General features: G+C 39.8%; 44 protein-coding genes, 2 rRNA genes and 2 pseudogenes (1 of these 48 running past the window's edge). 24 read left to right on the forward strand and 24 right to left on the reverse strand.

Going from position 1 to position 57,671, the window contains the following annotated elements; genetic code table 11:
- The 6 genes from E0H79_RS11370 to E0H79_RS11395 form a co-directional block, all read left to right on the forward strand.
- A 23S ribosomal RNA gene (locus tag E0H79_RS11370) occupies nt 1-143 on the forward strand; the annotation flags it as partial.
- A 199-nt stretch (nt 144-342) separates the two neighbouring features.
- Nucleotides 343-457, forward strand: a 5S ribosomal RNA gene (rrf, locus tag E0H79_RS11375).
- A 284-nt stretch (nt 458-741) separates the two neighbouring features.
- Nucleotides 742-2,091, forward strand: coding sequence for an MFS transporter (locus E0H79_RS11380; RefSeq protein WP_131261664.1), 1,350 nt, complete (start codon nt 742-744; stop codon nt 2,089-2,091).
- 423 nt (nt 2,092-2,514) lie between these two features.
- Entirely contained in the window at nt 2,515-3,723 is a 1,209-nt protein-coding gene (locus E0H79_RS11385; protein ID WP_131261665.1) for an MFS transporter, read from the forward strand.
- Nucleotides 3,724-3,917: 194 nt separating this feature from the next.
- Nucleotides 3,918-6,290 (forward strand): YgiQ family radical SAM protein, encoded by a 2,373-nt coding sequence (locus E0H79_RS11390; RefSeq protein ID WP_131261666.1) that lies wholly within the window; start codon nt 3,918-3,920, stop codon nt 6,288-6,290.
- 344 nt (nt 6,291-6,634) lie between these two features.
- Nucleotides 6,635-7,177, forward strand: a complete 543-nt coding sequence (locus E0H79_RS11395; protein WP_131261667.1) for a DUF2726 domain-containing protein — start codon at nt 6,635-6,637, stop codon at nt 7,175-7,177.
- A gap of 97 nt (nt 7,178-7,274) precedes the next feature.
- Here the strand turns inward: E0H79_RS11395 and E0H79_RS11400 are convergent, their stop codons facing one another.
- The 5 genes from E0H79_RS11400 to mdtD all read right to left on the reverse strand — a co-directional run bounded on the left by E0H79_RS11400 (nt 7,275) and on the right by mdtD (nt 12,517).
- Entirely contained in the window at nt 7,275-7,646 is a 372-nt protein-coding gene (locus E0H79_RS11400; protein ID WP_104852890.1) for a RidA family protein, read from the reverse strand.
- A gap of 462 nt (nt 7,647-8,108) precedes the next feature.
- Nucleotides 8,109-9,164 carry a DNA polymerase IV gene (dinB, locus tag E0H79_RS11405; RefSeq protein WP_096902254.1) on the reverse strand — a complete coding sequence of 352 codons (1,056 nt, stop codon included), beginning with the start codon at nt 9,162-9,164 and terminating at the stop codon, nt 8,109-8,111.
- Between the two features lie 45 nt (nt 9,165-9,209).
- Nucleotides 9,210-10,220, reverse strand: a complete 1,011-nt coding sequence (locus E0H79_RS11410) for an MBL fold metallo-hydrolase (protein WP_131261668.1) — start codon at nt 10,218-10,220, stop codon at nt 9,210-9,212.
- 34 nt (nt 10,221-10,254) lie between these two features.
- Nucleotides 10,255-10,992, reverse strand: a complete 738-nt coding sequence (locus E0H79_RS11415; RefSeq protein ID WP_368779695.1) for a GH25 family lysozyme — start codon at nt 10,990-10,992, stop codon at nt 10,255-10,257.
- A gap of 133 nt (nt 10,993-11,125) precedes the next feature.
- Nucleotides 11,126-12,517 (reverse strand): multidrug transporter subunit MdtD, encoded by a 1,392-nt coding sequence (gene mdtD, locus E0H79_RS11420; protein ID WP_131261669.1) that lies wholly within the window; start codon nt 12,515-12,517, stop codon nt 11,126-11,128.
- A 183-nt stretch (nt 12,518-12,700) separates the two neighbouring features.
- Here mdtD and E0H79_RS11425 point away from each other — a divergent pair, with 183 nt between their 5' ends.
- The gene (locus E0H79_RS11425) at nt 12,701-14,587 is read left to right on the forward strand and encodes a choice-of-anchor I family protein (RefSeq protein WP_131261670.1); all 1,887 of its coding nucleotides are present in this window, start codon (nt 12,701-12,703) and stop codon (nt 14,585-14,587) included.
- Nucleotides 14,588-14,734: 147 nt separating this feature from the next.
- Here E0H79_RS11425 and E0H79_RS11430 read toward each other — a convergent pair whose 3' ends face one another.
- Nucleotides 14,735-15,355, reverse strand: coding sequence for a TIGR00730 family Rossman fold protein (locus E0H79_RS11430; protein WP_096902251.1), 621 nt, complete (start codon nt 15,353-15,355; stop codon nt 14,735-14,737).
- 124 nt (nt 15,356-15,479) lie between these two features.
- On the opposite strand from E0H79_RS11430, the gene E0H79_RS11435 reads away from it, so the two are divergent.
- The 7 genes from E0H79_RS11435 to E0H79_RS11465 all read left to right on the forward strand — a co-directional run bounded on the left by E0H79_RS11435 (nt 15,480) and on the right by E0H79_RS11465 (nt 24,507).
- Nucleotides 15,480-15,692, forward strand: coding sequence for a hypothetical protein (locus E0H79_RS11435; protein ID WP_165492541.1), 213 nt, complete (start codon nt 15,480-15,482; stop codon nt 15,690-15,692).
- A complete protein-coding gene (locus tag E0H79_RS11440; RefSeq protein ID WP_004975629.1) occupies nt 15,689-17,272 on the forward strand; it encodes a TerC family protein in 1,584 nt (527 codons plus the stop codon). The genes E0H79_RS11435 and E0H79_RS11440 overlap by 4 nt, the downstream gene beginning before the upstream one ends.
- A 362-nt stretch (nt 17,273-17,634) precedes the next feature.
- On the forward strand, nt 17,635-18,102 hold the full coding sequence (locus E0H79_RS11445; protein ID WP_131261672.1) for a YchJ family protein: 468 nt from the start codon (nt 17,635-17,637) through the stop codon (nt 18,100-18,102).
- Between the two features lie 65 nt (nt 18,103-18,167).
- Nucleotides 18,168-18,812: a trimeric intracellular cation channel family protein gene (locus tag E0H79_RS11450; protein WP_004975638.1), complete on the forward strand. Its 645-nt coding sequence runs from the start codon at nt 18,168-18,170 to the stop codon at nt 18,810-18,812.
- Nucleotides 18,813-18,968: 156 nt separating this feature from the next.
- On the forward strand, nt 18,969-20,288 hold the full coding sequence (locus E0H79_RS11455) for an MFS transporter (RefSeq protein WP_104852902.1): 1,320 nt from the start codon (nt 18,969-18,971) through the stop codon (nt 20,286-20,288).
- A gap of 174 nt (nt 20,289-20,462) precedes the next feature.
- A complete protein-coding gene (parC, locus tag E0H79_RS11460; protein ID WP_096902245.1) occupies nt 20,463-22,682 on the forward strand; it encodes a DNA topoisomerase IV subunit A in 2,220 nt (739 codons plus the stop codon).
- 148 nt (nt 22,683-22,830) lie between these two features.
- A complete protein-coding gene (locus E0H79_RS11465; protein ID WP_096902244.1) occupies nt 22,831-24,507 on the forward strand; it encodes an AMP-binding protein in 1,677 nt (558 codons plus the stop codon).
- Between the two features lie 99 nt (nt 24,508-24,606).
- Here the strand turns inward: E0H79_RS11465 and E0H79_RS11470 are convergent, their stop codons facing one another.
- Nucleotides 24,607-24,987 (reverse strand): hypothetical protein, encoded by a 381-nt coding sequence (locus tag E0H79_RS11470; protein ID WP_131261673.1) that lies wholly within the window; start codon nt 24,985-24,987, stop codon nt 24,607-24,609.
- Between the two features lie 104 nt (nt 24,988-25,091).
- On the opposite strand from E0H79_RS11470, the gene E0H79_RS11475 reads away from it, so the two are divergent.
- Together E0H79_RS11475 and ppa are read left to right on the forward strand one after the other, a co-directional pair.
- Nucleotides 25,092-25,490: an MAPEG family protein gene (locus tag E0H79_RS11475; RefSeq protein ID WP_096902243.1), complete on the forward strand. Its 399-nt coding sequence runs from the start codon at nt 25,092-25,094 to the stop codon at nt 25,488-25,490.
- Between the two features lie 124 nt (nt 25,491-25,614).
- The gene (gene ppa, locus E0H79_RS11480; RefSeq protein ID WP_004975651.1) at nt 25,615-26,151 is read left to right on the forward strand and encodes an inorganic diphosphatase; all 537 of its coding nucleotides are present in this window, start codon (nt 25,615-25,617) and stop codon (nt 26,149-26,151) included.
- A gap of 99 nt (nt 26,152-26,250) precedes the next feature.
- Here the strand turns inward: ppa and E0H79_RS11485 are convergent, their stop codons facing one another.
- Nucleotides 26,251-27,561 (reverse strand): OprD family outer membrane porin, encoded by a 1,311-nt coding sequence (locus E0H79_RS11485; RefSeq protein ID WP_096902242.1) that lies wholly within the window; start codon nt 27,559-27,561, stop codon nt 26,251-26,253.
- A gap of 1,128 nt (nt 27,562-28,689) precedes the next feature.
- On the opposite strand from E0H79_RS11485, the gene E0H79_RS11490 reads away from it, so the two are divergent.
- On the forward strand, nt 28,690-29,442 hold the full coding sequence (locus E0H79_RS11490) for a TorF family putative porin (RefSeq protein WP_131261674.1): 753 nt from the start codon (nt 28,690-28,692) through the stop codon (nt 29,440-29,442).
- A 154-nt stretch (nt 29,443-29,596) separates the two neighbouring features.
- On the opposite strand, the pseudogene E0H79_RS11495 reads toward E0H79_RS11490, so the two are convergent.
- Nucleotides 29,597-30,247 (reverse strand): annotated as a pseudogene (locus E0H79_RS11495) (ATP-binding protein); the annotation flags it as partial.
- Between the two features lie 114 nt (nt 30,248-30,361).
- Here E0H79_RS11495 and E0H79_RS11500 point away from each other — a divergent pair.
- The 5 genes from E0H79_RS11500 to E0H79_RS11520 are packed head-to-tail and all read left to right on the forward strand — an operon-like array spanning nt 30,362 to nt 36,348.
- On the forward strand, nt 30,362-31,057 hold the full coding sequence (locus E0H79_RS11500; RefSeq protein WP_131261678.1) for a TnsA endonuclease N-terminal domain-containing protein: 696 nt from the start codon (nt 30,362-30,364) through the stop codon (nt 31,055-31,057).
- Entirely contained in the window at nt 31,054-32,943 is a 1,890-nt protein-coding gene (locus tag E0H79_RS11505; protein ID WP_131261679.1) for a Mu transposase C-terminal domain-containing protein, read from the forward strand. The genes E0H79_RS11500 and E0H79_RS11505 overlap by 4 nt, the downstream gene beginning before the upstream one ends.
- Nucleotides 32,940-33,791, forward strand: coding sequence for a TniB family NTP-binding protein (locus tag E0H79_RS11510; RefSeq protein ID WP_131261680.1), 852 nt, complete (start codon nt 32,940-32,942; stop codon nt 33,789-33,791). The genes E0H79_RS11505 and E0H79_RS11510 overlap by 4 nt, the downstream gene beginning before the upstream one ends.
- 19 nt (nt 33,792-33,810) lie before the next feature.
- On the forward strand, nt 33,811-34,902 hold the full coding sequence (locus E0H79_RS11515) for a TniQ family protein (RefSeq protein ID WP_131261682.1): 1,092 nt from the start codon (nt 33,811-33,813) through the stop codon (nt 34,900-34,902).
- Nucleotides 34,903-34,920: 18 nt separating this feature from the next.
- Complete coding sequence (locus E0H79_RS11520; RefSeq protein WP_131261683.1) at nt 34,921-36,348, forward strand: hypothetical protein; 1,428 nt, start codon at nt 34,921-34,923, stop codon at nt 36,346-36,348.
- 115 nt (nt 36,349-36,463) lie between these two features.
- Here the strand turns inward: E0H79_RS11520 and E0H79_RS11525 are convergent, their stop codons facing one another.
- A complete protein-coding gene (locus E0H79_RS11525) occupies nt 36,464-37,195 on the reverse strand; it encodes a 4'-phosphopantetheinyl transferase family protein (RefSeq protein ID WP_131261685.1) in 732 nt (243 codons plus the stop codon).
- 56 nt (nt 37,196-37,251) lie between these two features.
- On the opposite strand from E0H79_RS11525, the gene E0H79_RS11530 reads away from it, so the two are divergent.
- Entirely contained in the window at nt 37,252-38,037 is a 786-nt protein-coding gene (locus tag E0H79_RS11530) for an AraC family transcriptional regulator (protein WP_131261687.1), read from the forward strand.
- Nucleotides 38,038-38,097: 60 nt separating this feature from the next.
- On the opposite strand, the gene E0H79_RS11535 is transcribed toward E0H79_RS11530, so the two are convergent.
- The 13 genes from E0H79_RS11535 to E0H79_RS11595 all read right to left on the reverse strand — a co-directional run bounded on the left by E0H79_RS11535 (nt 38,098) and on the right by E0H79_RS11595 (nt 55,306).
- Nucleotides 38,098-38,970: a DMT family transporter gene (locus tag E0H79_RS11535; protein WP_131261688.1), complete on the reverse strand. Its 873-nt coding sequence runs from the start codon at nt 38,968-38,970 to the stop codon at nt 38,098-38,100.
- Nucleotides 38,971-38,983: 13 nt separating this feature from the next.
- Nucleotides 38,984-39,469 (reverse strand): SRPBCC family protein, encoded by a 486-nt coding sequence (locus E0H79_RS11540; protein WP_131261690.1) that lies wholly within the window; start codon nt 39,467-39,469, stop codon nt 38,984-38,986.
- A gap of 48 nt (nt 39,470-39,517) precedes the next feature.
- Nucleotides 39,518-43,435 (reverse strand): amino acid adenylation domain-containing protein, encoded by a 3,918-nt coding sequence (locus tag E0H79_RS11545; RefSeq protein ID WP_131261691.1) that lies wholly within the window; start codon nt 43,433-43,435, stop codon nt 39,518-39,520.
- Between the two features lie 13 nt (nt 43,436-43,448).
- On the reverse strand, nt 43,449-44,366 hold the full coding sequence (locus E0H79_RS11550; RefSeq protein WP_004787335.1) for a diiron oxygenase: 918 nt from the start codon (nt 44,364-44,366) through the stop codon (nt 43,449-43,451).
- A gap of 35 nt (nt 44,367-44,401) precedes the next feature.
- Entirely contained in the window at nt 44,402-44,752 is a 351-nt protein-coding gene (locus E0H79_RS11555; RefSeq protein WP_004787333.1) for a cupin domain-containing protein, read from the reverse strand.
- Nucleotides 44,753-44,808: 56 nt separating this feature from the next.
- A complete protein-coding gene (leuA, locus tag E0H79_RS11560; protein WP_131261693.1) occupies nt 44,809-46,476 on the reverse strand; it encodes a 2-isopropylmalate synthase in 1,668 nt (555 codons plus the stop codon).
- Between the two features lie 802 nt (nt 46,477-47,278).
- Nucleotides 47,279-49,090, reverse strand: coding sequence for a hypothetical protein (locus E0H79_RS11565; protein ID WP_131261695.1), 1,812 nt, complete (start codon nt 49,088-49,090; stop codon nt 47,279-47,281).
- A 44-nt stretch (nt 49,091-49,134) separates the two neighbouring features.
- Nucleotides 49,135-50,529, reverse strand: a complete 1,395-nt coding sequence (locus E0H79_RS11570) for a dsDNA nuclease domain-containing protein (protein ID WP_131261697.1) — start codon at nt 50,527-50,529, stop codon at nt 49,135-49,137.
- Between the two features lie 2 nt (nt 50,530-50,531).
- Nucleotides 50,532-50,993: a Mov34/MPN/PAD-1 family protein gene (locus E0H79_RS11575; protein ID WP_131261698.1), complete on the reverse strand. Its 462-nt coding sequence runs from the start codon at nt 50,991-50,993 to the stop codon at nt 50,532-50,534.
- Between the two features lie 5 nt (nt 50,994-50,998).
- Nucleotides 50,999-52,711: a ThiF family adenylyltransferase gene (locus E0H79_RS11580; RefSeq protein ID WP_131261700.1), complete on the reverse strand. Its 1,713-nt coding sequence runs from the start codon at nt 52,709-52,711 to the stop codon at nt 50,999-51,001.
- Entirely contained in the window at nt 52,711-53,724 is a 1,014-nt protein-coding gene (locus E0H79_RS11585; protein WP_131261702.1) for an SMODS domain-containing nucleotidyltransferase, read from the reverse strand. Before E0H79_RS11585 ends, E0H79_RS11580 begins: the two co-directional genes overlap by 1 nt.
- 114 nt (nt 53,725-53,838) lie before the next feature.
- On the reverse strand, nt 53,839-54,018 hold the full coding sequence (locus E0H79_RS11590; protein ID WP_001141890.1) for a hypothetical protein: 180 nt from the start codon (nt 54,016-54,018) through the stop codon (nt 53,839-53,841).
- 205 nt (nt 54,019-54,223) lie between these two features.
- Nucleotides 54,224-55,306: a helix-turn-helix domain-containing protein gene (locus E0H79_RS11595; RefSeq protein ID WP_131261703.1), complete on the reverse strand. Its 1,083-nt coding sequence runs from the start codon at nt 55,304-55,306 to the stop codon at nt 54,224-54,226.
- A 428-nt stretch (nt 55,307-55,734) separates the two neighbouring features.
- On the opposite strand from E0H79_RS11595, the gene E0H79_RS11600 reads away from it, so the two are divergent.
- On the forward strand, nt 55,735-56,802 hold the full coding sequence (locus tag E0H79_RS11600) for a hypothetical protein (RefSeq protein WP_131261704.1): 1,068 nt from the start codon (nt 55,735-55,737) through the stop codon (nt 56,800-56,802).
- A 164-nt stretch (nt 56,803-56,966) separates the two neighbouring features.
- Here E0H79_RS11600 and E0H79_RS11605 read toward each other — a convergent pair.
- Nucleotides 56,967-57,671 (reverse strand): annotated as a pseudogene (locus E0H79_RS11605) (YifB family Mg chelatase-like AAA ATPase) (its annotated part continues 141 nt past the right edge of the window); the annotation flags it as partial.

Here is a 57,671-nt window from a genome sequence, read left to right on the forward strand (position 1 = left end):
GGAAGCCTACCTCAAGATAAGATTTCCCCGAGGCTTTATGCCTCCTAAAGAGCCGTTGAAGACTACGACGTTGATAGGTTGGATGTGGAAGCATAGCGATATGTGAAGCTGACCAATACTAATTGCTCGTGAGGCTTGACTATACAACACCCAAACAGTTGGGATTGTATGCTCAATCGATTCAAATCCAATCAGTCAATTCAGACTGATCTTGATTTAGTTAACGCTAAACAATAAAATTCAGACCCAATAGCCAACCTGTTAATAACTCATTTGGAACAAAGTAAGGCATTACATGCGAAAGCAGAGTAACTAAGACCCGAACAAGTCCATAACAGTTGTGCTGGCGACCATAGCAAGAGTGAACCACCTGATCCCTTCCCGAACTCAGAAGTGAAACCTCTTCGCGCTGATGGTAGTGTGGGGTTACCCATGTGAGAGTAAGTCATCGCCAGCTCATTATTCGAACACCCTCAACTAGCGTTGGGGGTGTTTTTTTATGTGGAAAAGAAAATATTAAGAAGAATAATCACATTTTATTGTGTTTAAAATAACAATAAACCCATAATTAATAAAATGTTTTAGACTAATGTTGAATTTTTATTTTTTGTGTTTTGTGTGAAAGTTACACAATCTACTTGAATGGCAAAAGTGGACATGGATGACTGATAAAAATGAAAGTCTTCACTGTAAAAATTGCTATTCAAGCTTACTGAAACACAAACTCACAGGAGGTGAGGAATGGCACATCAAGCAATTAACGTGAATGATGTCATCGATCACGCAAAATTCAAACCATTTCATTTCAATGTCGTGGCATGGTGTCTACTGATCATTTTATTTGATGGCTATGACTTGGCAATTAATGGGGTCGTTTTACCCTTATTGATGGATGAGTGGGGCTTGAGTGCTGTTCAGGCGGGGATGCTCGCGAGTACTGCATTGGCAGGTATGATGTTTGGTGCGATGATTTTTGGTTCTTTGGCCGATAAAATTGGTCGTAAGAAAGTCATCATGATCTGTATCGTTCTGTTTAGTGGTTTAACCTTTGCAGGTGGCTTTGCTTCTAATCCAACTGAGTTTGCAATTTTACGTTTCTTAGCGGGTTTAGGCATTGGTGGTGTAATGCCAAACCTTGTGGCCTTAACTTCTGAATATGCACCTAAAACCATGCGTAGCACCTTAGTGACTACTATGTTTAGTGGTTATGCTATAGGTGGTGTAATGGCAGCCTTACTTGGCTCATGGTTTACCCCAAGTTTTGGCTGGGAAATCATGTTCTTTATTGCGGGTATCCCATTGTTTTTATTGCCTGTGATTTGGAAATTCTTGCCAGAATCTTTAACCTTTATTGTCAAAGAAAATAAGCAAGATCAAGCCCGTCCAATCGTAGCGCGTTTAGCACCAGATTTAAAAATTACCGAAGACACCACTTTTGAATTGTATCAGGTTGGTGTGCCTGAAGCTGCTAACGTGGTGAGCTTGTTCAAACGCGGTCGTGCAGTGAATACTTTATTGTTCTGGTTAGCGTTCTTTACTTGTCTATTAACCATGTATGCACTCAGCAGCTGGTTGCCAAAACTGATGATGGCGGCAGGCTATTCTATGGACAACAGCTTAATGTTCATGATGGTGATGAACGTAGGTGCAGTCGTTGGTATCGTGGGTGGTGGTATTTTAGCAGACCGTTTCCACTTAAAACCTGTATTGATGTTCTTGGGAATCATGGGTGCATTGGTGATGAGCCTCATGGGCTTCCAATCTAATCAATTCTTGCTTTACATCTTAGTATTCTTGGCGGGTGCAGCATCTATTGGTTCACAAATGTTGTTGTATAGCTATGTGGCACAATATTACCCACTTGCGGTACGCTCAACAGGTATTGGCTGGTCATCTGCCATTGGTCGTATGGGTGCGATTGTGGGTCCAATTTTAATTGGCGGCTTATTGGGTATGAATTTACCTGCACACTTCAACTTTATGGCAGTAGGTTTGCCAGTGTTGATCACTGCAATTGCGGTTGCCTTGATTATGAGTGAAGATGAAGCTGAGCAAATTAAAGCAGGCAAAGCAGTTGCTGCCAAAGCTTAAACTTGTAATGTGCTAAGTTCAAAAGTCCTCAACCTTGTTTGGGGACTTTTTGATTATGGGGTGTGTAAATAGAAAGTGATGATAGATAAAGTTATATACTCAAGACACAGATAAAAAGAAACCCCATCATCCTGACGGGGTTTCTTTGTATTTCGTGTTTAGGTATAACTCCTGTCGTACCTCACGATCCTGGTGCTCAAACCTATTATTGTTGTTTTCTGTTTGGGAAACATCCTGTCTCCTTATGCTTTAAAGAATACCGTAAGCTCAAAATACTGCCTAGCCTCATTTTGCTTCAGTGCATGTAAGCAAAAACTGACAAAGTGATGAATGATACTGACGCTGTTTTTGAGCAAACGATAAAATACCGAGCTTATTTTTGTCCATAAACAGGCGTATACTGATTGCGTGATTGGAGTAAATATGTCTGATTTAGCTGCAGCATCTCATGTTCAGTATGGTACTAAGCCGTTTAAAGCCATTCTTTTTTCGTTGTTTCTAGCGGGTTTCGCTTCTTTTTCGACCTTGTACTGTGTGCAACCGATGATGCCAATTTTGGCCGATTTTTTTACGGTTACACCAACCCAAAGTAGTTTCCCGCTGTCATTTTCTACTGTGGCTTTGGCGATAGGTTTGCTTTTCACAGGTTTTATTTCAGATCGTTTTGGGCGTAAACCTATTATGGTTTTGGCTTTATTTTTAGCTGCCATTTTATTAATTCTGAGTGCCTTACTTCCAATCTGGTCATTCTTTTTAACCACACGAATTTTTATTGGCATTGCTGTGAGTGGTGTAGCTGCGGTCGCCATGACCTATATTGGTGAAGAAATTCGACAGCAAGATATTGGTTTTGCTATGGGGCTGTATATTTCGGGTACGGCCATTGGTGGCATGGGTGGACGTTTAATTGCTGGGGTCTTGGTCGATTTTATATCTTGGCAAGCGGCAACCCTAATTATTGGTGGTTTGAATTTACTAATTGCAATCACCTTTTATATGTTACTTCCTGCATCGAAAAATTTTACAGCGTATCCGATTCGCTTCTCGCGGTTTAGAGATGCTTTTGTTGCCAATTTGGCAGACCGTAAATTAAGAATCCTGTTTTTACAGGGCTTTTTGCTGATGGGCTGTTTCGTCAGTGTTTTCAATTACATCAGCTATTATTTACTAGCTAAACCATTTGAGCTTTCCCAAGTTTGGATTGGGGTGATTTCAATTGCCTATTTGGCGGGTATTTATAGTTCACCGCGTGCGGCAAGCTGGGGCAATCGTATTGGACGTGAACGTGTGTTGCCTATGGTGATTGTCCTAATGTTGATCGCATTATGGTTGATGTCGATTGCACATTTAGCCGTCGTATTGGCTGCATTGGTGCTATTTACCTTTGCTTTTTTTGCCGCACATTCTACTGCCAGTAGTTGGGTGTCGATTCAAGCCCTGCAGTATCGTGCAGTGGGATCATCATTATATTTATTTAGTTACTACATGGGTTCGAGTTTGCTCGGTAGTGGTAGCGGTCTGATTTGGGAACAATGGGGCTGGTCTGGTCTGACATGGGTGATGACTGCAGTCTTGGGTGTGGCGCTTTATGGTGCGTGGCGTTTAAAGATTAAACCAACAGCGCTGCGATAAGCATTCAGGATTATTGCTTTAGGCTTATCCCTTTATGCTTTTCTTATTCAGATACCAACTTAGGATATAAAAATAGTTTGCTGATTTTGTGTGTTTTTTAATCAAGCAAGATGAATGGAATTCATGCTAAAATAGTCGGCTTTCATCTTTGATCGACTTTTGATCTTCCACTTCCCAGCCGAGAATTGCAAGCCATGTCTACTGCTTATACTGCTCAGACCGCACCCAAAGCGTTGTTTGATTACGACAAATATTGGGCGTCATGTTTTGAGCCTGCGCCATTTTTGCCGATGTCACGCGAAGAAATGGATCAGCTTGGTTGGGATGCCTGCGATTTTATTTTGGTTTGTGGTGATGCTTATATTGATCATCCCTCTTTTGTATCGGGCGTGATTGGTCGTGTGCTTGAGGCGCAGGGCTTTCGTGTCGGGATCATCGCCCAACCAGACTGGACCAATGTGGAATCTTTTCGGGTACTAGGGAAGCCGACCATTGCTTGGGGTGTTACCGCGGGCAATATGGACTCGATGATCAACCGCTATACTGCAGACCGTAAAATCCGTTCTGATGATGCTTATTCACCAGACAATCAGCCGAATAAACGTCCTGACCGTGCGGCTACGGTATATTGTCAGCGTTGTCGTGAAGCCTTTCCAGATGTGCCTGTTTTACTTGGCGGGATTGAAGGCTCGTTGCGTCGTATTGCACATTATGACTATTGGTCTGACAAAGTTCGTCGCTCAATTTTAATGGATTCTAAAGCCGACTTATTGATGTACGGCAATGGTGAGCGTTCGATTATTGAAGTGATGCACCGTTTGGCCAAAGGCGAAAAAATCCACGAAATTACAGATGTACGTGGTACAGCATTTATTATTAATAAACATAACCGCGCGTCTAAAGCCAAATTTGTTGAAATTGCATCTAATGATGTAGACAGCGTGGGCCGTGTTGATCCAATCATCAACCCTTATGTGATGACCGAAGATTTAGACGGTTGTGAGATTGAAAAAGACAAGGGCAACAACCTCGCGCAATATCAAAATTTCCAGAAAGATGTGGTCAGCAATCCAATTGTGCGTGAAGGTGATCAGCTAGATGCGGATACCCAGATTGTGCAATTGCACCCTGCTTCAAAAGCAATTAAACACAAATTACCCCCACGTGAATTGGCAGTGATTCGTTTGCCTTCTTTTGAGGAAGTGGTGAACGATCCTGTGCTGTATGCGCATGCTAACCGTATTTTGCATTTAGAAACTAACCCGGGCAATGCGCGTGCTTTGGTGCAAAAGCATGGTGAACGTGATGTGTGGTTGAATGCACCGCCTATTCCGTTGACTACGGAAGAAATGGACTATGTATTCGATTTACCGTATGCACGTTTGCCGCATCCATCTTATGGCAATGCACGTTTCCCTGCTTTTGATATGATCAAGTTTTCGGTCAATATCATGCGTGGTTGTTTTGGTGGCTGTACTTTCTGTTCGATTACCGAACACGAAGGCCGAATTATCCAAAACCGTTCTGAAGAATCCATTTTGCGTGAAGTGGAAAAAATTCGGGATACTGCACCTGGCTTTACCGGTATTATTTCAGACTTAGGTGGCCCGACTGCAAATATGTACCGTTTGCATTGTAAAGATCCTGAAATTGAAAAGAATTGTCGTAAACCTTCCTGTGTATTCCCGGGCGTATGTCAAAACTTACATACCGATCATGCGCCTTTAACACAGTTATATCGTAAAGCGCGTGAACTGAAAGGCATCAAAAAAATTCTGATTGGTTCAGGTTTGCGGTATGACTTGGCTGTGTTGAACCCTGAATATGTACGTGAATTGGTGACGCATCATGTGGGCGGTTATTTAAAAATTGCACCAGAGCATACCGAAAAAGGTCCATTATCTAAGATGATGAAACCTGGTATTGGTACCTATGACCGATTTAAACAAATGTTTGATCGTTTCAGTAAAGAGGCGGGCAAAGAGCAATATTTAATTCCGTATTTTATTGCTGCGCACCCAGGAACGACCGATTACGACATGATGAATTTGGCGTTGTGGCTGAAAAAGAATGGTTTCCGTGCCGATCAGGTGCAGACCTTCTATCCATCGCCAATGGCAACCGCTTCGACCATGTATTACACGGGTAAAAACCCACTGGCCAAAGTGGCGCGTTATACCGAAAATGTGGATATTGTCAAAGGCGAAAAACGTCGTCGTTTGCATAAAGCTTTCTTACGTTACCATGATCCAAACAACTGGCCGTTGTTGCGTGAAGCCTTAAAAGAAATGGGACGTGCAGATTTAATCGGAAACTCTAAACAGCACCTGATTCCAACCTATCAGCCGCAAGGCACAGATGGACAGTATCAAACGGCACGTAAGAAAAACTCGACTGTCGCGGGTGATTCACAAAAACGTACGGGGCAAAGTGGTAATCGTGCTCAGAACAGTAATCGTCCGAAGAAAGGGCAGATATTGACTCAGCACACAGGTTTGCCGCCACGTGAAACAGGTGAAAAACGTCCATTTTCACACAAAAAATCTAAGCCAAAATCGAAAGCTTAGTACTTGAAGTTAAGATCCATCAAAAGGCGCTGCAGCGCCTTTTTTGTTTGCTTTTCATTTCATCGGAATTGTCCGACAATCGAATCTGTTAAGCATTGCTTTGTTATTTTTTTGCATGCTATACAGTATTCGTATCTAATGATAAAAACACGCTTAGATGCTACAGCACTTAGACAAAAGGCGGGCTTGTGAAACAAAATTTCTGTTTCTATGATGGTTTTGTCAATGTTTCATGTAGTTTCTTAAATGGAACGTTTAAATATAAAAGCGTGTTATATACTGATTTGATGAAAAAATCGGCATGAAGCCGAAACAACTATAAAAATGATTTTAAGGATTGAATAATGACCATTTATATTTTGATTGGGGTTTTGATACTGATTTTCTTTCTCTTGATGGCGGTTAAGGGCTTGGAAAATAGAGAAAAACCTCAGGACAGTGCACTAAAGCAACGTGCAATTTTTAACTTAAATGAACAGCTGACGTATACACGTTTGCAGGAAATTTTACCTCAACATATCATCTTGGCGCATGTGTCTTTTGATGCCTTGCTGACCACGAAATTTTCACGTACTCGACATAAATACCGCAATATGATTGCCGATTTTGTGGTGTTGGATGCCAATCATCAAGTTGTTGCAATTGTGGCTTTAGATGATTTGTTGATGTTGAAACGTAGCCGCAATGCACAATACCAAGATGAATTGCTGCGTTTGGCGGGTTATAAAGTGCTGCGTTATGAAGATGTGCCTGAATATCACGAATTACGCGAAGCTTTTGGGCAGTCATCGTCATCTTATGCAGATTTAGATGATTTGGATACTGCCTTAAAGAAGTATGATTTTTTAGCGCATTCTGTACGCCATAAAGTGAAGGTATTAGGCTAAACGCTTGCCGCTAAAATCACTAGATAGACAACATGAATCAGCATGTCGCCATGACATGCTGATTTTTTTGGGTATGTTCCTGATCCAATCACATCTGTTATACGTTGGGTTGCTCTTCAGGTTTGACTGCAACCACAGTCATCTCAACTAAAACGTCAGGATGATATAACTTGGCTTCTACGCAGGTACGCGGTAAAGTTTGTATATCTGCCACCCAAGCATCCCAAACTTGATTCATTGCGGCATAATCGCGCTCAATGTCTTTTAGAAAAATCATTACCGACATGATGTGGCTTTTATCTGTACCCGCATCTGCCAATAAACGATCAATCAGGGCAAGTGTTTGTTGGGTTTGCCCCTCAATATCTTGTTGTGTGTCTTCTGCCAGTTGCCCTGCCAAATGGACTAAATTTCCCGAAATTGCAATTTCAGAATAACGTTTTTGGATATGTAGACGTTGAACAGCCATTGGGTGTGATCCTCGCGCCAAGCGATTGGGTATAAAAAGCGTGAGGTATTATAGAGGCAGGCAAGCACGTGGAAAATATGCAGGCAGCAGTCTACTTAAAATAAAAAGTAGTTGAATGGAAAATACGAGGAAAAGAGAGACGGTGTATCAAAGCGGCGAAGTGCCAAGCGCAGAGTTGTCCTGTAATCTTCGGATTTGATCGTCACGCCAATCACAGGACAAGTATGCCAAAAGTAATGGTGATTTTTGACATCTCAGCGTATGTACGGATAAATACATCGCGCGCATAGATTACTCTAAAAAGCACAACTGTGAAGGGTAAATTGTCTTATTTTTATTCTTTTGGCTGAAATTTATACAAAAATAGCTTTAGTATTCATCGGCAAGTATTGGCTAGGTATGTTTTATGTAGAGCGGGAAGTTTACCGCTTTAAAATCCGTGATATTTACGAGTCGTGATATTTACAGTAAAGACAGTTGTGCTTGTTCATCGGCAGAGCTGAGTTGATACAGACCGACCCCAATTAAACGGAATTGATCCTGTGCGGGAATATGCATTTCGTGAAGCAAAAGTTGCAGGACTTTTTCAAGATCGTTTTTGCTCTCAAGTGGCTGTTTAAAACTTTTGCTATGTTGTAAGACCTGAAAATTTTTGAGTTTCAATTTGGCCGATACGCCACGTGCAACATATTGTTTTTTCACTAAACTATGCCAAACCTGATCAATCAAGCTAGACCAGTAAGCTGCACATTCGGCTAAGTTTAAGTCATCATCAAAGGTGATTTCTTTGGAAATTTGCTGGCGCTCACGTTCTGCCTGCACAGGACGTTCATCAATCCCTTGGGCAAATAAAAACAGGCGTTTTCCATATTTGCCAAAATGATGAATCAACAGGTTTTCTTCAATGTGTTGCAAATCGCCTAAGGTATTTAAATTCAAGCTTTTTAATTTTTCCTGCGTGACTTTACCTACGCCTGGAATTTTCTTTAAGGGTAAGTCCTGAATAAACTGCTGCACTTGACTGGGTTTAATCACGCAAATGCCATTGGGTTTATGCCAGTCCGAAGCAATTTTGGCTAAAAATTTATTCGGTGCGACACCTGCCGAGGCCGTTAAACCTGTACTTTGAAAAATATCTGCCCGAATCCGCATTGCGACTTCAGTTGCGCTTGGAATACCTTGTAAATTTTCGGTGACATCTAAATAAGCTTCATCTAAAGACAAGGGTTCAATAAGTGGTGTATAACGCTGAAAAATCTGATGAATTTGTGCGGAAACCTCACGATAGAGCGCAAAATTAGGCTCGAGCACCACCACCTGCGGGCAGCGTTTGCGGGCTTGTGCCATCGACATGGCAGAACGTAAACCAAACTCACGCGCAGGGTAAGATGCCGCAGCAATCACAGCACGAGGATGATGCGAAGCAATCACCACAGGTAAATGCTGCAATTCAGGACGACTGCGCAGCTCAACAGAGGCATAAAAGGCATCCATATCAATATGAATGATTTTCCGCATGGCACAAACTAGATGAAGCGTTTAGATTTCAACAGTATCGCATGTTTAGGAAGTCGGTTGTAGCATCGGAGCAAGCGGATAAGGCGTGTTGCTATTCAGCAAAATCACCTGTGTCGATTGCTGTTCTGCATAGTCGATCAAACGCTGTAAACTCCGTGGGCTATGGTCGGCAATGCGGGGCAAAAACTCTAAAGGGCGCGCTAAAGGCTGGAAAAAATTATCCCAATGAATTGGAATCACGACACGAGGGCGCAACGTTTCCACAGTTTCATCTAAATAATGCTGTTGAAAAGCAACCGATTGTTTAGAGAGCTGTGCAATCCCTAAAAATAAAGTATCTACCTGCAAGTGTTGTAAGTGTTTAGAAATCGCGCCTGTACTGGCTTTGACTAAAATGTTCTGTTCAGGATGCTGAATGTAATAATCAAAACTGCCGCCTTCTTTAAATTCATAAAAACGGGCAGGTAAGGACAATGGTTGTTGAATTTGTTCACCTAAATCATTATTCACAGCGGTGGCAGGGGTATGCTGTGATGGAATAGCCGTAATCTTAAACTTTCCAATCTGTATTGGTTGGGCAGGATTGACAAGGCTTAATCGAGATTCAGGAATTGCGGCACCACGGGCAATGTTCAAACTACTTTCTGAACCGATGATTTGACTGTGTTTGAGTTGCTGCGCCAAAAATGGCAAATCTAGCGTGTGATCATAATGCGAATGGGTGATCAAAATCGCACGTGTGCGTTGTAATTGATGCTGTTGAATCAACTTGTGCAATAAGGCTGGTTGGCTGTCTAACTTGTTCCACATGACTTGTGCAAGAGAGGGGCGACTAAAAAATCCATCAATCAGAATTTGGTTTTCACCATCATCAAACAATAGGGTAGATACGCCAAAATAATGTACTTTTAAGTTGGCATTTGCGGTTTTTGTTGAATATTGCCATGCGGAAAATTGTTCTAGTTTGCCTGCGGGTTGTAATAGGTAAAGCAGTGCGAATCCTGCACAAATGCTGAGCGTAAGAGCAGCCCAAAGCAGCCCTTTCATAATTTTCATGACGGTACTTTTTTATTGTGATGCAGCTATCTTGTTATTTTTTCTGGTTCGGTTCAAGTCTTGTGGGTTGAATTGCGTTGTCTGTTAAAAAATGCTGCCATTGTTTGGTATTGCCATAAAAAACATTTAGGTCGACTGGGGTGTGAATACCTTTTATTTGACCCTGATTGGTATGTTGCCAAAATAACCATTTTGGCTGACCTGCCAGTTGTGGTTTACCCTGATATTCTCTGACCCAAAGTGGTGTTTGCTTAAAGCTTTCAGTTAATACCATATTGTAAAAGGCTTTAGATACATAAAAAATCGGTTGTTTTTCATAATGTTGATATAGCGCATCATGCATGATTTGAATTTCGCGCAGTAACTGTTCTTTGGTATAGGTATTGATGCAGTTGCTGTCATACTCCAAGTCAATTACAGGTGGCAAACTGTCGGATTTTTTTGGAACAGTCGCAATAAAGTTTTCTGCCTGAATTGCTCCATCACGGCATAAGCGATAAAAATGATAGGCGCCGACCAAAAAGCCATGTTCACGGGCTTTGAGCCAGTTATCCTGAAATTTACGGTCTTTAAAATCGCCCCCTTCGGTGGCTTTTAAATAGACAAAGGCATATTTTTGTGGGGAAATTTTATGCCACTGAACATCGCCTTGATGATGTGACACGTCAAATCCTTGAATCGGATATTCTTCGGTTGCCGCAGGTTGTTGGCGCAACACACCCAAATACAATAAAACCGCCAAAACAGCACTGCCAAGCATCGCAATGGTCATACGATAGTGCGGTGTAAAAGCTGAGTGTTTAGCTCGATTTGGTGGTTTGCGCATGTTGGAAAAGCTTCGCGGGGCAATGTCATATCATAACGCGCAGTGCGGTGTAGCACCATGCGCTTTCGGTAATGGCGTTTTAAACAGCCGTGTGTTTGGGGATACTCCAAAACACTAAAAATGCCAAAATATTTAATACACCCAAACAAATTAAAGTGGCATGAAAGGCACTGACTAACTGTTCTGCGCCGTAATAGGCACTAAACATATTCACCAAAGTACCTGCCAATGCCACGCCAATACTCATCGACAGCATCATAATCATTGATAAAAAACTATTGCCGCTGCTGGCATCTTGTTGAGGTAAATCTTTGAGCGTAAAGGTATTCATACCCACAAACTGCAATGAATTCAGAACCCCAAATATAAAAAAATGCAAGGCACGTAACCAAGTCGCAGTTTCAGCAGTGGTCAGCGCAAAACTAGCAATACACGCCCCGACCAATAACGTATTGGTCAGTAAAAACTGCCGATAGCCAAAACGTTGAATTAAAGGCCGAATAATTGGTTTAGATACCAAAGAACCGAGCACAGTCGGAATCATCATCAAACCCGTGAGAAACGGTTCAAAACCAAAAGCCACCTGTAGCATGATTGGCATGATAAAAGGCATGGCATTGCCCCCGAAGCGGGCAAAAAAGTTACCTAAAATACCAATGGCATATAAGGGATTTTTAAATAAATCGCTGCGAAATAAGGCATTTTGATGAGTATGGGCATGGCGGGCATAGCATGCTGCGGCAATACCGCCAGCCAAGATTAACGCTAAATTCCAAAGCAGATTATGTTGTGGGTTGGCAAAATTTTCGATGCCTAAAGATAAGCCCGCCATCGCCACAACTAATAGGATAAACCCGAGAAAATCAAAGTTTTTAACTTCAGTTTCAGTCACATTCGGCATGGCTTTAATACAAATCCAACAGCCCAAGATGCCCATAGGAATGTTGATCAGGAAAATCCAGTGCCACGTGGCGACTTCGACCAACCAGCCACCCAGAGTTGGGCCAATTAAGGGGCCAATCAACCCTGCCAGACTCATCAGGCTCATGGCAGATAAAAACTGGGTACGTGGAATGATTTTTAACATCGCCAAGCGCCCGACAGGCAAGAGCAATGCGCCACCAATACCTTGAATCACCCGATAAAACAGTAATTCATTCAGACTCGCTGCTGCAGCACAACCCAAAGAGGCAAGGGTAAAAATGATAATCGCTGCAAAATAGGTGTTGCGTACTCCAAAACGATCTGCCAACCATCCACTTAATGGAATACACGCTGCCACCGAGAGCACATACGCCACCACAACACTGTGCATCCGCAGCGGGTCTTCCTGCAGGCTATTCGCCATTGCAGGGATTGCTGTATTCACAATGGTGGTGTCGAGCGCCTGCATAAAAAAGCCAATTGAAACCAGAAATACCAAAAGACGGTATTCAGGATGCAGGGCTTGATGGGTCGGTGTTTGGTTCATAACTCGGCAAAATGGACATTTGGTCTAGTTTAAACCATTTTGCAATCTAGCGGACTGCATCTGCAAAAGTATGAAAAGTGTTTGAAAATTCAAGTAAATGCCATGAAATTGTCATCTATTTGTCACCGATTATTCACTTTGAGTTTGTAAGTTGGGTGCATTTAGAAAAATGATGAGTAATTTATGAAAACGAAAATTTCTGCATTAATGTTGGCTTTATTGTCTGTGGGGATGGTGGGCTGTAATGATAATAATGATCCTATTCCTGTAAAAGAAGAAGTTGTTGAAGCAACACCTACAACAATTAGTTTGGAGCGTTTAGGGGAATACGATGCACAAGTTTTTGGTGCGAGTGCTGCGGAAATTCCTGCTTATGATGCTGAAAGCAAACGTTTATTTGTAGTCAATGCGAAAAATGGCGTGGTCGATGTACTGGATTTAAGCAACCCAAGTGCACCTGTTAAGCTGAACAGCTTGGATGCCAAGACTCATTTGGCGAATTCTGAAGTCAATAGTGTTGCGGTACATCAAGGTATTGTCGCTTTAGCTGTTCAGGCAACACCTAAAACTGATAAAGGCATCGTGGCATTTTTTAAAGCCAAAGACCTGAGCTTTATCAGCAAAGTTGAAGTCGGTGCATTGCCTGATATGTTGACTTTTACTCCAGATGGCAAAAAAGTCTTGGTTGCCAATGAAGGTGAGCCAAATGAAGGTTATAAGATTGATCCAGAAGGTTCAATCAGTATTATTAATCTAACTGACATCAACAAGCCTACTGTAAAAACTGCAGATTTTCAGGCATGGAATACACGTAAGCAGGAATTGCTTGATGCGGGCGTGCGTATTTTTGGGCCAAATGCGACTGTCGCACAAGATTTAGAGCCTGAATATATTGCGGTGAGTGACGATGGTAAAACTGCTTGGGCAAGTCTACAAGAAAACAATGCTATTGCTGTGATTGATTTGATTCAAGACCAAGTGGTCGATATTTTCCCCTTGGGCTATAAAGACTTTGGCTTAGCTGCAAATGCTTTAGATGCTGGTGATCGTGATTGTGTTGTTGGTAAACAAGACTATAACGGTAAAACGATTACAGCCTGTGCTAAAAATGAGGGGATGATTAATATTCAAGCTTGGCCAGGCTTATACGGCATGTATATGCCAGATGCAATTGCGCAATATCAAGCCAATGGACAAAGCTACTTGGTCACTGCCAATGAAGGCGATGCGCGTGAATGGTTGGTTGATGAAGACTTATATTTTGGTACGGATGAAATAACTCAGGGTTATGCAGAAGAAATTCGTGTTAAACACTTATTCAATAATAAAGGCTTCAGTACCAATGGCGATTATGCAGCGCATTTACGTCTATTAAAGTCAGGGGTTAAAGGCGCAAAGCTTGATTCAAACGTATTTAAAGCATGTACCACTACAGATGCCAATGAAGTTTGTGCAGATAATTTAATTAAAGATTCACAATTGGGTCGTTTGACGATTACTTGGACGCAAGGTTACAAGAAAGATACAAATGGTGAGCCTGTGCTAGACAGCGATGGTTTCATGACCTATGACAAACTATATGCTTATGGTGGCCGCTCGTTCAGTATTGTAGATCCTAAAACCAAAAAAATTGTTTGGGACTCAAAAAATGACTTTGAACGTAAAGCTGCTGAATTATTTCCAGAATACTTTAATACCAATCATGAAAAATTAAGTATAGATGATCGTAGTGACAATAAAGGCCCTGAGCCTGAAGGCATTGCTTTAGGTAAAATTGGTCAAAAAACTTTTGCCTTTATTGGGTTGGAGCGTATGGGTGGCATTATGGTGTATGACATTACCCAGCCGACACAAGCATCTTTTGTTGAGTATTTTAATGATCGTAAGTTTGGTGAAACCCGTACATCTTTCGATGCAGAAGGTAATGAGGTTACCGTTGAAAATTCAAATCTCGGCCCCGAAGGTTTGATCTTTATTGCAGCCAAAGACTCGCCTAACGGCAAGCCACTGTTGGTTGTAGGTAATGAAGTCAGCGGAACTACTGCTGTGTACCAAATCAAACTCAACTAACAGCATTGCAAAATTAGAAATCTATTAAAGGGGGGCACTACGGTGCTCTCTTTTTTATGCTGTAAAACCAGTTTAAAACAGCGCATTAAAAAAGCGAGTCACCGACTCGCTTTCACTTTTATTGCTATTTCATGCACCTAAAGAAGTTCAACCTACAAAATGACGTGGAGAATCCAAATTCTTTAAGGCATTAATAATTTTGTGGGAGTGGTTACACACGATCAGTTTAGCGCGGTGCTGTGGTGGTAAAAAACCTTCGTGTACCGCATGATCTAATTGCTGAATCAGAGCATCATAAAAGCCATTCACATTATATAAAATCATCGGTTTTTGGTGCTGATTCAATTGCCCCCAAGTGGCAATTTCCAAAATTTCTTCAAAAGTACCCAAGCCACCTGGTAACGCCACAAAGGCACTGGCACGATCTGCCATCATCGCCTTACGCTCATGCATGCTTTTTACTACGTGTAATTCGGTTAAATTACTGTGGGCAATTTCATAATCCAGCATAAATTCAGGAATTACTCCCACCGCTTGCCCACCATGTTGCACAACGGTGTCAGCAACCAAACCCATTAATCCAATACTCGCGCCGCCGTAGACCATACCAAAGCCTTGCTCGGCTAGTTTTCTTGCCAGTTGTACTGCTTTTTCCTGATAAATCGGGTTATTGCCAGAGCGCGAACCACAGTACAGTGCCACTAAAGGTTGAGAGGTTTGAGGAGATGGATTATTGATATATTGGGTCATTCTTAATTCGCTATTCATTTATTTTCTTCACCATAGCATGTTCTTTTTGTTGGCTCTAGCTTAGTACTCAAATATGACAAACCCGTCAGTATGCAGTGTTCAATTTGCAAAGATTTGTGAAAGTGCTGCATTGGCGTGGATGATGTCGCAAAAAGGGGATGAATCTGAGCGCAAACTTTCCTATACTCAAAGCTTGTCTGACAACTATAGAATCGTCATGGACAGTGGCAGTAGTCGCACCGAACGAATATTTTTAAATTACATGCTGTGCCAACCAGAGCAAGCAAACTTATCTTTTCAGTGTCATCGCCGTGTGGCACGTTTGACCCATGATATTCAGGAGAAGAGCGCATGATCTTTGAATGGATGTCTGACCCCGCTGCGTGGGTTGGGTTATTGACCCTGATCGTACTCGAAATTGTATTAGGCATTGATAACTTGGTGTTTATTGCCATTTTGGCAGAAAAGTTACCGCCAGAACAACGCAATACGGCACGGGTGGTGGGCTTGCTTCTCGCCTTGGGGATGCGCCTGATTTTACTCGCCTCTATCGCGTGGGTCGTCACTCTGACCCAACCACTGTTTCATATTTTTGAACATCCTTTCTCTGGACGTGACCTGATTTTACTGTTTGGTGGTGTGTTCCTGTTGTTTAAAGGCACCATGGAACTGCGCGAACGCATTGAAGGCAAACCAGCACTAAAAGAAGAAAACCCTGTGCACGCGACTTTCTGGATGGTGATTGTGCAGATTGTGGTGCTAGATGCGGTGTTCTCACTCGACAGCGTGATTACCGCTGTGGGCATGGTGCAGCATTTATCGGTCATGATGATTGCGGTGATTATCGCCATTGGCATTATGTTGTGGGCCTCTAAAGCGCTCATGGACTTTGTCAATAAGCATCCTACCGTGGTGATTCTATGCCTGTGCTTCCTGATGATGATTGGTTTCTCATTGGTGGTGGAAGGCTTTGGCTATCACATTCCAAAAGGCTATTTATATGCCGCCATCGGCTTCTCGGTGATGATTGAATTCCTGAACCAAACCATCCGCAGAAATCAGGAAAAAACCGTGACCACCACCGATTTACGCTACCGTACTGCTTCGGCTGTGATGCGGATGTTAGGTGGCAAAAGTCAAAATACGACAGAAAGCAGTCATATCAACGAAGATGTTTTGGCTACCCGCGCCTTTGCTGATGAAGTCTTTGATGCTGAAAATGGCGTCTATCACAGCGTGATGGTACAAGGAGTGTTGGGCTTATCTGAGCGTCCTGTAAAATCGGTGATGACGCCACGTCCTGAACTGGAATGGATTGATTTAGACGAAGATGATGCCTCAATTCGCAGCCAATTATTAAGTATGACCCATTCACGAGTGATTGTGGCACGTGGTGAACTGGACAATATCTCAGGCATTGTCTTAACCCATAAAGTCATGAATCAATACATTGAAACAGGTGTACTGGACTTTGAAACACATTTGCGTGAACCCGTGATTGTGCATGAAAATGCCCAAGTTTTGATGGTGATGGAGCAATTGCGTCAAGCACCGCTGCAAATGGCGATTGTGCTGAATGAATATGGCTCGATTGAAGGCGTTGCCACACCTATTGATATTCTGGAAGCAATTGCAGGCGAATTCCCTGATGAAGATGCTCTCGAAGCCAGTGCTGAAAGTTTGGAAGATGGCACATTATTGCTAGATGGTTCCATCGACATTCGCCACGTATCTTTATTGTTGGGGCGTGATTTGGTGGATGAAAGCGAGCAATATTCAACTTTATCTGGCTATATTTTATTCCATTTGGGACGTTTGCCTGAAAACGGTGAAAAGCTGCTTTCCGATGGTTATGTTTTTGAAATTGTGACCATGGATGGACATAAAATTGAAAAAGTGCATTTGATTCAGCAGGAATCTTCAAGCGCATCATAAACTGAGTGCCAAACTGTATTTCAGTCTTGTGCTTCCGCTAAAATAGCCTGCATTGTCAGGCTGTTTTGGGTCTGTTGACATTGCATAAATGGCTTGCGCTGTAGGCTAAAACTGAGCAGATCAGGCATGAAACGCAGGGAATAGTGGGTCTATTGCCAAGTTTCATAACGCAATCTGAGAAAGTTTTAGCCCCAGCCTTTCAGGACGAGCATATTTTTTGCTGCTATTGCGTTATGAGTCAGTCATTTAGAATGACTAAATTTCCTGCCTCATGCCTTATATCAGCTAAAAAAATGCGTTGTCGCAAACATAGACGAATCGTCAACAGACCCTATTATTGATTTGAATTTTTGGAATTTTTTATGAATCACTTGGCATGTCCGTGCGGGCAGGGCGATTATCAACACTGCTGCCAACCTTTACACGTGGGGCAGGCACATGCAGAAACTGCAAGCCAACTCATGCGTTCACGCTATAGTGCTTTTGCCTTACAACAAATTGATTATATTGTGCAAACCACTGCGCTAGGACAACAGGCAAGTCTGGATGTTGATGCAATTGCAGATTGGAGCAAGTCGAATCAATGGTTAAAGCTCGAAGTGCTGAATAGCAATGAAAAGCTAGATAAAAGCCATGCCCAAGTTGAATTTAAAGCCCATTACCACGATGCCAAGCAGACGCAAATTCACCATGAAATTTCCCATTTTGTGCAACATCAGGCCCGTTGGTATTTTCTAGATCCGACCACAGGGCAACAGCCGACTATGAAACAGCCGTGTATTTGTGGTTCGGGTAAAAAATTTAAGCAATGTTGTGCGCAATTTTTATAACTTTATCTTGGTTTTTCGCTTATTATAACGCGCATCTATTGGCCTAGTGAAAGAAGGGCAAGTCCATGTTGTTGTTGGTCATTTACTTAATCGCGATTACCGCAGAAGCGATGACAGGCGCATTGTCTGCAGGGCGTCGTAGCATGGATTGGTTTGGTGTCACCTTAATTGCCTGTGTCACCGCATTGGGTGGTGGTTCGGTGCGAGATGTGTTATTAGGGCATTATCCACTGACTTGGGTCAAGCATCCTGAATATTTGGTGCTGACCTGTATTGCAGCTTTTATCACCATTTTAATTGCCAAATGGATGCGTCATTTACGTTCCATTTTCTTGGTGCTCGATGCTTTAGGCTTAATTGGCTTCACTATTATTGGTTGTCAAATTGCTTTGGAAATGGGGCATGGCTTTGTGGTGTCTGCCGTTGCAGGCGTCTTAACAGGTGTGTCAGGTGGGATTCTGCGTGATATTCTGTGTAACGATGTGCCTTTAGTGTTCCGCCGTGAGCTATATGCCAGTATTTCTTTTGTGTCCGTGATTTGCTATTGGTTGTGTATCGAAATCGGTTTGTCGCTTGAATTGACCGTGATCTCAACACTTGTTTTTGGTTTTACTTTGCGTTTGATTGCGATTTATTTTGGCTTAGAAATGCCTAAATTTATTTATCAGGACGATGATGAACATTCAGCATCCTCTAAAGATGAAACCTAATTGGTTATAAGAATTGTATTGAATATCTAAATAGAAGCGAACCGATCACCAGATCGGTTTTTTAATGCTATCCACATCCTGTCAATTCATAGTATAAAAATACAACAGCAGTTGTGTTTTAGCCCATATCCTTTTAGCCAACTTAAAGAGTGTGTTATGGATTTAGTTTCGCGTGTGCAACGTCTACCCATTGGAAAATTCCACTATAGCCTACTGGTGGTGATTGGTCTGGGCTGGATGTTTGATGCCATGGATACAGGACTGATCTCCTTTATTTTGGCAAAAATGGCAGAAGACTGGAGCATGACCCCTGCCGAAAAAGGCATGGTGGTGTCGATTGGTTTTGTCGGAATGGCCATTGGGGCAGTCTTTTCAGGTGGTCTGGCCGATAAAATTGGACGTAAAACTGTATTTGCCACCACCTTGGTGATTTACAGTCTAGCTACTGCCGCTTGTGCCTTTGCACCGAATTTAACTTGGTTACTGGTCTTTCGCTTTATTGTCGGTTTAGGTTTGGGCGGGCAGCTTCCCGTAGCGGTGACGTTGGTCAGTGAATACATTCCTGCGCATGTGCGTGGGCGCTTTATTGTATTGCTGGAAAGTTTTTGGGGCTTGGGGTGGTTATGTGCGGCATTGGTTTCTTATTTTGTGATTCCAAAATTTGATTGGCATACAGCATTTTTAATCGGTGGTTTGCCTGCCTTATATGCCTTGGTTATCTGGAAAAAAGTCCCTGAATCTATCCCATATCTGATCAATCGTGGTCGTATTGCCGAAGCACATGCACTGGTACAAAAGTTTGAGCGTCAATGTGGGGTAGAAGTCATTGAACAGATTGAAGTTCAGCCTGTTGCCGCTAAACAGCATATCTCTTTTACCCAACTGTGGTCGGGGCCATTTGCACGCCGTAGTTTAATGCTGTGGCTGATTTGGTTTGGCATTGTCTATTCCTATTATGGCATTTTCACTTGGTTGCCTAGTCTGTTGGTGCAGCAAGGCTACAGCATCGTACAGTCATTTGAATATGTGTTGGGCATGATTTTGGCGCAATTACCCGGTTATATTGCAGCTGCTTGGCTGGTCGAAAAATTAGGGCGCAAAGCCACACTAGCTGGTTTTATTGGCATGTGTGCCGTATCGGCTTATTTCTTTGGTCAGGCCGACAGTGTAGCGATGATCATGTTCTGGGGTTGTTTGATGTCGTTCTTCAACTTGGGCGCATGGGGTGTGCTATACACTTATACTCCTGAACAATATCCAACCAATATTCGTGCTTTTGGTTCAGGTTGGGCCTCGGCGATTGGGCGTATGGGCGGTATTATCGCCCCAATGGTGGTCACACACATGATGGTCATGCAAAATGGCTTTAGTTATGTCTTTATGATGTTTACAGCGGTTTTATTGGCCGTTGCTTTGGTGATTGTGGTGTTGGGTGAAGAAACCAAAGGCAGAACTTTAGAGTCGATAGGTTTGTAAAATAACCACCAGCCATCGTATATTTTGCATTGCTGTTTTTTATAAAATGAATATTTTTACGGCATAAGACACAAATTGTCGCAGAGCATCCTTACTAGCCCTTGTGCAGGATGCTGCTGCGGCATAGCATAAGCCGATTGATACAAAAACAAATGATTTAGGACGACAGGTTTTATGACAAGCCTTGCGCATCATGCAACAGAAAACCGTTCCGTAGCAGAATTTACTGAACGTGCATACCTTAACTATGCCATGTACGTGATTATGGATCGTGCATTACCCCATATCAGCGATGGTTTGAAACCTGTACAGCGCCGTATTGTGTACGCCATGAGTGAGCTTGGGCTCAAGCACAGTGGCAAACCGAAAAAATCGGCCCGTACCGTGGGGGATGTATTGGGTAAATACCATCCGCATGGTGATTCTGCTTGTTATGAAGCCATGGTGTTGATGGCGCAGCCGTTCAGTTATCGTTATCCATTTATTGAAGGGCAGGGCAACTGGGGTTCACCCGATGATCCTAAATCCTTTGCCGCCATGCGTTATACCGAAGCCAAACTATCGCAATATAGTGAAGTGCTTTTGGCTGAATTGGGGCAAGGCACCTGTGATTGGCAGGATAACTTTGATGGCTCATTAAAAGAACCTGTCAATTTGCCTGCGCGTGTACCAAATATTTTGCTCAACGGCACCACAGGTATTGCAGTAGGGATGGCCACCGATATTCCACCGCATAACTTGCGTGAAGTGGTGAAAGGCACAATTGCCCTGATTCGCAACCCAAATTTAACCGATGAAAAAGTTGCAGAATATATTCCTGCGCCAGATTTACCGACCAAAGCTGAAATTATTACCCCACCTGAAGAATTGCTGAAAATGCAAAGTACAGGTCGCGGTAGTTACCGTATGCGTGCGGTGTACAGCATCGAAAAAAATGAAATCGTGATTACCGAATTGCCGTATCAGGTTTCGGGTTCAAAAATCATTACTCAAATTGCCGATCAAATGCAGGCGAAAAAACTGCCGTTGGTGAGCGATGTGCGTGATGAATCTGACCATCAAAACCCAACCCGTTTGGTGATTGTACTGCGTTCCAACCGTATTGATGCCGAAGCGGTGATGAGTCACTTGTTTGCCACGACCGATTTAGAATCGAGCTATCGTGTCAATATGAACATGATTGGCGCAGATGGTCGTCCGCAGGTGAAATCGATTCGTCGTATTTTGCTGGAATGGATTGAGATTCGAAAAAATACCGTCACACGCCGTTTGCAATATCATCTCAATAAAATCGAAAAGCGATTGCACATTTTGGCAGGTTTGCTGATTGCCTATTTAGATATTGATACCGTGATTCGGATTATTCGTGAAGAAGATCATCCTAAAGCCGAGTTGATGGCGCATTTTGGTATTGATGAAATTCAGGCTGAAGCCATTTTGGAATTAAAGCTGCGTCATTTGGCTAAGCTTGAAGAAATGGAAATTCGTCGTGAACAAGAAGAATTAGAAGCACGCGCTGCCATTATTCGTGAACAATTGGCGAATCCTGAATCATTGAAAAATTTAATTATCAGTGAGTTGAAAGAAGACGCGAAAAAGTTTGGTGATGATCGTCGTTCACCAATTGTATTGCGTGCCGAAGCGACTGCGATTAATGAACAAGATATGCTACCTGCCGACCCTGTAACGGTGGTGTTGTCTGAAGCAGGCTGGATTCGTTGTGCCAAAGGGCATGAGGTCGATGCGGAAAATCTAAACTTCCGTGCGGGTGATCAATATCTCAGTCATGCGCAAGGCAAGTCTAATCAGCGCGTTTATATTTTAGATGATACGGGACGCAGTTATGCGTTGCCAATTAATAGCTTGCCTTCGGCACGTGGCTTGGGAGAACCATTAAGTTCAAAACTTGCCCCTGCCAGTGGCGTTGGCTTTAAACAATTGCTGATTGCCGATGATGAAGCTGAAATTTTAGCAGCCAGCAGTAAAGGTTACGGCTTTAAAACACAGGCCAAACAGCTAGATACCAATGCCAAAGCAGGTAAAGCATTCCTGTCTTTGCCCGAACAATCGACAGTGATGAACTTGCAAATGATTGAACACGCGAGTCATGTTGCACTGCTCAGTTCAGCAGGGCGTTTACTGGTGATTGAGCTGTCAGAATTGCCAATTTTGAATAAAGGTAAAGGTAATAAATTGATACAACTTGAGGAAAAAGATCAGTTGGTGTCTATGTTACCTTTAAGTTTAGATGAAGCAATTCAAGTATTTGCAGGACAGCAACAACTCAAACTCAAAGGTGACGATTTGCTGAAGTATGTGGCGAAGCGCGGCACGAAAGGTCAGCTCTTACCACGCGGTTACCAAAAAGCAAATAAACTGTTAATTCAAAGATAATACTAGCGTTTTTTAAGCAAAATACGTTATATATGGTTTGTATTCGTGAAAATGGATGCAATACGGGACATAAACAAGCAAAGAACGACGTCCTGTATTGAGAAAAACAGTTTAAAACTAAGGATTATTGATTGGAGAAATTGGCATTATGGAAAAGATTTGGTTTGCTGAATACCAAAAGACAGGGATTCCAGAAACTGTAGAACTGCCTGCAGAAAATACGTCACTCGTAGACATTTTTGAACGTAATTTCCAAAAATTTGGTTCACGTGATGCCTTTATCTTTATGGATAAGGTTTTAAGCTTTAGTGAACTAGAAGAAGCTAGCCGTAAATTTGCAACTTATTTACAAAGTTTAGGTTTGGCACCGGGCTCGCGTGTTGCGGTGATGATGCCGAACGTACTTCAATATCCTGTGGTTGCACTGGGGGTGTTCCGCGCAGGTTTAGTATTGGTGAACGTGAACCCACTTTATACTTCACGTGAGTTAGAGCATCAATTAAATGACTCTGGTTCTGAAGTTTTAGTCATTATTGAAAACTTTGCATCCGTTTATCAGGCGATTATTGGTAAAACTCCTGTGAAGCATGTTGTTGTTGCTTCTGTGGGCGATATGCTAGGTGCATTAAAAGGCACGTTGGTGAATTTTGTTTTACGTTCAGTGCGTAAGCAAATTCCTGCATGGAACATTCCGGGTCACGTTAAATTTAACGCAGCAATGTCTAAAGTAAGCCCAAGCAACTACAAACGCCCAAGCTTAACTTTAAGTGATACGGCTGTGTTGCAATACACGGGTGGTACAACAGGTGTATCTAAGGGTGCAGAATTAACACACCGCAACCTTGTGGCAAACATGCTGCAATGTGATGGTATTTTCCAGAGTAAATTCGGTGCACAAGATGGTCAGCCAGATGACCGTATTTTCTGTGCATTGCCGCTGTATCACATCTTTGCATTCATGGTGTGTGCGCTTTACGGCATGTACAAAGGTCAGGCAAACGTCTTAATTCCAAACCCGCGTGACTTACCTGCGGTGATGAAAGAATTACGCAAATATCAACCAACTTTCTTCCCTGCGGTGAATACTTTATTCAATGCGCTTGTGAACAATGAAGAGTTTAAACAGCTTGATCACAGCAAATTGAAAATGGCGATGGGCGGTGGTATGGCCGTATTACCATCAACTGCTGAAGCATGGAAAAAAGTCACAGGCACTAACATTATTGAAGGTTATGGCTTGTCTGAAACTTCACCAGTTGCAACGGCAAACCCACCTGCATCTGAAGAATTTAGTGGCACAATCGGTATTCCATTACCATTAACTGAAGTGGCTATTTTGGATGATGATGGCAATGAAGTTGCACTGGGTGAGCAAGGTGAAATTTCAATCCGTGGTCCACAAGTCATGAAAGGCTATTGGAACCGTCCAGATGAAACCGATAAAGTGATGATTAATGGTTTCTTCCGTACAGGTGACATTGGTGTTATGGATTCACGGGGCTATGTGAAAATTGTAGACCGTAAAAAAGACATGATTTTGGTATCAGGCTTTAACGTTTATCCATCTGAAATTGAAGAAGTGATTGCGAAGCATCCGAAAGTATTGGAAGTGGCTGCAATTGGTGTACCAGATGAAAAATCAGGTGAAGTGCCAAAACTGTTTGTGGTGAAAAAAGATCCATCATTGACCACAGAAGAAGTATTAGCATTCGCTAAAGAGAACTTAACTGGCTATAAACGCCCACGTTATGTGGAGTTTATGGATGAATTGCCAAAATCAAACGTAGGTAAAATTTTGCGTAAAGATTTGCGTAAGACTGCGTAATTCATTCTGCTCTGAAATAAAAACGCCCCTGAAAACTCAGGGGCATTTTTTATATGCTATAGAAAATAGATTGTTTCTTGTTCGATAAAGGCAAAAGTATTACTCTTTCATCAGCCAACGGTCAAAGTAACGACGCCCAACACCCACAATACCCAAGAAAATAAACATCGCACCAAATTGGCGACTAAAACCTGATTGATTAAAACTGCCATAACTTAAAATATTATCCATCAAGCAGTACACCACAATCACGATAATCCAGTGCCATAACGGTAAACGCTTAATCCCCACCGCATAAAACGCCACCCAAAGCACAACAAAGCTAAAAATAGTTGACCATACGTTCATGTTGGCACAAATTACCGTCAATAAAAATGCCACAATAGGCAACACAATTTTTAAAACACGATCCACTCGCAGTTGATGTTGGCGCTGCTTTTCAAGTACATCTAACATTTCCTTTTGATCTGGGCTGACCATAATGGATCCTTTATACAATTGCTTAAAACATGCTATTTAACAAAATTTATTCAAGAAATGCCATGTTATGATAAGTTCTCAATACAGTTTATGAGAAAAAATTGATGCAAAGCATAAGTGGAATTGTTTATCTAATTATAATTGCTTGCTTATTGCCGTATGTCTTTGCTGTTGTCGCAAAAATGGCAGGCGGCTTTAAACGTGAAGATAACCAAAATCCACGTGAATTTTTAGCCAAAACCACAGGTTTTGCTGCACGTGCTAACGCCGTACAGCAAAACAGTTTTGAAAGCCTGCCTTTATTTATTGCTGCAGTGCTCATGGCGGAATATATGGTCATCCCACAAGTGGTGGTGATGATGTTTGGTATTGCTTATATTGTGCTGCGCATTATTTATGGAATTTGTTATTTAGCCAATTGGGCGACGCTGCGTTCAATTGTTTGGATGCTGTCTTTACTTTGTCCAATTTGTATTTTGCTGATGGTGATTAAACTGACCTGATCAAGTCATGTCTGAAAATATGTATTTTTGCCTTGCAGATGTATAATCGCGCAGTAATTCAGGACAGAAAACCGTTATAATTGACGCGGTTTTAAAAAGATTTAACTTGTTTAAGAGTGATGCTATGAGCTACAGCAATATCCCTGCGGGTAAAGATGCACCAAATGACATCTATGTGATCATTGAAATTCCTGCCAATGCAGCGCCAATCAAATACGAAATTGACAAAGATTCTGATGCATTATTTGTAGACCGTTTCATGGGTACAGCAATGTTCTATCCAGCGAACTACGGTTATGTGCCAAATACACTTTCATTGGATGGTGATCCGCTAGACGTATTGGTTGTGACCCCACACCCAGTAGAGCCAGGTTCTGTGATTCGTTGCCGCCCAGTGGGTAAATTGAACATGGAAGATGATGGTGGTATTGATGCGAAATTGGTTGCCGTTCCGCACGAAAAATTAACCCCAATTTATAAAGATGTTCAAGAATATACGGATCTTCCACCATTATTGATCAGCCAAATTGAACACTTCTTCCAGCACTATAAAGACTTAGAGCCAGGCAAATGGGTGAAGTTAAGTGGTTGGGAAGGTGCTGATGTTGCGAAACAAGAAGTATTGAACTCAATTGAAGGCTACAAAGCTGCAAATCCATAATTTGCGCGCAGTCTATTTAGCTTTCACATGAAAGCTAAAATATAAAAAACCTGCACAGAATATGTGCAGGTTTTTTATTGGGTTGGCTATTCCGAGAAATTAGAATAATTTCACAGGAATATCTAACCAGATACGCCATTCATTAGTTGAGCCAATACCTTCGCTGTTATTCACTTTTTGGTTATTGTAGCTACTACTTGAACGCAAGTAAGAGTAGCGTAAGCGTAAGCTCGCATCTTTAAATGCACCAGATTGAACGGTGTATTTCACTTGGTTGAAAAATTCATGTTCTTCAGCTTGATCAATAATTTCAGTTCGATTGTTGCGATCCGCAACATCAATATCCCAACCGTAAACAAATGCACTTGTCCAGTTCAAGCCAGGTAAACCGTGGTTTTTAAAGTTGTAGTTATATTGCAAGCCAACTGATTTTTCATCATTGCCGTTGAAATCAGATAAGTATGAATTTGGTACATAAATACTTTGTAGACCATCTGCATTGTATGCATAGTCGTAACCTGTATTGCCAGCATTATCTTGATAAGCCAGCATTACATTGTGAGCATCTTTATTATAGGTTGCCGAAACTCCCCAAATAGTGTTTTCACGGTCTGCAAGGTTATCTGTAGTATGTGAACCTGTGGCTGCACCAGCTTCCCACTGTGTGTTATAAGCCACAGCATCTAAGGTTACATTTGCATCGTTAGGTACAGCAAAGTTGTAATTTGCATTGGCATAGTGGCGTTCTAATTTATCTTTAACATCTACCCCATAATAAGAGGCATTAACTTGGTCGTTAAATTTGTATTTTGCACCCCAGAAAATAGCACTATCCAAACCTTGTTGGTCTGAGCTGATGTCATTTGACCATTGGTTTTTAGTAAATTTACCACCAATTAACGTCAAGTCTTTAATTTCGTTACTTTCAATATAAAGACCAGTGTAGTATTCAGGTGTTAAGCGTGCTGTATTGCTTGCAATTACTGGTATTTCAGATACTTGCGTACCATATTTAGCTGTTGTATTTGATACGCGTGCTTTTACATAAGCACCACCACGTGCCCAGTGGTCATAAGCAGAACCATCGTTGTGGACTGGAATCATTTGGTTGCCAGTATTTTTGTTTTCACCTAGTTTGAATGAAGCATCACCAATGATACCTGCACCAAAACCAACAATACCTTTAGTAAAGCCAGAATCTAGATTGATAATTGCTGTTTGAGCTGCAGAGCTTGTGTCGTTTGTTAGTCCATCTTTTTTATCACGATTCAAATAACCTGTACGGAATAAAACCGAACCGTTTGCGTCTTCTACAAAGCCTTTAGATTCACTTTGTTCGCTAGCAAATGCAGTTGAAACAAGCGCTGCGTTGATCAGCAACGCAAGTGTTAATTTTTTAGATTGCAGCATTGGGAGATGGCCTCATGCAGTAAATGTGTAGTTGAAACGTAGGCGAATTGTATCGCTATTTATGCGCGAAAATATCACTTTTAAAGCACTTATGACACTAAAGTTAAGCATTTTTTCGATAAACTGTGGGGTCATTAAAAATATCGACTTTTCAAAAGTTGAATAAATATTTTATTTTTTAGTAAAAACATAAACATATTTAAAACTTACTGAGTCACTGAAACATAGCCAAATACAGCGCATCTGCAACTTGTACATTAAAAATACAGTTTATTCAATTTTTCAACAGCTTGGTGTGTGATCAAAGCGCATAAGGCACAGCATAAATTTTAAAATAGGGTGAAGTTTTTCCTGTGAAATGGTTATCTATGAAGTCGAATTTTGGGCAAGAGATAAGTGGGGAAATAAATTTATGAATCTTTATTTGAATTAAGAGTATAAAAATTACATTTTATTTAAGCTTTGAGTAATAGCTTTTGGCTATTACGGATTTCATGTGAAACATCGGTGTTTAGTTTTGGCATTACGATGAAAACAGAACTGTTTAAGCAGATATTTTATACATAACTTTTATATGGTCGTTGGCTTGCGAAAATTAAAATTGATCTATCGTTTTGGTCATTGAATTATTTTTGATGTGAAGATTGAAGTGTCGCGTCGTATATTGATGTCAAATTTTGGTGCAGAAATCTAGTGCAGTTTAGGACAGGATTTCTGTCTGTTCACTGAGTTTTGATAGTTGATGGCGTAAGGATGAACAGAGGATAGGCATGACTTTCTATTTTTTGATCAGGATAGGCTTGTGATTCTTGACTGCACTTTTTTAGGTATGTGATTTAGCTTTATTGCTATGCAAGGATGCAAAAAATAATCATAGCACTGTGTAAATTCATGTTTAAAGTGCAGTGGTTATAAGACGAGTATTGATGCAAATCAAAATTCATTCCAATCAAAATAAAAAACACACTAAAAATAATTGATGTATAACAATAGTTTAAATTTATATCTATTGCTTTTAAACGTAAAATTGCTGTTCTGAATTTCATCGTTGGCATAGAGTTTGCAATTCCTTCATTGAGTCAAAAAAAATAGACAAAGGCATCTCATCCGATGCAGGGGGAATCTAAAATGAAATTCGTACTTCAAACACTTTCTTTGGCGATGTTCGCAGCCACATCAAGTCTCAGCTTTGCTGCAGAAAATGCGACAGGCATGTCGTTTAGCGGGACAGCAGCCTTAACCAGTGATTATCGCTATCGTGGTTTAACTCAAACCTTTAATGATCCCGCAGTGCAAGCAGGTTTTGCTCTCAGCCATGATTCTGGCGTGTATGCAGGCGTGTGGGGTTCCAATGTCGATTTTGGTGGTACGGCACATTTAGAGCTTGACCCTTATATGGGCTATACCACAAGCCTAGATTATTTTGCCAGCAAACCCATTTTGGATGTGGGTTTTTGGTATTACGCCTACCCAAGTGAGAGCGATTTAAACTGGCTCGAAGCTTATGCAAAATTAGGTTTTAGTGATGTTTTGTTTAAAGATGCCAGCTTATTAACAGCCATTAACTACAGTAATGATTTCTTAGGTGGTGACACCGATGCTTGGTATTTCAATGCCACTTATACCGCACCCATTGGAAGTCCCGGCTTTTCTGGGGTTGCTGGATTAGGTTACACCCAAGCAGATGACTTTGATTTTGGCGGTGGAAAAGACAGCTATGTAGATTGGAAAGTCGGTGTAAGCTATAACTTTGCTTCAGTTGAAGGTTTATCTGCTGAATTGGCTGCTGTAGGAACTGATATTGATACCGATGGTTTTTCGCATGCGGCAAAGCGTGGCGTTGAAACAGGAGCTGTATTTACTTTAACTAAAGCCTTCTAAAGATACGGCTACGACGATAAATAAAAGCTCCAGTTAGGAGTGAAACTTAAAACAATAAAAACAACTCGCCCATTGTACAGGCATGGCAATGGGCTATTTTCATCTCTTAGACTTTTAATCAGATTCTTAATCGAACTCTTAATTAGACTTTCAATCAGGCTTCATGGGCACGATAAGACAGTGCTTCACTCAAATGTGGACTTTGAATCTGTTCACTTTGGGCTAAATCTGCAATGGTGCGTGCCACTCGTAACACCCGATGATACGCACGTGCCGATAAGTTCAAACGCTGCTGCGCAATGGCTAAAATATTTTGCGCAGTATCATCTAAATGTGCAAATTGCTCTAATTGTTTGGGACTGAGCGCCATGTTTAAACACTCTTGGCGTTGCAATTGTCGTGTATATGCTTGAATGACACGGCTTCGCACGGTTTCAGAATTTTCCACTGGTCGGGTGTCCTGTAATTCATGTGCTTGCAGAGGTGGTACATCAATGTGTAAGTCGATACGATCCAATAACGGCCCTGAAATACGGTTTTGATAGCGTTTAATACTTTCTGCAGAACATTGGCAGCGCACATCCTGATTAAAAGCATAACCACAAGGACAGGGATTCATGGCGGCAATTAGTTGAAAGTTGGCTGGAAAGGTAATTTGCCGAGAAGCGCGGGAGATCACAATTTCTTTGGACTCTAAAGGTTGGCGCAGCACTTCTAACACTTTTTTATCAAATTCAGGTAATTCATCTAAAAATAAAACGCCTAAATGCGCCAAGGTAATTTCACCGGGTTTGGGATATGAGCCTCTGTCATTTCCAAAGAACTATGCGACAATATGATCTAGGCTCAATGACTTAGAGCACATTTCACAAAGAACTATGCGACAAATTTTATAAAGAACTATGCAACGGAACCCAGAATGAACAATCAATCATGCGACACCGTTAACATCGTACCAGCTCGAAGAAAAATTGGTAATACACGCATTAGTGTATCTGGTTTATACCCTTTTAAAAAAGATTCCGCAGTGGCCTTTGAATCAACACTGGAACGAGATTTCCTTATTCGATTAGAGGTTGACCCTAATGTTCTTGCTGTTGAATCCCAGCCCTTTACCATTGAGTATTTTGATAATGGACAGAAACGAGTTTACACCCCAGATTATCTCGTAACTTATAAGCATGATGATTTTCTTCCATTTATTGCACCCAAACTGGTCGAAGTAAAACCTATAGATGAATTGCAACTTAATTTACATCTATGGAAAGCTAGATATCGTGCTGCCATGAGGGTATGCAAAGAAGAGGGTTGGAAATTTCATATTGCACATGAGGGGCGTATTCGGGATCAGTTATGGTCGAATGCCATGTTTTTACAAAAGTACCGAAAGATGGAGTTTCCCTCTGCTGATTCAAAACACTTACTGGATTATGTGAGAGATCGAGAAGCAGTAACTTTTGAGACTCTATTAGCCAGACATTTTCTTGGCAAATGGGATAGAGCAAATGGAATTAGTCAAATCTGGTATTTAGTTGCTCATGGTTATCTAGTTTGCGATTTAAGTGCACCGTTACAGCCATCTACTGAACTCTGGGTAAGTGGAAGTTTGTCATGAATGATAGACGTGTGAATATCAAAATAGCTGCTGGAGAGCCTGTTCAGATAAAAGGAATTCCTCATACGATTATTGAAGTCATTGACCTGAAATCAGTTTTTGTTGAAAACAATAATACAGGTAGGAAAAATATTGCGGCTATCAGTGAATTAAGGCCGTCAATAGCTGTGGAACAGCATGAAGATCTAGAGCTCATCGCTGATAAAGACTGGATTGAGGCTGAAAGACGTTTCAACATCATCCGTCCTTTCATTGAGGGAGGTGTGAGTGGTCGTAAGGAAGTAGAGTTGCGGGCTCAGGAAAATGATATAAATCCAGCCACCATATATAGATGGTTAAAAATTTATAAGGCATATGGAACTATTGATGGATTGCGACCAAGAAAAGAGGGATTGCCCCAAGGCAAAAAGATAATTAATAAGCATGCTGAAGCAATCATTGAAAAAGTCATTAAGGATTTATACCTGACTAATCAAAGAATCAGTATTCAAAAAGTTGTACTTGAAGTGAAACGCCTATGTCATGAATACCATATTTTGGATGTGCCTCATGCCAATACAGTAAGAAACCGTATTGCTGCAATTAGCCAAAGGGATTCTCTTCGTAAGAGGGGGCATAAGGAAAAAGCCGATAACAAATTCACACCTGCCGCAGGGAAATTTCCTCATGCTGATTATCCACTTGCAGTCGTACAGATTGACCATACACCCGTTGATCTTATTCTGGTTGATGATTTTAACAGGCGTCCTATTGGACGACCTTTTCTTACATTGGCAATTGATGTCTATTCGAGGGTAGTTGTAGGTTATTACTTATCATTGGATGCTCCCTCTGTTATGTCGATTGCAATGAGTGTTTCTCAAGCAGTATTGCCTAAAGAGAAATGGTTAGCTTCGCGCAAGATACAAGCTGAATGGTCTGTCTGGGGAATTATGAACACTATTCATGTCGATAATGGACCTGAGTTTCACTCAGAAACTTTTAGAAATGCTTGTATGGCCCATGACATTCGTCTGGAATACAGACCAGTTAAAAAACCACGTTTTGGTGGCCACATTGAACGTTTGATGGGAACATTTGCAACCGATATTCATGCAGTTCCAGGAACAACTTTTTCAAATATTTTTGAAAGAAAAGGCTACAACTCAGATACAGAAGCAGTTTTCACATTCTCCGAGTTTGAGGACTGGTTGATTGATTTTATCTGTAATGTTTACCATAAAAGAAAGCACTCCGCTTTAGGTACTTCTCCACTACATGCTTTTGAGTTGGGTATTTTTGGCGATAAAAACACGTTAGGTTCTGGAGCTGCCAGATTGCCTGCAAATGATCATAATTTCTTTCTTGATTTTCTACCAAGTTTTGAAAGGACGATTCAAACAACAGGTGTAACAATCGATGGCCTTGCTTATTATGCTGATGTGCTAAGAGGTTGGATTAATGCCGTAGATCCTGATAATCAAAAAGAAAAACGTAAATTTATCTTTAGGCGTGATCCAAGAAATATTAGTGAGATATGGTTCTTTGATCCTGAAATCAAAAATTATTTTAAGGTTCCTTTAGCTGATCAAAGTATTCCACCATTTAGTATTTGGGAACACAAAAAGATTCAGGGACTAAAAAAGAAAACTGGCGAATATCTAAAAGATCATGAACTTGGACAGGCTCTAGCTAAACTTCGGGAACGTGTTCAGGAAGCAAGCACTAAAACTCGACGGGCTCGCAGATCATATCAGCGCAGTACCCAACACCTACAGAGTGTTAACCCTGCGTCAATTCAGGGCAAAAAACCTCAACAAAAGAGTACGATTTTGGAGCAACAGCTTGAAAGCGTATATGGTTTATTGCCTCTCGATGAGCTGGAAAATGATGAGGATATTTCATGAGTAACTATTCACATGTTTTTCAAGAGTTTCGCCCTATTGTGGAACAGTCTAATGAGGAAAGACTCTACTTCCTGGAAGAGGACCGATGGATTGGGTATCCAGCAGCCAATGACTTACTAGACCAATTGAAAGGATTCCTGACCCTGCCGAAGCGGAGCCGTATGCCCAACTTACTGGTATTGAGTAAGCCAAATAATGGTAAGACTTCAATTATTAATCAGTTCTTTAAGCTGTATGGGGAGGGTTATGTCAATGCAGAAAATAATGCAGTAAAACCTGTAATTGTTGTGCAGGCACCTGTTTCACCTGATGAAAAAGCTTTGTATATGGCTATTCTTGATAAGTTCTGGGTTCCCTTTCGAGAAAGAGACCCTGTTGCGAAGCTACGTTACCAAGTGGTTCATTGTCTTAAACTTTACGAGGTAAAACTCCTCATTATCGACGAAATGAATTCTTTATTATGTGGCAGCCCGATTAAGCAAAGAACAGTAATGAATGCAATTAAGTATTTGTGTAATGAAACACAGATACCCATTGTTGGGTTTGGTACAGAAGAAGCGATTAGTGTCCTGCGTACTGATCCACAGCATGTAAGCCGTTTTCGTGTGGTTAATTTGCCCTTATGGAAACTAGATAAGGACTTTCAGGCCATGGTAAATAAGTTTGAAAAAGTTCTTCCACTCAAACAGGCTTCCAAACTGGCTGAGCCAGCAACAGTAAAATATCTACATGATATTACTGATGGAAATTTAGGTAATCTGCGAACAATTTTACGGGAAGCTGCAAAGAAAGCTATTGTTTCTGGTCAGGAGTTTATCGACCGTAGCTTACTAGAAAGTGTGAAATAAGCCATGTGGAGGACTAGGTATGATAGGTACAACAGAAGTCCATTCATGGTTTATCCCCACGACTTTACAGAAAGATGAGGCATTGTCTTCATGGTTGATACGTGCTGCACTCGATAGTGGTTGTGACCCATTAAGTCTAACCGGGTTACTCTGGCCTAAATGGCGAATTTGGTCAGTAGATGTAGATCGAGGTTTAAGCTCAGAGCATTTACGGGCTTTGGTCAATACAACAAAAATTGATGAAAGCCAATTTGATTCAGCTACGCTTCGCAATTTCTTATTTAAATATAACTTGGATAATGGAACCCTTGATCCATGGTATCTGGTATTAGGTACAAGAAACCGCAAGCATCGAGGTGGCTGGCAATATTGTCCTAAGTGTTTGTCTGAGGATGATGTTGCCTATTTCCGTTTGCCCTGGCGCTTTGCCTGGCATACAGGCTGTATGAAACATAATCAGCGTTTACATGATCAATGTCCACACTGCCATAATGCCATTCAACCTAGGCGACTTGAAGCCCCTGATCAGGTTATGACTTGCTGTTCAATATGTAAAAAAAGCTTATTGGAGGTTAATGAACGTTTTATGGATTGTCATGCCTTGGCATTCCAAAAAATCTTTGATCAATTCTTGGAACAAGGCCGTGCTACCTATCAGGATAATTTGATTTCACTAAATGATTGGTTAACGGTGATTAAGTTATTTTCACAATTTATTAGAAAAGTTCTAGCTAGTTCATCAAATGGAAAAGGATGGGCTTTTCTTGAACAACTTAAGATTCAGGTACCCCATTCTGAGCTTATCTCGAATGGATTGGTTATTAGCCAACTTCAAGTTATCGAGAGGGAACGGCTATTTTCCTGTATTTATCAATTACTCATCATTCCCCTAGAAAAATTTATTGAAACAGCACAATCTTTAAATATGAACAGATCTTCTTTTTGGGATAAGAGAAACCAGGTGCCAGCCATATTAAAACCTATTGAAGAACAGTTGGGCTCGGTTTATAGGAACTACCCTCCAAAAAGAGCATTAGTTGATACCCGCAAACCTAAAAGTAAGGAGGCTGTAATACGAAAGTTTTTGAGATTAAAAAGAAAATCAGGATAGTGTTTGGAGGGAAACGCTATGTCTCAGTGTGATGAATGTGGTAATGCGGTTGAAAAGATACACCGACGCTATAAACAGCGTAACTATTGCCATAAATGCTATGTGCGAGTTTTTAAAAAAAGAGATTGCCCATCATGTGGTAAAAGCTCAAGATTGCACAAAACTGATCAATTGGCTGTTTGCCAAAAATGTGAAGCTAATCGCCCCTGTATTCGATGTCAACGTATTGATTACCCTGTAGGCAAAATAACGGAACAAGGATCTGTTTGTAATAGCTGCTCAGTTTATTTTAGAGAGTTTCAAGCTTGTGAACGATGTGGAGTGGCATCACAACGTTTGTCTCGTATCAGCCGTTTTGAGGATAATTTAAGAGTTTGCACAAAGTGTGCAACCCGTGATTACCAGACATGCCAAAGTTGTAGAAGATATAGGTTGGTTGAACAGGATGTTTTGTCAGGCAAGATGCTTTGTAAAAAGTGTTTAAACTGCCCACCCTTTCAATGTTTAACCTGTCAGCAACAAATTCCTGCTGGATGTGGAAAATATTGTGAATCATGTTCATGGCGAAGAATATTGGGCAATAGGATTAAAGAACTAGTTAATACATTAGTGAATCCAAGTGTTAAAGGTTACTTTGAAGAATATATGAATTGGCTTGATCATGAGGTAGGACCACATAAGGCTGCATTGCTAATTGTTAAACACATTCAGTTTTTTGAAAAAACTAATGATCTTTGGGAGGATCAGATTCCAGATTATGGTTCTCTAATACACAGATTAAGAACAAGCGGTCTACGCAAATATGAGCTCCCAATGCGTTGGTTGGTTGCAGTCCATCATCTACAAATAGATACACAGTCTAAAGGTTATTGTTCTGAATATGACCAATTGAGGAAACTGGCGAACTCATGCTCTAATTCACCACTTTCAGACCAGATTCTTCAAAATTATTATCAGTTTTTAAAAAGTAAAATATATTTAGGGAAAACCAGTATACGTTCTGCCCGTTTAGCCATGAAACCTGCTTCTGCTTTAATGTTGCTAGTTAGCCAATCGCGTTTAGATTTACCAACTATGTGGCATATAAAATATTACTTATTTAATTCTCCTGGGCAAGCTTCCGCTGCGGTTGGCTTTCTTAATTTTTTAAACAAGAATTATGGTACAAACCTTGATACTTCATGGGTATTAGATAAAAAAATGACTAAAAAGAGTAATATGAAGAAACTGGAAAAACAATTATTAGCTATCATGAAAGTTCCAGAGGAAAATTTTGATGAACTAGAGTGGATAAAGTTAGGATTGATGTATTTCCACAATTTAGATAAATCTATTTTTAATCATATGGATAGTGTTAATTTTAGTGTGCTTAATGATGGCTTTGAAGTGAAGTTTGGCGATCAGTATTATTGGATACCTAATTTATTGTGTAACGGGATTAGGTAACGTTAATGTAACTTGATAAAATTAAATCTGAATTTTAAGTTTCCAGAAGTATTTATCAGGTTAATTAGGACATTAATTTAGCTAAAAAGAATCTATTAATTAATCATAAAAGATTCTACTCAAAAATTGCTGTGATCATATGAGATGCTGTGATTGAAAATTTACCAACATAAGTTCTATTTTTATGATGGATATCATTGAGGTCAAGGGTTAGGGCTATCTTAAACCTTTTTGTTTTCAGATCTAACCATATGATTCTTGCGGCATTGAAATCAAAATAGTAATTCACCTCTGGGTATAGGGCTTTAAACAGACTCTCCTTTGCAGAAAAAACGAAAGAAAATATATAAGATGGATCGAGGCCGGTGCTGGCCATGAATTCATATTCTCCTGGATTTAACACATTTTCCATAAGATCAATTGGGACAGTAGGCTGTAAATATTCGATATCTACTCCTATTCGTTTAACAATGGGGCTTACAGCGCAAATCACAGAGTTATTAGAGTGACTTATTGAGCCTTTTATATTTAAAGGCCAATGGGGACTTCCATCTGCACTAATATCTACTTTCAAATTGCTATATCCCATTTCACGCAAAATAAAACTTGAGAGCACCCGTCCAGCTAAAAACTCAGCTTTTCTTTTTTTTACAGCTTTATATATTTTTGTAAATAATTCGGTGCCTAAAAGCTCTAATGCTAGATAATCTGAATAAAAATTGGGATCAAATTCACAGTGTATAATGGTTAGATTCTTACTTTCATCCAAAAAATAAACTTTTTTGAATTTTATGAAATTTGAAAGAACTCCATTGAATACGTCTAAATTTTGGATACTTTTTATCATATTTAAAACTTTATATACGTTTTGCAAAGTTTTTTAAATTATTGGCAGAATTAGTTATGTTTTATCAAACCAAACAACTTCAGAATTCCATACGCTCGATAAAATATGTCTATACACATGGAATTGAAGAACCTGAACACAATCATCAGGTAATCCAATTGCTACACATAATTAAGGGCGTTATCCGTGTATACGCAAATGGACGTTGTTGGGTTATCCCTCCATCTAGAGGATTGTTAATTCCAGCTGGTGTTACGCATAGTCTGATAGCTATTGGCAATGTTGATGTTCGTACAATTTTTATTGATCCAATTGCCCGTGCCGACTTAACGAATGATCTTGGCATTTTCCAAGTAAATCCCTTGTTGAGAGAGTTGATTAATACGGCAGCTGAGTTTGATGATCAGATCAACCCAGGATCAAGAGAAGAACGAATTAGCGAACTTATACTTGATGAATTGCGCTTACTTCAATTTACAGACTTCAATGTACCTATACCGACTTCACCAGAACTTAAGAACTTTTGTGAAAGGATCTCAGAAAGTTATGCGCGTCCGTGGGAGTTAGCTGATGTAGCAAATGTATTGAATGTTTCCGTTCGAACAATTAACCGTAAATTTCATGCTGAAACCGGTATGAGTTTTGGTGAATGGTTACGGCGCTCACGATTGCTAAAAAGTATGGAGCTTATGGCAAGTGGTTATTCCGTAACAAATGCGGCTTTAGAGGTAGGCTACGATAGCCAAAGCTCTTTCAGTATTACCTTTATTAAAAATCGAGTAGGTATGTCACCAAGTTCATTCGTGAGTTATCCAAATGAATTCGAAATGAAAACAATTTGATCATTTCGAAATGGCGGTAGAATTTGTCAGTATCTCTAACCGCCATATCATTACACCGATCTATCTAATAGGCTGCTGTTTTCTAAACACCTTATGACCGAACTGAATAATTGCTATACCACCTACAGTAATGAATGCACCAATCCAATTACTAATCGAAACGTGTTCTCCTAAAATCGCGATGCTTCCGAGCATTGCAAAAAAAGGCATCAATAAACTGTATGGTGAAATCTTATCAACGCTAAATTTTGTTAATAATTTATACCAAAGAATGAATGCAACTACGCCACCCAGTACTGCAGTATAAAGAAGTGCGCCCCATGCTTCTAAAGATGCATTTTGCACTGATGCTAACTGCCCTTGTTCAGTCATAAATGAGATTGCAAGTAGTGAAGGGAATGCAATCAATGATACGCCGGCATTTAGACCTACTGGATCGAATGGACCTAACTTACGTACAAAGATATTCCCAACAGAGAACATAAATGCAGATGCGGCAATTAAGAATAGACCACCAATACTAGAATTTTCTTGAGGTAGGCCGATGATGAGGGCAACACCAATCAAACTAACAGTCATACCCACCAGCCCTTGTTTGCTCATTCTCTCATTAAGAACGATTGCACCAAGCATAAGCGTAAATATGGCATTTGTTTGATAAACAATCATGCCAGCTGTAACACTGACAAACTTAAAGCCGATATAGAGTAAAGCAAAATGTGCAACGCCTTGTGCTAAACCAATTGGTAAAGCTTTCTTAAAATCACCTTTTAAGCGATTAAGGAACGGTATGAGCAAAATGAACATTATCAAGAAGCGTAACGAGACCATAAAGATAGGCGGAAACTCACCTATCCCGAATTTCAACATTACTGCTTGAATGCCCCAAATAAAGGGGACACCTAAGGCAGCTAGATACCAGAAGGTACTCATCGGTTATCCTTTATTAATTGGTAGAGTTTTCATACTCGATGCATATGTTTTTGATGTTCTCAAGTGCATCTTCTGCAAAATCGGTTAAAAATTTTTCTAGCTCTTCCTGTAGTCCGAGCTTTGGCTCTCCGGCCATTTCCCATACAACTTTACTTTCATTACTCGAGATCACTTCAACTCTCAAAAACTCCCACAAGTTTCGAATGTTTAATGATGTATTGATGATGTTGAAATGCATTTTCATTTCTTTTTCATCACGATATGAGAGCTGATCCACGACAAAATCACCAGAATCAAACGTTTTAACACGTACTTGGCCAATACCTTCTCCAATCATCTGACATTTACCAAGGCCATCAGTGAAGCGGTCAAAAGCAGAAAAATTACCGACCACAGCCCAAACTTCTGCAGCAGGGGCCATAATTGTACGTTCCATATGCAAAGTTTTTGTAAATGGAACTGAAGGGTAAAAATAACGCTGCGAATTGTTGTTTTCCATTGTTCACTCCAAAAAGTGGGCTATTAAACCCACTTGTTAGTAAAGGTGTTAAGCCGCTTTTTGTTTTTCGACAATTTGTTTGGCATTGTTGAGTGCACCAGCGGCAAACCCAGCCAAGAATGCTTCAAAATCAGCCTGTGGAGTTTCTTTATTCCATGGTGCTGCAGCAATATCCCAAATGGCTTGACTGGTATTTTCATCAATTTGAACCACGCGCATTGATGACCATAGGTTGCCGATATCCATGCTTGTATAGATTAAGGTCCAGTCCATAAGCATTTTTTCGTCATCACGGTTGTTCAGCTGCTCAAGTACAACATTCCCATCAGCAAAAAACTTATGGCGAACTGAGCGAACTCCATCGCCTGACATTTCAATGCGATTTAATCCATCAACAAATTTATCAAAGCCTGTGAAGTCACCTACAATTTTCCAAACATCTTTAGGAGCAGCTTTTATAGTCACGGCCGTACTAACTGTTTTTGTTGTAGGAAGTTGGATTAATGTTCCGCGTTGTTCTGAATAACTCATGTAATTCTCCATAGAATTGTGTTGTTGTGAAACTTGGGTTTTTTTATCTTCAGGTATTTCAATAAAGCCACTTGAAATGAGGTAGCCTAGATTCGCATCTAGTAACTGGTGATTTTTTTCTGGGTAATCCATTCCCGAAAGTCTTAAGCGGTTTTGTGTTTTTTCGAATTCGATTTTTGAAATGTCGCCAATATCTTCGTTTGTCTCATCCAAATAGAACGACACAACTTGGTATAACGCATTTGATTCATCAAGATTCAGTAACATCTCGCGCCAGTCTTTATCATTAATGAATTCAATAGATACACCGTGATGATTCAATCTTCCGACATATTCTTTCCATGTAAGGGGCATCGGATTATGGAAGTGCAATACTGGTGTGTGTTTTGTATGGTCTAAAGAAGATTCAACTAACCCTTTGGCAATAAAATCAACAGGGCATAGGTCAAATTGAAGATCCCAATCAGGGGCGATGCCTAGCTGGGCAGAACCTTTTAGTAATAACAAAATTCGGTTTTGATCGGGGAAGCAATGGCCTGTATTTGAGTGACCGGTAATATTCCCTGGGCGAATAAGCGTAACAGGCAGCCCACGTTCATATGCTTGCCAAACTAATTGTTCTGAAGCCCACTTTGTTAAGTTATATCCGTTGTTAACGAAAGCTGGCAATTCAGCTGCTGGGCCATCTTCAACAATGTATCCATCTTCAGTTAAATTACTTGCGGCACTAAGAGTTGAAATAAATACCAACTGTTTTTGCTGTTCTATTGAAGCAAGTTTGATTAAATCAACTGTCGATCTAACGTTGGAGTTATACAAGTAGTCGTAGTCATAGATATGGTTAACTTGAGCGCCATTGTGGTAAATCACATCAATGTTTTTCGCAAGAAAGGCGTAATCATTTTCGCTTAAGCCCAAACTTGGTTCGGCAAGATCTCCGCAAACAGTCTTAATTCGTGGATTGCCTGTTAGGTCATTTACACCATACTTTTGGAAGTTATCGTTAAGCTTTTGCAAAGCTGCTTCAGGTGATGATGCTCGAACATGACAATAAATAGTCGCTTCAGTAAGCTGAATTAATTGCTCAAGGATATGCATACCTAAAAATCCGGTTGCTCCTGTTAGAAGAACCGAACGTGGATTAAATGCATGAGCGTTTTTAATCTCTAAAGGTTGAATCTCTTGATCCAGAACTATATCTGAATAAATACGATCCGAAATCTGTGCACCTTTCGACAATTCATTCGAAGTAAGTAAATTACTCAAAGCTTCGATCGTTGGGTTTTCCATGAATCGCGCTAAAGTAAAGCTGCCTTTGAAGCTTTTTTTAACAGTAAGGAGCATTTTGGAAACAAGTAAAGAATGTCCGCCCAAATCAAAAAAGGAAGATTTAAGAGTAACTTCTGTCAAATCTAGATCTAAGGCATTGGCCCAAATATGGCGCAATTCAGTTTGAAGATCAGTCCATTCCTCTTCTACTTCAACTGTAAAGCTTGTTTTAATCTCAGCTAAGGCCTTCCGATCTATTTTGCCATTAATAGTGAAGGGGAATTCTTCTACTTCGACTATGACCGAAGGCAGCATATAATTTGGAAGAATGTTGACTAATTTGTCACGTAGATCTTCTGTAGTGACACCATTAGCTGGGTCTTTAACAAAGGCTTTAATTTGTTTTTTACTGTCCGCGATAACAACACATCCAGCATAAAAACCGGTTGCTAAGATAGCATTTTCAATTTCACCAATTTCTACGCGGAAGCCGCGAATTTTCAATTGATTGTCCTGACGTCCAACAAAATTCAACTCACCATTAGCATCCCAATAGCAAATATCACCAGTCCGGTACATGGTTTTAAATAAGCTAAACCCTTTTAATTTTACAAACCGCTCTTGTGTTTGTACTTCATCATTTACATAACCGGGACCAACACCTTTACCAGCGATATACAACTCGCCATGTTCAAGAGTTTGGCATGCTTTCCCATGCTCATTAATCAAATAAATTTGAGTATTCTCAATAGGCTTACCAATTATTTTATTATTGCTGTTTAGACTGAATTTTTTGAATGTTGCCAGTACAGTACATTCTGTAGGACCATAAATATTAATCAGGCTTGTATGTTGGGACCAATAATTAATAGCAGTGTTATCGCAAACATCACCACCAGTAATAATGTATTTCATTGATGGCCATTCATACTGCGGTAATGCAGAAAGCATGGCTGGAGGAATAAAGCAGTGAGATACACTTTCCTTACGAATTAGCTCGTTTAGTTGATCGAAATCATGGCGTTGTTCATTTGAAGGAACAATCAGCTTTGCGCCAGCAATAAGCGTTGGAAAGATATCTAATAAAGATGCATCAAATGAAACTGTTGTAAATTGAAGGCATCTAGATGTTGGATCAACTTGAGCTTCATTAATGTACCAATTGCAGAAGTGTGCAATGTTATTGTGAGTTAACTTTACCCCTTTAGGCATTCCAGTAGAACCTGAGGTAAAAATCATGACAGCATTTGTGTCAGATACTTCAGGTGTTTCTATTGCTAAAATATTACTAGGCTGTATTTCAAGAATATCTACAGAAACCGATTTTACAGCTGTTTCAAATTGCAATGAGCCAATAAGTAAATCAGGTAATGCACCGGATAGAATATTGTGAATCCGTTCTTCTGGATATTCTGGGTCAATGGGCACATAGCAAGCATTTAACTTAAGTGTTGCCAGGATCGCAGCATAAAGTTCAATTGATTTTGGCAATGCAAGTGCAATGATTGATTGCTGAGGTTTTGCTTCAAGTTGAGCTGTAATATTCGTTGCATATTGCGTTACTTTTACTTCCAATTCAGCATAAGTGATCGATTGATTACCGTATTTAATGGCTGTATTCGTTGGATATAACGCTGTTGTCTGGTCAAAAGCTTTATACAGATTCTTAGTATACAAACGATCTGATTTGCTCTCATTTGAATGATGCCAATAACTCAATACATCTAGATCAATTTCGTCCACGTTGGCCAATTCAAAGCCTGAAGGTAATGATTTATCGGTGATTTCATTCGATAAATGAACCAGCGTATCCGATACAACACCTTCAAAAGCGACTAACAACTTTTTGTTAACATCGGCACCATTCAAAAAATCTTGATCAGGAATTTTTGAACTAGCTATCAAGACAGTATTTTTCTCAGAAAACTGTAAAGCAGAAATGGTATATGCCTTTTCATCATCTGAATAATTGATACTGAGAAAAATTGAGTCAGCTGCGTCAGAGCCAGCATACTTTGGATCATACCGTTTAAATTGATAGTCAAAATTGGACGGACTTGATGCAATATTTTCAAGAACTACATCATGACCTAATTCATAAATGTGAGACTCAATTTCACTCGAAAAAGGGCAGCTTTGATCTAATTTTATAGTTAGTAATTTCATTTGTTATACCACCTTAAAAATATTGTCCCAGAAGATTTCGAGTAGGAGCGTGATCAGCGATGCCAGATGAAACCAGGAATCTTCGAATATTCACGATCATTGGGTGCTGGCCTGTGATTGGATAGCCGTCTACCGTACTTTCAATGAGCTTCTTTTTTACAATTGGTGGAAGAGACAATTCATTAATTAGTGCTGTATCGAATTCTTTCTGAATATCATTAGTTAAGTACTCTTCAAGAAAAGTAGGAATTACTGAGCCAATTGCTAAACGTGATTCTTCACTAATAGATGACCAATAAATTTTGCAGATTTCTGTCCAAAACTTTGCATGACGTCCTTCGTCAGCTAAGTGATCAGACATAATGCCTTTAATGGACCGTTTGATCGTTGCATCCCTAGAGAATGCAGCAACATCATTCGTTACTGTGTTTTCGGAAATAGCTACAGCGATCAGCTCCATACCTGATTTATGAAAAGTATCATCAAGGAGTGCAATTGCTCGTGGGATAGCTCGGCTCAACTCAATTTCGTTGAATTCTCTGAATGGATCTATTCCAGTTTGCTGTTGTAATTGATTCTGAAAATCCATTGCTACAAATGCATGATAATCTTCATCGATCACTACAGACATCGCATCATGTTTAACCGAAAACGGAAAGTCGAAAGGGAAGCGGCCCTTAGCAATATCTGAAGCTGTTTTATTAACAATTTCAGTTTCAAAAATAATGATGTCTTTTATGTATTTATAAAGGCTTTGAAGCAAGATCGTGTCTTGAACATTTTTTCCTAATTTTTCAATAATTGGATCAAAGCAAAGGGGCTGGCGTTCTTTTGGGTAGTAACAAAGCTCATCATCTTCAATGATTCGTCTTGGACGAGTACGAATAGTAGCTTTCTGTTCCCATGAGTCGGCGTGAGTCTGATAGTTCATTATTGTATTTTCTCTATTAAATTATATTCTTCAAATTAGTAGTAATGAATTTCAAGTAAGATGCAGCCACTTTCACTGCAGAAAGGTCCATGGTTGGTTCCAGCTGGCCGTAAAAAGTATGCGCCGGTTGTATATTTTTGCTTGTTAAGCAAGCTATCTTTGTCTAATAAAATTTGGTCACCAGAAACCAGATAAACTTCTTCGTGGTAATCATGGATAAATACTGTTTTTGTGCCAGCTCCAGCATTGAACCGAACAAAACGCGTTCTCACTCCCGTTTTTGTGTCTGTGTTTAAAGTATCTTCAATAACTATCTGCTCAATCCCTGCGTCAAAACCTGGCGGTGATTCCCAATTTTGATTAGGTATGTGTAGGACTTTTTCCATTACTTCTGTTACTCCTGATATAAAAAAACTCACCTTATGAGCGAGTTTTTGTTTGTTTAATTTTTCATTGAATTGTTAACCGCGTTTAACGTTGCTTGTAGCAATGTATTTAATGAGTCAGCATCAATTGAAACACCGTGATAACTACGTTGAGATCGCGTTTCAATCTCTACATATGTCACTGCACGACTATTTGTGTTGCCGCCAAGTGTATGTTCAGAGTAGTCCTTAATATTTACATCAATACCAAATGAATTCTTAACTGCATCCATTAAAGCAATAAGTACACCGCTGCCTTTACCTGAGAATTCAACTAAGTTTCCATTGTGGTTGAACTTGCCATGGATATGCTGTTCTTTGTTGACCGATTCACTCTTGTATTCGACAAGGAATAGATCTGGATTTGGGACAATTCCATATGAATCACGGAATAACTGCCAAATATCACTTAGGCCCATTTCGCAGCCAGAGAAGTTCGTATAAGCCTTTACTTTTTCACTGAAATCTATCTGCAGATTGCGAGGTAATTTCAAACCATGGTTTTGTTCAATGAGCCATGTAGCACCACTCTTACCAGATTGGCTGTTAACGCGAATAACTTCTTCGTATGTGCAACCTAGATCATTTGGATCAATTGGAAGGTAGGGGATATTCCAGAATTTTTCGCCAGATTCAAAACGATGTGCAAACCCTTTTTTAATTGCGTCCTGGTGAGAGCCAGAAAAAGCAGTAAATACAAGTTCCCCGGCATATGGGTGGCGTGGATGGACAGGCAAGTCATTGCAGTATTCGGCAATTTTTACAGTCTTCTTGATGTCATTAAACTGCAAAGTAGGGTCAACACCTTGACTATATAAGTTCAAAGCCAAAGTTAAGATATCTACATTACCTGTACGTTCACCGTTACCAAATAAACAACCTTCGACCCGTTGTGCACCAGCCAAAATACCAAGTTCAGCTGTCGCAACACCAGTACCACGGTCATTATGTGGATGGATGCTGATAGTCACATGATCAAGATTGCTGAATTGGCGAATGAATAGTTCAATTTGATCAGCAAACACATTAGGCGTATTAACCTCAACAGTTGTAGGCAAGTTCAAGATTAATGGCCGTTCAGCTGTCGGCTGCCATAAGTCTTTAACAGCTTCACAAATCTCTAATCCAAATTCTAACTCTGTAAAACAAAAGGTTTCAGGGGAATATTCTAAACACCAGTGGGTACCAGGATTTGAGTTACACAATTCTTTTACTAAACCAACAGCATCCAATGCCAATTGAATCGTTTGTTCTTTAGTATTCCTGAACACAATCTCGCGGAATACGGGTGCGGTAGCGTTATAAACGTGAACAATCGCTTGCTTTGAGCCTTTTAAAGATTCAAAGGTTTTCTTAATTAACTCTGGTCGAGCCTGAGTCATAACTTGAATCCAGACATCATCAGGAATTAGCTTTTGATCAATTAATTTACGAACAAAATCGAATTCAGTATCAGAAGATGCTGGAAATGCAACTTCAATTTCTTTAAAACCACATTGAACAAGATGATTGAAATACATGAGCTTACGATCATGATCCATTGGATTAACGAGTGCTTGATTACCATCACGCAAATCTGTAGAGCACCAGCGCGGAGCTGATTTCAGCTGATTGTTCGGCCAAACGCGATTTGTATTTGACACAACATTTGCTGGTTTATATTTGGTTGATGGATTGGTAATCATGGGAAGCACCCTTAACAAAGTTCATCTTCATTGTAGGATGCTGATAAAAACTTGCTTATTCAGGCTGGACGTCCTCGTATCCGAAAGTGCCAATTTAATAAAAAATGCTTTTTATGTTAGAACTATGAAAATAAAGTGTAATAGTCCAGTGACCCCTATGACTATGTTTTAACAGGGGCTGGTTTTCAGCACTGAGAAAGTAATTCTTCGATCTAAATCTCTCTTTGTGTTGGAAACCCTTTGAACATATCACTTACATAGGCATACAGATCTAGCCTATTCAAATTTGCATACTGGATTAATGCCGTTATATTGGCAATCATTAGCAACAGTGCAGCGAGCTAGTAAACAACATGGTTGCATGTTCGATGTCTAGGATCAGGGTGCATCTGATTTTCGATCCAATTATTGCAAATAGGTAGATTGCCACCGTCTAACAAGCGGAGCTTGCTAGTTTAGATCCAGATATTGCAAAAAAACTACCAATATCGATGTTACATATTATAGATTGGCTTGAGCGATTAATTGTTGAATCTCAAATGGATTAGTAAATATTTATTGATATTAATCTGATTGCAATTGTAAGAACCATTGTTAGCAATGGTTCAAGGAATGTGTGTTTTAGGAAACTCAGGGCAATCATAAGAAAGTTCTTTATTGATTATTGAAACAGCAATAGGATTACTTGAAAGAAGCAAAGTATTCGAGCAAACGAATTTTAATAGCTTACAGGTTCGTTGATCGTCCATAATTATGCTCAGGCTTTTGAGCCATAATAATCATAATTTTTTCCTTCTTTTTCTTAAGTTATTTTAATATTGGTAATTCCAATTTTCCTTAGAGCATTCAATAAGGTTGATTCACCTTCTGACAAACCAGTAGATTTTGAATGTCTAAAAACAAATAATTGGGTGGCCATACTGGAGCCCAAGAGAGTTTTTGTATAAGAGCCTTCGGATAGAGGTAAGCTCTCCATGAGATCAGAAATATATTGTTCAAATTGTTCTAGGGTCCTTGACCTAAATATTACTCCAGCATGCCCACGTTCTTTGAGAACGCTTTCTCCCTCTACAGTTGAAATATAAGTCGCTGGTTGTATATCGAAAATATAAACTGGTGGGCAATTTACAAGGGATAATCGAATGACCAATGCCCCACGGGGGCGTGTCTTGGATGAGTCAGCATAACACCAGTTTATATGAGCTTGTTCTTCTGAGTCTGTAATAAAGGCCATGAGAGTTGGTTTATCATTGTAATTAAACTCTTCTTCAAAAGTGTAGTAGTGTACTGTATTGATAATACTAGGATTTAATCTACATGCTTTTAAGCAAGCTTTCCAAAGGCCTATAATTCTTCCATGATCTGGAGCTTCAAACTCTGTTGCTTTATCTTGATCAGTAGTCGGTTTGATCTGGGAATTAAGCACTTCTGTAGAGCTATCAGGTTCTCCTGTACCAATTATATTTATTTCTTTTATATTTTTCTTTCTCTGTGGTTGGGTGATGATTCTTTCATACTTCGTTTTACTTTTTTCCCCGATAGGGCCTTCACCCAACCATGTAAATTCATGACCTAAAATAACCGACTGTGATAATGGTTTGCGCCCCCCTTGATCTTCAGATACGTTAATCTGACCAGGACCTAGTTGCAACTGAGGAGGGTTAGGGGTGTTTAAATCTACGCTTTTCTTAAAGCGGCGAATTACTTTTGGAACACGTCTGATGAGTGTTTGATCAGGTAATTCTATTCCAAGAATTGTCAAAGCTAAAAAGGTATTGGTATTAGGAAGACTGAAACCTGAGACCTTAATCTTTCTCGTTTCTTCATGCCACGGCATTACTTTAGGGTATATATGGTTTCTTTGAGTAAAATTATCATGTTTTGCAATGCTGCTAAATAAGATCCTTACGGCATTCTGAGTATATTCGCTGTATTTATAGTAGGCAATAAATACATGATCATCTGATGTGAGGCTATCACCTATAAGGATCGTCCAGGCATTTTCTTCTTCTGGATGAGGGGTGTAGAGTCGTTCATGTCTTTCGGCCTCATCATATGTTGTCAGAATTCTGGGAAGTTCTGTAGATAGACCATATCCTCTCACCAGAAACTCAAAACAAGGTACGAGTAGTTCCTTATATCCCTGATCCTTTAAGGAGAAAGAAATACAATTCTCACGTTGGCCCGGATTAATATAAAATTTATTCCTATCTGAGAAGAAATGATCTATTTTCCCTGTCTTTTCGTCTCGCTTATATGTTTGAACATAGGTATGTTTAAAATCCGTATGGTCAATATCAAACTCCCGTATTTCCAAGGGAATATATTTAACCAATCGTTCATGGTGCCAAACTGTACCAATAGGCCAAGACACCAAATCTGTTATATTGGCATCAATAAAAATAAAATTATCTGTGGGTGTGTCATCTTCTAGAAGTTCCCTAAAAGCAACATGAACTTTAGGTTGGGTATTTCTACGTTCAGCTTTTGCTAACGCCCCATACCACCACACCATTAAGAACTTTTCAGCATTGGATTCAAGAACTTTGAATGCGGGTGATTTTTTTTTATCTGAAGAGTTATCAGTATTTTCTTCATTAGAATGATTGTTCATGATCAACCTATCTATTGGTAATATTATCGACTAGTCAATTCTTCTTATAAGTTCAGTTCGGCTGTAGGGATATATTGTCCATCTACCCAATCGTAAAGCTGGATATCGCAAACACCATTCAAGCGATGTCCCAAGACCATTGCAAAAACTGAGGGTGCTTTAATAAAGAGGTGTAATTTAGATAACTTATTTTCGGATTTAAATGAAACTACAGCAGATTTTGCCTCTCTGACAGCAAGATTTAGAGTTTCCATATTATCAATGGCATGAGAGCTTTCTAAATTCAGTCTAGGTAACCTCTTTACTTCATTAATCGTAGAGTCAATGTCTTTACCTATAGCTGTAGGAAATCCAATAGTGACTATGGCTTCAGTTTCACTCTGTAGCTCAACCGAGTCGATTTTAGTAAAAAATTGTCCCTCTTTCTGTTTATGGTCATCAGTGCGATAAATGAGGCCATTATGTTCTATTTCGAGTAGGAAATTACGTGTGGCACTAAAAACATAGCCAAGCATACATGCAGTGGACATTCTTTGTTTGCCATCTATAAGGACGGTTCTACGGTCACCACTGTTATGAATGAAATCCCCAATCGATACTGCTTTTTTGATTAGGCTGTTCCAGTCGCTGGAGGTTTTTTGAGCACGATCAGGACCATTGAAATCACTAATATCTAAGTTTAAGTCTTGGTGCTGACTGGATGACGCTGAAAGATTAATTTTAATAGGATCTGATAGCCACTGGGTTCTATCTTCTTCAAGAGCATGGCAAATAAAATTTTCAAAGTCTTTGCGATGTATTGGGCCAAAAGAAGAACGAGAAATCAGGTTTTTAAACTGATCTCTTAACTGTTTGGCTTTACGTGTAGTGAGTTCGATATTGGATAATTTCTCTTCTATTTCGCCTATAAATACAGAGTCGCTATCTTCCGCATTGAAAGACAAGAAATCAACATGATCAAGTGCAAACTCAGCAAGTGAGGTTTCGAATCCCTTATCGCTACACCACTGAATAATATCCTGACGACTTTTTTGTAAAATCACAGAATCTGCACTGTATGAAGAGCCAACGCCTCTAATTCTTTCAATCTGGGCAAGAAATGGGTGAAGTGTAGAGGTATAGAGTGGGCATACTAAACCAAAGCGAGTAAATTCACTTGATGGAATATCAAATGCCTCCTTGAAGCGCTTAAGTTCTTTCCAGAAGTCTGTAGAAGTCAGCGAATGATTTTTAGCTTCATACATGACACGCTGGAAATCTTTCTCTGAAGAGAAGTAGCAAACCTCAACATCACCTATTGATTCACTCACAATGTGACTAAAAGCACTTTCAGATAGCCATAGTGGCAAGTTCTTTAATACAAAAGCATCTTGATATTCAAACCCTACTCGTGCAATTGCACCACCAGTTGATTGTTTTTCTAACAGACTTGCACTCATTATTATCTCTCTAAATCCAGGGTGGATCGGTAATAGGAACCATCTGGTAGGTAGGTGTAGGCGCTGCCCTCAAGATGATTGTTTTTTAAATGGAAAATTAGTAAGACTACAAAATTTGCACCCACTTTGGGATCGGACACCAATTCCCTCATGGTGTGATGGTCTTTACTGCTGGGTTGTACACTAAAGAGAGGATGGCTATGCCATTCACCTAAATAGTTAAATTTTTGATAATTATTGTTTGTTGATTTATGAAAAAGGCGGATTGCTTTAATAGCATCCGTAATTCCACGTACAAAGGATGCTATCGTCCCACTCTTTTGAACAGTTAATGAGCTAACTCTAAAATGGTTTGTACCTATATGCTCACCCATTAAAACACCGCCACATTCGTGAGTTCCAGACTTCAATAGGGCTTTTATCAGTAAATTTTGTATATCAGTAGGAATGGATATTTTCAGCATCAGTATTAACCTTTTATCGGTTCAGGCTCTTCAATAGAATTGCCATTTTCACTTTCAGATATCTGTTTATCTGTAGGAGATTCTGTTACTAACGCACCTGAACAATCGATAGGATGAGTATCAAAAGGACATTGAAATATCCAATATTTACGGAATCCTATTAAATATGCTGAATAGGGATAAGAGGATTGCTCATCAATTGTGCATAAAGTATCTAATGTGAACTGCGTCATAGACGCTGCAAGAGCCGTTACATCTGCATCTGATGCAATATATGTTTGGTTTTGTGTTTGAAAGCCGTAATTATTAACCTTGCCCTCTGGAATTGGTTCCAACGTTTGTAAGACACCATAAATATGATTGCGAAGTTCTAAGGGGGAGGCATCTAACGTTGGGCGACTACGGGCCATCATTGCTCCACCACCGCCACCAAAGATTTCACCCCAGACCATTGCAATATGTTTTCTTTTAGCAATTGCAGCTAATGTTAAGAAAGTATGTGTATTTGCTGTCGCATCAATAATCAGATGACATGTGGCAATGGCATTAGCGATATTGGAATTTAAATGAGGATTTTCCTGTCCACCAATTTGTATTTCATACGTTTCAACTTGCATGTCTAATACTGTTCGTTTTAATGCTCTTTCAACAGCATGGGTTTTAGCAAAGCCAACATCTAACCAGCTGAGTTCATTACGGACAAGATTGTGTGGGGCCAGAATATCATCATCAATAAGTAGAAAGTTTTTACAGCCCGACCGTGCCAGTGAAATTGCAATTTTACTTCCTAACGATCCAAGACCTACAATTGCTATCCTTGTATTATTGAGATGGCTAAATTGTGCTGGCAATCTTTGATTCTGATCATCATGTAGATTAATAGCAGGATAACTTACGAAAAGTGGTGCTGTATTATTAATCAAGAATAGTTCCAAGTTACCCTTTAAGTCATATAACAATATAGGCTGTATGGAATTTGTGAATTCCTCTTGAGCAGGCCATAAATTGCCTAAAAAGGATTCTAATGAAACTCTGTCATTTACGGATTCCTTTAATTGAGGAACAGAATCAATTCGTATTGCCCATCCAGACAATTCAAATCTTTCATTAGAAAATGATGGTACGATGTCAGGTAGAGGTTTGTTCTGAATATTTGTTGGAACAATAACGGTTTTGTCTCGAAAGCTTGAGATGGCAATCTTAAAATCCATTTTCTCAGAATCACTACCCAAGAGTATGTGACGTAACATAGGTGTTTCAATGAACCTTTCTGAAACACCTCTTAATTTTTGACCTATTGTTTCAGAATGCCTAGATGGTACAGGTTCTACATTCATCTCCAATACAGTCATTGCATCTGTTAATAAAAGAAGCTGGGCACTTCTAACTAGATCCACTCCACTGATATTGGTATTCCAATTATCTGGTCCATATTCTAGACACAGCACTCCTGAACCACCATACTGGTGCAAGATACTCCATCTTTCACCAGATTTTTGTGGGCGTATATATGCTGGTAGCTCTGGGAAAAGCTCTGGATATACTAAAACACCATTAAAATCTATAGTTCCTATCTTTAGAGAGAAGTTCAAATGCAATTCATTTGTGTCTGTTGAGTTCCACTCCTGAATCTTAAAACTATTTTTCTCTTTCTCAAGATCAGTCAATAACTGCCGTTCTTGAGCTAGGCGTTCTAATGGTGTTTTTAGCAGTTCCATTACGCAAAGCCTCCTGGTTTATTTGGATAAACAGGGGTTGATGGAAATGTTAATCCCGCACCTAGAGCAGAACGGATTAAAGAGCTGGCCATATCAGCAGAGTTTGCACTTTTGTGTGATGCCGAACGTGGAAAACGATTACCCAAAACCTGCCGCCATAGGGCTAATGCTTTATCATCATCTGTTTCATTTAAGGCGTTTCGTGCAATAGCAGCTTGTTCTTCTACCTTTTCATAAAATTTTTTGAACTCATCTGCTGTAACCGCAGAAAAAATATTATTGCCTGCAACACCAGGATCTTCTAAATGTGGAATTATGCCTAGTGACGCATAAATCCCATAAGAATCCCTGATCGTTTCTAAAAGATAAACAAACAACTTTTCATAGTTGGATTCGTAGTAATTCATATGCTTGGCAACCAGGCATTCTAAAATGAATCCTTTTGGTCTTTTTAAATCAGACAAGTTCTCACGACGCCACCATTTAAATAGCTTCACAAGAGGCTTAAATCGACCATTTGCATTTTTATTCACCTCAACAGTCCACTCGGTATGGGCTGGAGGGTTGGTAACTAGCCATTCTTCAAGATGAATGTCTGGAATCAGATAGCCGCCATATCCATCTGAAATGATAGGGACAACATCCATATCAACTTTTTTCAACTTAACATTTACTGAACGACGGTTAACGGTAAGATCGGTATATCCAATATCCTTTAATGCCGTATGTACTGCATCAAGGACAATTTGAGGATCATCATTAATTGTGTGATTTGTAAGGGCAATAATATCTACATCTGGCCTTTGTGTGATTCCGCCTATGGTAGTCGGACGTACTGCCGTATTTCTTTTATAAGAACCTGATAAGAATGTATGCACATGTACTTTGCTGAATTCATTATGCACTTTTAAAGCATCACGAAGCGTATTATGTGCGCTTGAACAATCATTAACCGTTGTTGTAGATGGTTCAATATCGGAAAGTAGGTCAAGAAACTGCTGTTGAGTTGTCATAATTCTCTCTGAGCCCATGTACTAAAATGGGGCATAAAATTAAGTGCGTTCAGAAAAATTAAGTAACCTACTGCTGTGAACTTTGTTGCATAGCAGTAGGTTATTTAACCTTGTTTACGATATTGAGTTTGAGTTATCAGGATCATCCGATTTTTTATTACGGATAGCATCCTTTTCTTCTTTCAATGGCCGAGTTCTAGGAAATTTAAAATATCCAGTTGGATGGACAATAATTTTTCCAGATTTATGGCGATAAGATTTACAAAACACAAAGTCTTGATTTTCAGTAGGCATTGTTAGCCCTCCTATTTTGGCGGCTCGTTTTTCAGGGCGCATACCAAAATAAGCGGGTAAATCTTGAGATTTACGGGCCTAAATGTTAGAATGGGGTTCTGACAGCCAGATCTAACATGAGGTATGCGTAGGGCTTAGAGCCATATGCCTTTCCTGTGTGAAAATCTATCAAGCCGACTCTACCCAATAGAGTCGGCTTTTTAATTTATGAAACCATCTCAATAGTCTCCATTGAATCTAGGTCAAAATAATATAGTTTTTTAAAGTCATCTTCATATAAGTCAAATAATTGAGATAACTCACTAATTACAGATGTTGATGTTTTTTTTGCATCTATTGCGTAGTCAAAGAGCATTGAAGCTACTCTATATGTCGCTTCTCGATCCAATTCATTTGGTTCAACTTTACGATAACCACGCATAGCCATTTGCCGCCATAAATTGGCACTTTGACTTGAAGTTATAGCTCCTAACTCTGACGCCCTATAGATTAAGGCTGCCATTGAGGTTTTCCATTCCTTTTTAAGTCTTAGATAATGAGCTAAATTGGTTGAACCTAATTGGTCAATAATTTTTTCTTCTGGCATTAAAAATTCGGCAGCAAAATCATTTGCTTCTTTTTCCATGAATTCAGATGGCTCTTCATGGAGGACCAAATGCCCAAGTTCATGTGCTAATGTGAAGCGTATTCTGTCATTTGGCTGATTTGCATTTAGAAATACGCATGGAGACACACCATGCATTTTTAAGGATACGCCATCAACATTGTTATCTTTAAAGTCGCATAAAAAGACTAAAACCCCTGCATCTTCCACAGTGGCAGTTAGGTTTTCAAGAGGTTCATTTCCTAACGCCCACAATGATCTAAGCTTTTTAGCCGCTTCATGAGGAGTGCTTACATCTAGGCCAATTTTAAAAGTTGGTAAGGAATTTTTTCTTTTTGGCACATTTGTGAACAATTCTAATGTTTGTACATGGCCCATTTTTAACATCATTTCAGCATTCATGCGGCTCAATGCTTTAGCTGTGGTGGAGCTTTTTTTTCTATATGCATGCAAACTAATTGGTAGTGCATTTAGCTTTTCAATATGTTCGAAAAATCGTATAGGGAAATGTAGGGCATTGGATAGATTTTGGATAACTTCATCGGAGGGTTTTAAGTCCCCACTTTCAATTTTAGATAATGAAGCCTGGGTAATAGACTGTCCCATTACAGCAATTAGTTCAGTTTGACTAAGACCACGAAAGTTTCGTGCAATACTAAGCATGTCAGGATTGAAATGAGTCATATTCACCTCCAAGATCATTGACTTACAGATCAAGTTAATCGAATGATAACTGAACAAAAAAGCGCATGCAAATTTTTCTTCAAATTATTCCTAAAATGTTTCGTTTTTATCTAATCTTGCTTTATGTGGTAGTAGTTTTTTATTCAGGCACAATATATAGTGTTTTTGATTTTACATTTTATTTGATTTTTTTAAATTTACTTGAAATCTTATATCAAAATTTGAGCATGAGAATATTATGGCAAAGATAGAAAATGATCAGTGTTCTTGTGAGAGGTAGCTTAACTTTTGAGTATTTAGAAAAGGCCACTATATTAAATCTTTGATCATTTTTTTTGGGTGTTAAAGTGATTTATTCTTATAAAAATCAGGTTTAAGGGCGATTGGGTTTTTTGGGTAAGTTAATTTTGATTGTTTGAGGCGAGATAATGACTGAAGATGCGAAATGTAAGATTCTAGATATTCTGTTGGAAAAGTGGAAGAAAATTTTACTTGGGCGTTATCCTGGCTGTGAAGAGTTAATTGAATTAGCACTTAAAAATCTTGAAGCATTAACAGAACGCTTTTATGGTTATGAACTTAATGATACCCAATTCGACACGGCTATTTTATTAGAACAACAATATCATCAAAGATTGGGTGAATTAATTGTTGCTGATCGTCTTTTAAGAGATGGATTTGAATTGAGTAGTAAAGATTTCGGACCTGATTTCAAAGCTACAAAAAACGGGAAAACAGTTTGGTTTGAAGTTGTTAGTCCGAATCCAAATTATGAAATGGTTCAAATCTTGGAAGATGTGCAAGGACGGTTATTCCCAAAACATGAAACTAATTGTCGAGAGAATTCTTTAGCATTGTTGAAAATGACAGGGGTTATAGGAACTAAGGCTAATATTATAAAAGGTTATATTGAGAATAAAATTATTCCTGAAGATGAGCCAGTTGTAATTGTTGTAAATGACTCATTGTTTTATCCACTAGATGTCTATATGGTTGGGGTAACTGAAGAGGTACAAAAAGGGTCAAGTGGCTTACCACTTGTTATAGAAGCTTTATTAGGTTTAGACAGGCCTTATTGGCAGCCTCCAGAATCCCCAACTGAGCCTTATCAACTTAAATGGAATACAAGAACTGATGTATTCAAAGATAATGGCAGTCCTGTATCAACAGATAGATTTCAATCGGACGAATATAAACATATATCTGGTGTGTTTGTAATGACTGCACGAGAAGATTACGGAATTAGCCTTTCTGTATATGGTGATGAAAAAAATGTAGGCTTATTGGTTAAGAACCTAAATAGTAATAATATTCTGCCAGATGGCCTACTTAAGACACGCACTTATGATAGTAATGAATTGCGTAAGTTAATAGATCCAACTATGCGTAAGCCAATAACTAGTTTAGTTACCCGCACTTTACATGGGCAGTATTTCTTCATGGTTCAGCATCTGAACAAACTTTCCCAAGAACATGTAATAGAGGAATCGAAGTAGAAAATAAATTTAATGAAAAATACAAATACAAAAGATATGGCTGAAGTTTTTAAAAGTTAGGAATACATTTGACTATTTTGAAGCAATTTACTCTTCTTTTAGGTGTTGTTAACTTTTTTAATTTTGTCGCACAGTTCTTTGTAATGTCGCATAGTTCTTTGGAAATGACAGCCTCCACCGACCAAGGCTACAGCAGAAGCGGTATGATGTGGGGCGCGAAAAGGACGCTGTCCAAACGTATGCGGGCTATTGGCCACTGAATAGATACTGGCAACCTCTAAATTTTCCTGCATATTCAATGGCGGTAAAATACTGGAAAGCCTAGATGCCAATAAGGTTTTGCCTGTACCGGGTGGGCCTTTGAATAGCAATGAATGTCCACCTGCAGCCGCAATTTCCAAAGCACGTCGTGGGCGCAACTGTCCTTTAACATCGACTAAATCAAAGGCGGAATGTGATAACTGTGGTTGGGCAGTCGCGGTGACTTTATTTAAAGGCTGGCTTTGTGCCAAATGTTCGCAAACTTGTTTTAAATGTGTGGCGGCAAAGACTTCAAAGTCAGGCAATTGAGCAGCTTCTTGTGCATTTTGTTCAGGTAAAACTAAACAGTGCTGTGCCTGTTGGCAGGCAATCGCAATACTCAGCGTACCTGTAGTTGGACGCAATTGACCATCTAAAGCCAGTTCACCAATAAATTCTAAACCATCGCTACTGTGTTCGGGCAGTTGACCTGAAGCAATCAAAATGCCCAAAGCAATGGCAAGGTCAAGGCGAGAACCATCTTTAGGTAAGTCTGCTGGTGCTAAATTAATGGTTAGACGTTTGCTTGGAAATTGAAAACCACTATTGATAATGGCAGAGCGTACCCG

This window comes from Acinetobacter sp. ANC 5045 (genome assembly GCF_004331005.1).
In the GTDB taxonomy this organism is placed as follows: Bacteria; Pseudomonadota; Gammaproteobacteria; order Pseudomonadales; family Moraxellaceae; genus Acinetobacter; species Acinetobacter towneri.

What these genes read in the sequence shown, in the direction of transcription:
- E0H79_RS11380 (WP_131261664.1), top strand. Translation starts at nt 742, where the DNA reads ATGGCACATCAAGCAATTAACGTGAATGATGTCATCGATCACGCAAAA.
- E0H79_RS11385 (WP_131261665.1), top strand. Translation starts at nt 2,515, where the DNA reads ATGTCTGATTTAGCTGCAGCATCTCATGTTCAGTATGGTACTAAGCCG.
- E0H79_RS11390 (WP_131261666.1), top strand. Translation starts at nt 3,918, where the DNA reads ATGTCTACTGCTTATACTGCTCAGACCGCACCCAAAGCGTTGTTTGAT.
- E0H79_RS11395 (WP_131261667.1), top strand. Translation starts at nt 6,635, where the DNA reads ATGACCATTTATATTTTGATTGGGGTTTTGATACTGATTTTCTTTCTC.
- E0H79_RS11400 (WP_104852890.1), bottom strand. Translation starts at nt 7,646, where the DNA reads ATGGCTGTTCAACGTCTACATATCCAAAAACGTTATTCTGAAATTGCA.
- dinB (WP_096902254.1), bottom strand. Translation starts at nt 9,164, where the DNA reads ATGCGGAAAATCATTCATATTGATATGGATGCCTTTTATGCCTCTGTT.
- E0H79_RS11410 (WP_131261668.1), bottom strand. Translation starts at nt 10,220, where the DNA reads ATGAAAATTATGAAAGGGCTGCTTTGGGCTGCTCTTACGCTCAGCATT.
- E0H79_RS11415 (WP_368779695.1), bottom strand. Translation starts at nt 10,992, where the DNA reads ATGACCATTGCGATGCTTGGCAGTGCTGTTTTGGCGGTTTTATTGTAT.
- mdtD (WP_131261669.1), bottom strand. Translation starts at nt 12,517, where the DNA reads ATGAACCAAACACCGACCCATCAAGCCCTGCATCCTGAATACCGTCTT.
- E0H79_RS11425 (WP_131261670.1), top strand. Translation starts at nt 12,701, where the DNA reads ATGAAAACGAAAATTTCTGCATTAATGTTGGCTTTATTGTCTGTGGGG.
- E0H79_RS11430 (WP_096902251.1), bottom strand. Translation starts at nt 15,355, where the DNA reads ATGAATAGCGAATTAAGAATGACCCAATATATCAATAATCCATCTCCT.
- E0H79_RS11435 (WP_165492541.1), top strand. Translation starts at nt 15,480, where the DNA reads ATGTCGCAAAAAGGGGATGAATCTGAGCGCAAACTTTCCTATACTCAA.
- E0H79_RS11440 (WP_004975629.1), top strand. Translation starts at nt 15,689, where the DNA reads ATGATCTTTGAATGGATGTCTGACCCCGCTGCGTGGGTTGGGTTATTG.
- E0H79_RS11445 (WP_131261672.1), top strand. Translation starts at nt 17,635, where the DNA reads ATGAATCACTTGGCATGTCCGTGCGGGCAGGGCGATTATCAACACTGC.
- E0H79_RS11450 (WP_004975638.1), top strand. Translation starts at nt 18,168, where the DNA reads ATGTTGTTGTTGGTCATTTACTTAATCGCGATTACCGCAGAAGCGATG.
- E0H79_RS11455 (WP_104852902.1), top strand. Translation starts at nt 18,969, where the DNA reads ATGGATTTAGTTTCGCGTGTGCAACGTCTACCCATTGGAAAATTCCAC.
- parC (WP_096902245.1), top strand. Translation starts at nt 20,463, where the DNA reads ATGACAAGCCTTGCGCATCATGCAACAGAAAACCGTTCCGTAGCAGAA.
- E0H79_RS11465 (WP_096902244.1), top strand. Translation starts at nt 22,831, where the DNA reads ATGGAAAAGATTTGGTTTGCTGAATACCAAAAGACAGGGATTCCAGAA.
- E0H79_RS11470 (WP_131261673.1), bottom strand. Translation starts at nt 24,987, where the DNA reads ATGGTCAGCCCAGATCAAAAGGAAATGTTAGATGTACTTGAAAAGCAG.
- E0H79_RS11475 (WP_096902243.1), top strand. Translation starts at nt 25,092, where the DNA reads ATGCAAAGCATAAGTGGAATTGTTTATCTAATTATAATTGCTTGCTTA.
- ppa (WP_004975651.1), top strand. Translation starts at nt 25,615, where the DNA reads ATGAGCTACAGCAATATCCCTGCGGGTAAAGATGCACCAAATGACATC.
- E0H79_RS11485 (WP_096902242.1), bottom strand. Translation starts at nt 27,561, where the DNA reads ATGCTGCAATCTAAAAAATTAACACTTGCGTTGCTGATCAACGCAGCG.
- E0H79_RS11490 (WP_131261674.1), top strand. Translation starts at nt 28,690, where the DNA reads ATGAAATTCGTACTTCAAACACTTTCTTTGGCGATGTTCGCAGCCACA.
- E0H79_RS11500 (WP_131261678.1), top strand. Translation starts at nt 30,362, where the DNA reads ATGAACAATCAATCATGCGACACCGTTAACATCGTACCAGCTCGAAGA.
- E0H79_RS11505 (WP_131261679.1), top strand. Translation starts at nt 31,054, where the DNA reads ATGAATGATAGACGTGTGAATATCAAAATAGCTGCTGGAGAGCCTGTT.
- E0H79_RS11510 (WP_131261680.1), top strand. Translation starts at nt 32,940, where the DNA reads ATGAGTAACTATTCACATGTTTTTCAAGAGTTTCGCCCTATTGTGGAA.
- E0H79_RS11515 (WP_131261682.1), top strand. Translation starts at nt 33,811, where the DNA reads ATGATAGGTACAACAGAAGTCCATTCATGGTTTATCCCCACGACTTTA.
- E0H79_RS11520 (WP_131261683.1), top strand. Translation starts at nt 34,921, where the DNA reads ATGTCTCAGTGTGATGAATGTGGTAATGCGGTTGAAAAGATACACCGA.
- E0H79_RS11525 (WP_131261685.1), bottom strand. Translation starts at nt 37,195, where the DNA reads ATGATAAAAAGTATCCAAAATTTAGACGTATTCAATGGAGTTCTTTCA.
- E0H79_RS11530 (WP_131261687.1), top strand. Translation starts at nt 37,252, where the DNA reads ATGTTTTATCAAACCAAACAACTTCAGAATTCCATACGCTCGATAAAA.
- E0H79_RS11535 (WP_131261688.1), bottom strand. Translation starts at nt 38,970, where the DNA reads ATGAGTACCTTCTGGTATCTAGCTGCCTTAGGTGTCCCCTTTATTTGG.
- E0H79_RS11540 (WP_131261690.1), bottom strand. Translation starts at nt 39,469, where the DNA reads ATGGAAAACAACAATTCGCAGCGTTATTTTTACCCTTCAGTTCCATTT.
- E0H79_RS11545 (WP_131261691.1), bottom strand. Translation starts at nt 43,435, where the DNA reads ATGAAATTACTAACTATAAAATTAGATCAAAGCTGCCCTTTTTCGAGT.
- E0H79_RS11550 (WP_004787335.1), bottom strand. Translation starts at nt 44,366, where the DNA reads ATGAACTATCAGACTCACGCCGACTCATGGGAACAGAAAGCTACTATT.
- E0H79_RS11555 (WP_004787333.1), bottom strand. Translation starts at nt 44,752, where the DNA reads ATGGAAAAAGTCCTACACATACCTAATCAAAATTGGGAATCACCGCCA.
- leuA (WP_131261693.1), bottom strand. Translation starts at nt 46,476, where the DNA reads ATGATTACCAATCCATCAACCAAATATAAACCAGCAAATGTTGTGTCA.
- E0H79_RS11565 (WP_131261695.1), bottom strand. Translation starts at nt 49,090, where the DNA reads ATGAACAATCATTCTAATGAAGAAAATACTGATAACTCTTCAGATAAA.
- E0H79_RS11570 (WP_131261697.1), bottom strand. Translation starts at nt 50,529, where the DNA reads ATGAGTGCAAGTCTGTTAGAAAAACAATCAACTGGTGGTGCAATTGCA.
- E0H79_RS11575 (WP_131261698.1), bottom strand. Translation starts at nt 50,993, where the DNA reads ATGCTGAAAATATCCATTCCTACTGATATACAAAATTTACTGATAAAA.
- E0H79_RS11580 (WP_131261700.1), bottom strand. Translation starts at nt 52,711, where the DNA reads ATGGAACTGCTAAAAACACCATTAGAACGCCTAGCTCAAGAACGGCAG.
- E0H79_RS11585 (WP_131261702.1), bottom strand. Translation starts at nt 53,724, where the DNA reads ATGACAACTCAACAGCAGTTTCTTGACCTACTTTCCGATATTGAACCA.
- E0H79_RS11590 (WP_001141890.1), bottom strand. Translation starts at nt 54,018, where the DNA reads ATGCCTACTGAAAATCAAGACTTTGTGTTTTGTAAATCTTATCGCCAT.
- E0H79_RS11595 (WP_131261703.1), bottom strand. Translation starts at nt 55,306, where the DNA reads ATGACTCATTTCAATCCTGACATGCTTAGTATTGCACGAAACTTTCGT.
- E0H79_RS11600 (WP_131261704.1), top strand. Translation starts at nt 55,735, where the DNA reads ATGACTGAAGATGCGAAATGTAAGATTCTAGATATTCTGTTGGAAAAG.